The organism is Minwuia sp. (genome assembly GCF_048263705.1).
Lineage (GTDB): Bacteria > Pseudomonadota > Alphaproteobacteria > Minwuiales > Minwuiaceae > Minwuia.
In genome coordinates this window covers 221,686-277,662 of record NZ_JBLXDV010000005.1, presented here as the reverse complement: position 1 = coordinate 277,662, position 55,977 = coordinate 221,686, and the positions used below count along the sequence as shown (strand labels likewise).

General features: G+C 63.6%; 56 protein-coding genes and 1 tRNA gene (2 of these 57 cut by a window edge). 25 read left to right on the top strand and 32 right to left on the bottom strand.

Annotated features, from left to right (window positions below):
• The 4 genes from murA to ACN0X7_RS09910 all read right to left on the bottom strand — a co-directional run.
• Positions 1–606, bottom strand: the start of a protein-coding gene (gene murA / locus ACN0X7_RS09925) for a UDP-N-acetylglucosamine 1-carboxyvinyltransferase (protein WP_417516679.1). 660 nt of this gene lie to the left of the window's left edge; 606 of the gene's 1,266 nt are visible here — the first part of the coding sequence; its start codon is at positions 604–606; its stop codon lies beyond the left edge, outside the window.
• 95 nt (positions 607–701) lie between these two features.
• A complete protein-coding gene (locus ACN0X7_RS09920) occupies positions 702–848 on the bottom strand; it encodes a hypothetical protein (RefSeq protein WP_417516677.1) in 147 nt (48 codons plus the stop codon).
• Positions 849–859: 11 nt separating this feature from the next.
• Positions 860–1,396 (bottom strand): hypothetical protein, encoded by a 537-nt coding sequence (locus ACN0X7_RS09915; RefSeq protein ID WP_417516675.1) that lies wholly within the window; start codon positions 1,394–1,396, stop codon positions 860–862.
• A 5-nt stretch (positions 1,397–1,401) separates the two neighbouring features.
• Positions 1,402–1,641 (bottom strand): CDGSH iron-sulfur domain-containing protein, encoded by a 240-nt coding sequence (locus ACN0X7_RS09910; protein ID WP_417516673.1) that lies wholly within the window; start codon positions 1,639–1,641, stop codon positions 1,402–1,404.
• A 124-nt stretch (positions 1,642–1,765) separates the two neighbouring features.
• Between ACN0X7_RS09910 and ispH the strand changes: the two genes are divergently transcribed.
• From ispH to ACN0X7_RS09880, 6 genes are all read left to right on the top strand, one after another.
• Positions 1,766–2,719 (top strand): 4-hydroxy-3-methylbut-2-enyl diphosphate reductase, encoded by a 954-nt coding sequence (gene ispH, locus ACN0X7_RS09905; RefSeq protein WP_417516671.1) that lies wholly within the window; start codon positions 1,766–1,768, stop codon positions 2,717–2,719.
• Positions 2,720–2,730: 11 nt separating this feature from the next.
• A complete protein-coding gene (locus tag ACN0X7_RS09900; RefSeq protein WP_417516669.1) occupies positions 2,731–3,696 on the top strand; it encodes a homoserine kinase in 966 nt (321 codons plus the stop codon).
• Positions 3,696–4,130 (top strand): ribonuclease HI, encoded by a 435-nt coding sequence (gene rnhA / locus ACN0X7_RS09895; protein ID WP_417516667.1) that lies wholly within the window; start codon positions 3,696–3,698, stop codon positions 4,128–4,130. The genes ACN0X7_RS09900 and rnhA overlap by 1 nt, the downstream gene beginning before the upstream one ends.
• A gap of 92 nt (positions 4,131–4,222) precedes the next feature.
• Positions 4,223–6,952: an ATP-binding protein gene (locus ACN0X7_RS09890; RefSeq protein WP_417516665.1), complete on the top strand. Its 2,730-nt coding sequence runs from the start codon at positions 4,223–4,225 to the stop codon at positions 6,950–6,952.
• Positions 6,953–7,016: 64 nt separating this feature from the next.
• On the top strand, positions 7,017–7,460 hold the full coding sequence (locus tag ACN0X7_RS09885) for a response regulator (protein WP_417516663.1): 444 nt from the start codon (positions 7,017–7,019) through the stop codon (positions 7,458–7,460).
• Between the two features lie 144 nt (positions 7,461–7,604).
• Complete coding sequence (locus tag ACN0X7_RS09880; protein WP_417516661.1) at positions 7,605–8,735, top strand: ATP-binding protein; 1,131 nt, start codon at positions 7,605–7,607, stop codon at positions 8,733–8,735.
• Positions 8,736–8,883: 148 nt separating this feature from the next.
• Here the strand turns inward: ACN0X7_RS09880 and ACN0X7_RS09875 are convergent, their stop codons facing one another.
• Both ACN0X7_RS09875 and ACN0X7_RS09870 read right to left on the bottom strand, forming a co-directional pair.
• Positions 8,884–9,369, bottom strand: a complete 486-nt coding sequence (locus tag ACN0X7_RS09875; protein ID WP_417516659.1) for a peroxiredoxin — start codon at positions 9,367–9,369, stop codon at positions 8,884–8,886.
• Positions 9,370–9,473: 104 nt separating this feature from the next.
• Complete coding sequence (locus ACN0X7_RS09870) at positions 9,474–10,295, bottom strand: protein-disulfide reductase DsbD domain-containing protein (protein ID WP_417516657.1); 822 nt, start codon at positions 10,293–10,295, stop codon at positions 9,474–9,476.
• 42 nt (positions 10,296–10,337) lie between these two features.
• On the opposite strand from ACN0X7_RS09870, the gene ACN0X7_RS09865 reads away from it, so the two are divergent.
• From ACN0X7_RS09865 to ACN0X7_RS09830, 8 genes are all read left to right on the top strand, one after another.
• Positions 10,338–11,000, top strand: a complete 663-nt coding sequence (locus tag ACN0X7_RS09865; protein ID WP_417516655.1) for a YqgE/AlgH family protein — start codon at positions 10,338–10,340, stop codon at positions 10,998–11,000.
• 35 nt (positions 11,001–11,035) lie between these two features.
• Positions 11,036–12,208, top strand: coding sequence for an epoxide hydrolase family protein (locus tag ACN0X7_RS09860; protein WP_417516653.1), 1,173 nt, complete (start codon positions 11,036–11,038; stop codon positions 12,206–12,208).
• The gene (locus ACN0X7_RS09855; RefSeq protein WP_417516651.1) at positions 12,205–12,672 is read left to right on the top strand and encodes a MaoC family dehydratase; all 468 of its coding nucleotides are present in this window, start codon (positions 12,205–12,207) and stop codon (positions 12,670–12,672) included. Before ACN0X7_RS09860 ends, ACN0X7_RS09855 begins: the two co-directional genes overlap by 4 nt.
• Positions 12,669–13,802, top strand: a complete 1,134-nt coding sequence (locus ACN0X7_RS09850; protein WP_417516649.1) for an aminotransferase class V-fold PLP-dependent enzyme — start codon at positions 12,669–12,671, stop codon at positions 13,800–13,802. The genes ACN0X7_RS09855 and ACN0X7_RS09850 overlap by 4 nt, the downstream gene beginning before the upstream one ends.
• 13 nt (positions 13,803–13,815) lie before the next feature.
• A complete protein-coding gene (locus ACN0X7_RS09845; RefSeq protein ID WP_417516648.1) occupies positions 13,816–14,802 on the top strand; it encodes an aldo/keto reductase in 987 nt (328 codons plus the stop codon).
• 89 nt (positions 14,803–14,891) lie between these two features.
• Positions 14,892–15,167: a type II toxin-antitoxin system ParD family antitoxin gene (locus tag ACN0X7_RS09840; protein WP_417516646.1), complete on the top strand. Its 276-nt coding sequence runs from the start codon at positions 14,892–14,894 to the stop codon at positions 15,165–15,167.
• Positions 15,164–15,451, top strand: coding sequence for a type II toxin-antitoxin system RelE/ParE family toxin (locus ACN0X7_RS09835; protein ID WP_417516644.1), 288 nt, complete (start codon positions 15,164–15,166; stop codon positions 15,449–15,451). Before ACN0X7_RS09840 ends, ACN0X7_RS09835 begins: the two co-directional genes overlap by 4 nt.
• Before the next feature lie 9 nt (positions 15,452–15,460).
• Positions 15,461–17,833 carry a transketolase gene (locus tag ACN0X7_RS09830; protein ID WP_417516642.1) on the top strand — a complete coding sequence of 791 codons (2,373 nt, stop codon included), beginning with the start codon at positions 15,461–15,463 and terminating at the stop codon, positions 17,831–17,833.
• A 152-nt stretch (positions 17,834–17,985) separates the two neighbouring features.
• On the opposite strand, the gene ACN0X7_RS09825 is transcribed toward ACN0X7_RS09830, so the two are convergent.
• From ACN0X7_RS09825 to ACN0X7_RS09795, 7 genes are all read right to left on the bottom strand, one after another.
• The gene (locus ACN0X7_RS09825; protein ID WP_417516640.1) at positions 17,986–18,927 is read right to left on the bottom strand and encodes an aminotransferase class IV; all 942 of its coding nucleotides are present in this window, start codon (positions 18,925–18,927) and stop codon (positions 17,986–17,988) included.
• Positions 18,928–18,939: 12 nt separating this feature from the next.
• Positions 18,940–20,025 carry an SDR family oxidoreductase gene (locus tag ACN0X7_RS09820; RefSeq protein WP_417516638.1) on the bottom strand — a complete coding sequence of 362 codons (1,086 nt, stop codon included), beginning with the start codon at positions 20,023–20,025 and terminating at the stop codon, positions 18,940–18,942.
• 3 nt (positions 20,026–20,028) lie between these two features.
• The gene (locus ACN0X7_RS09815) at positions 20,029–20,823 is read right to left on the bottom strand and encodes a citryl-CoA lyase (RefSeq protein WP_417516636.1); all 795 of its coding nucleotides are present in this window, start codon (positions 20,821–20,823) and stop codon (positions 20,029–20,031) included.
• A gap of 13 nt (positions 20,824–20,836) precedes the next feature.
• A complete protein-coding gene (locus tag ACN0X7_RS09810) occupies positions 20,837–21,616 on the bottom strand; it encodes a coniferyl-alcohol dehydrogenase (RefSeq protein WP_417516634.1) in 780 nt (259 codons plus the stop codon).
• A 52-nt stretch (positions 21,617–21,668) separates the two neighbouring features.
• Positions 21,669–22,244, bottom strand: a complete 576-nt coding sequence (locus tag ACN0X7_RS09805) for a class D sortase (RefSeq protein WP_417516632.1) — start codon at positions 22,242–22,244, stop codon at positions 21,669–21,671.
• The gene (locus tag ACN0X7_RS09800) at positions 22,241–24,451 is read right to left on the bottom strand and encodes a marine proteobacterial sortase target protein (RefSeq protein ID WP_417516630.1); all 2,211 of its coding nucleotides are present in this window, start codon (positions 24,449–24,451) and stop codon (positions 22,241–22,243) included. The genes ACN0X7_RS09805 and ACN0X7_RS09800 overlap by 4 nt, the downstream gene beginning before the upstream one ends.
• A gap of 89 nt (positions 24,452–24,540) precedes the next feature.
• Positions 24,541–25,704 (bottom strand): 2OG-Fe(II) oxygenase, encoded by a 1,164-nt coding sequence (locus tag ACN0X7_RS09795; protein ID WP_417516628.1) that lies wholly within the window; start codon positions 25,702–25,704, stop codon positions 24,541–24,543.
• Positions 25,705–25,913: 209 nt separating this feature from the next.
• Here ACN0X7_RS09795 and ACN0X7_RS09790 point away from each other — a divergent pair, with 209 nt between their 5' ends.
• The gene (locus ACN0X7_RS09790; RefSeq protein ID WP_417516626.1) at positions 25,914–26,564 is read left to right on the top strand and encodes a 2-hydroxychromene-2-carboxylate isomerase; all 651 of its coding nucleotides are present in this window, start codon (positions 25,914–25,916) and stop codon (positions 26,562–26,564) included.
• A 60-nt stretch (positions 26,565–26,624) separates the two neighbouring features.
• On the opposite strand, the gene ACN0X7_RS09785 is transcribed toward ACN0X7_RS09790, so the two are convergent.
• Together ACN0X7_RS09785 and rpmE are read right to left on the bottom strand one after the other, a co-directional pair.
• Positions 26,625–27,089, bottom strand: a complete 465-nt coding sequence (locus ACN0X7_RS09785; protein WP_417516624.1) for an Hsp20 family protein — start codon at positions 27,087–27,089, stop codon at positions 26,625–26,627.
• Between the two features lie 269 nt (positions 27,090–27,358).
• Complete coding sequence (gene rpmE / locus ACN0X7_RS09780) at positions 27,359–27,577, bottom strand: 50S ribosomal protein L31 (RefSeq protein WP_417516622.1); 219 nt, start codon at positions 27,575–27,577, stop codon at positions 27,359–27,361.
• A gap of 198 nt (positions 27,578–27,775) precedes the next feature.
• Here rpmE and ACN0X7_RS09775 point away from each other — a divergent pair.
• The 6 genes from ACN0X7_RS09775 to ACN0X7_RS09750 all read left to right on the top strand — a co-directional run bounded on the left by ACN0X7_RS09775 (position 27,776) and on the right by ACN0X7_RS09750 (position 33,802).
• Positions 27,776–27,862 (top strand) — tRNA-Leu (locus ACN0X7_RS09775).
• 142 nt (positions 27,863–28,004) lie between these two features.
• Positions 28,005–29,396: an aspartate aminotransferase family protein gene (locus tag ACN0X7_RS09770; protein ID WP_417516620.1), complete on the top strand. Its 1,392-nt coding sequence runs from the start codon at positions 28,005–28,007 to the stop codon at positions 29,394–29,396.
• A gap of 13 nt (positions 29,397–29,409) precedes the next feature.
• Entirely contained in the window at positions 29,410–30,558 is a 1,149-nt protein-coding gene (locus ACN0X7_RS09765; RefSeq protein ID WP_417516618.1) for a M20/M25/M40 family metallo-hydrolase, read from the top strand.
• A 111-nt stretch (positions 30,559–30,669) separates the two neighbouring features.
• A complete protein-coding gene (gene ald / locus ACN0X7_RS09760) occupies positions 30,670–31,782 on the top strand; it encodes an alanine dehydrogenase (RefSeq protein ID WP_417516616.1) in 1,113 nt (370 codons plus the stop codon).
• A gap of 14 nt (positions 31,783–31,796) precedes the next feature.
• The gene (locus tag ACN0X7_RS09755; protein ID WP_417516614.1) at positions 31,797–33,410 is read left to right on the top strand and encodes a GMC family oxidoreductase; all 1,614 of its coding nucleotides are present in this window, start codon (positions 31,797–31,799) and stop codon (positions 33,408–33,410) included.
• Complete coding sequence (locus ACN0X7_RS09750; RefSeq protein WP_417516612.1) at positions 33,410–33,802, top strand: hypothetical protein; 393 nt, start codon at positions 33,410–33,412, stop codon at positions 33,800–33,802. The genes ACN0X7_RS09755 and ACN0X7_RS09750 overlap by 1 nt, the downstream gene beginning before the upstream one ends.
• 6 nt (positions 33,803–33,808) lie before the next feature.
• Here the strand turns inward: ACN0X7_RS09750 and ACN0X7_RS09745 are convergent, their stop codons facing one another.
• The 10 genes from ACN0X7_RS09745 to ACN0X7_RS09700 all read right to left on the bottom strand — a co-directional run bounded on the left by ACN0X7_RS09745 (position 33,809) and on the right by ACN0X7_RS09700 (position 44,990).
• Positions 33,809–34,879, bottom strand: a complete 1,071-nt coding sequence (locus ACN0X7_RS09745; protein ID WP_417516610.1) for a zinc-binding metallopeptidase family protein — start codon at positions 34,877–34,879, stop codon at positions 33,809–33,811.
• A gap of 168 nt (positions 34,880–35,047) precedes the next feature.
• Positions 35,048–36,013, bottom strand: coding sequence for a biotin-dependent carboxyltransferase family protein (locus tag ACN0X7_RS09740; protein WP_417516608.1), 966 nt, complete (start codon positions 36,011–36,013; stop codon positions 35,048–35,050).
• Entirely contained in the window at positions 36,006–36,878 is an 873-nt protein-coding gene (locus ACN0X7_RS09735; RefSeq protein WP_417516606.1) for a 5-oxoprolinase subunit B family protein, read from the bottom strand. Before ACN0X7_RS09735 ends, ACN0X7_RS09740 begins: the two co-directional genes overlap by 8 nt.
• Before the next feature lie 22 nt (positions 36,879–36,900).
• Positions 36,901–38,265 carry an acetyl-CoA carboxylase biotin carboxylase subunit gene (locus ACN0X7_RS09730; protein WP_417516605.1) on the bottom strand — a complete coding sequence of 455 codons (1,365 nt, stop codon included), beginning with the start codon at positions 38,263–38,265 and terminating at the stop codon, positions 36,901–36,903.
• A 9-nt stretch (positions 38,266–38,274) separates the two neighbouring features.
• Positions 38,275–38,511 carry an acetyl-CoA carboxylase gene (locus ACN0X7_RS09725; RefSeq protein ID WP_417516603.1) on the bottom strand — a complete coding sequence of 79 codons (237 nt, stop codon included), beginning with the start codon at positions 38,509–38,511 and terminating at the stop codon, positions 38,275–38,277.
• A 229-nt stretch (positions 38,512–38,740) separates the two neighbouring features.
• A complete protein-coding gene (gene pxpA, locus ACN0X7_RS09720; RefSeq protein ID WP_417516601.1) occupies positions 38,741–39,478 on the bottom strand; it encodes a 5-oxoprolinase subunit PxpA in 738 nt (245 codons plus the stop codon).
• Positions 39,479–39,506: 28 nt separating this feature from the next.
• Positions 39,507–41,585, bottom strand: coding sequence for a hydantoinase/oxoprolinase family protein (locus ACN0X7_RS09715; protein ID WP_417516599.1), 2,079 nt, complete (start codon positions 41,583–41,585; stop codon positions 39,507–39,509).
• Positions 41,586–41,641: 56 nt separating this feature from the next.
• Complete coding sequence (locus ACN0X7_RS09710; protein WP_417516597.1) at positions 41,642–43,399, bottom strand: hydantoinase B/oxoprolinase family protein; 1,758 nt, start codon at positions 43,397–43,399, stop codon at positions 41,642–41,644.
• Between the two features lie 104 nt (positions 43,400–43,503).
• The gene (locus ACN0X7_RS09705; RefSeq protein WP_417516595.1) at positions 43,504–44,151 is read right to left on the bottom strand and encodes an isochorismatase family cysteine hydrolase; all 648 of its coding nucleotides are present in this window, start codon (positions 44,149–44,151) and stop codon (positions 43,504–43,506) included.
• A gap of 89 nt (positions 44,152–44,240) precedes the next feature.
• Positions 44,241–44,990: an N-formylglutamate amidohydrolase gene (locus tag ACN0X7_RS09700; protein WP_417516593.1), complete on the bottom strand. Its 750-nt coding sequence runs from the start codon at positions 44,988–44,990 to the stop codon at positions 44,241–44,243.
• 95 nt (positions 44,991–45,085) lie between these two features.
• Between ACN0X7_RS09700 and ACN0X7_RS09695 the strand changes: the two genes are divergently transcribed.
• The 4 genes from ACN0X7_RS09695 to ACN0X7_RS09680 all read left to right on the top strand — a co-directional run bounded on the left by ACN0X7_RS09695 (position 45,086) and on the right by ACN0X7_RS09680 (position 50,636).
• Positions 45,086–46,399 carry a glutamine synthetase gene (locus ACN0X7_RS09695; RefSeq protein WP_417516591.1) on the top strand — a complete coding sequence of 438 codons (1,314 nt, stop codon included), beginning with the start codon at positions 45,086–45,088 and terminating at the stop codon, positions 46,397–46,399.
• Positions 46,400–46,482: 83 nt separating this feature from the next.
• Entirely contained in the window at positions 46,483–48,507 is a 2,025-nt protein-coding gene (locus tag ACN0X7_RS09690; RefSeq protein WP_417516589.1) for a hydantoinase/oxoprolinase family protein, read from the top strand.
• A gap of 210 nt (positions 48,508–48,717) precedes the next feature.
• Entirely contained in the window at positions 48,718–50,439 is a 1,722-nt protein-coding gene (locus ACN0X7_RS09685; protein ID WP_417516587.1) for a hydantoinase B/oxoprolinase family protein, read from the top strand.
• Entirely contained in the window at positions 50,439–50,636 is a 198-nt protein-coding gene (locus ACN0X7_RS09680; protein ID WP_417516585.1) for a hypothetical protein, read from the top strand. Before ACN0X7_RS09685 ends, ACN0X7_RS09680 begins: the two co-directional genes overlap by 1 nt.
• A gap of 21 nt (positions 50,637–50,657) precedes the next feature.
• Here the strand turns inward: ACN0X7_RS09680 and ACN0X7_RS09675 are convergent, their stop codons facing one another.
• From ACN0X7_RS09675 to ACN0X7_RS09645, 7 genes are all read right to left on the bottom strand, one after another.
• Entirely contained in the window at positions 50,658–50,942 is a 285-nt protein-coding gene (locus ACN0X7_RS09675) for a GNAT family N-acetyltransferase (RefSeq protein WP_417516583.1), read from the bottom strand.
• Between the two features lie 23 nt (positions 50,943–50,965).
• Complete coding sequence (locus ACN0X7_RS09670; RefSeq protein ID WP_417516581.1) at positions 50,966–51,901, bottom strand: DUF5996 family protein; 936 nt, start codon at positions 51,899–51,901, stop codon at positions 50,966–50,968.
• Between the two features lie 109 nt (positions 51,902–52,010).
• The gene (locus ACN0X7_RS09665; RefSeq protein ID WP_417516579.1) at positions 52,011–53,414 is read right to left on the bottom strand and encodes an amidase; all 1,404 of its coding nucleotides are present in this window, start codon (positions 53,412–53,414) and stop codon (positions 52,011–52,013) included.
• Positions 53,407–53,616 (bottom strand): hypothetical protein, encoded by a 210-nt coding sequence (locus tag ACN0X7_RS09660; protein WP_417516577.1) that lies wholly within the window; start codon positions 53,614–53,616, stop codon positions 53,407–53,409. The genes ACN0X7_RS09665 and ACN0X7_RS09660 overlap by 8 nt, the downstream gene beginning before the upstream one ends.
• A 20-nt stretch (positions 53,617–53,636) precedes the next feature.
• Positions 53,637–54,806, bottom strand: coding sequence for an NADH:flavin oxidoreductase/NADH oxidase (locus tag ACN0X7_RS09655; RefSeq protein WP_417516575.1), 1,170 nt, complete (start codon positions 54,804–54,806; stop codon positions 53,637–53,639).
• Between the two features lie 3 nt (positions 54,807–54,809).
• On the bottom strand, positions 54,810–55,286 hold the full coding sequence (locus ACN0X7_RS09650; protein ID WP_417516573.1) for a nuclear transport factor 2 family protein: 477 nt from the start codon (positions 55,284–55,286) through the stop codon (positions 54,810–54,812).
• Positions 55,287–55,310: 24 nt separating this feature from the next.
• Positions 55,311–55,977, bottom strand: partial view of a hydantoinase/oxoprolinase family protein gene (locus tag ACN0X7_RS09645; RefSeq protein ID WP_417516571.1) — the 3' portion only. It continues 1,406 nt past the right edge of the window; 667 of the gene's 2,073 nt are visible here — the last part of the coding sequence; its start codon lies beyond the right edge, outside the window; it ends in the stop codon at positions 55,311–55,313.

Sequence of the window (55,977 nt, the reverse complement as noted above, 5' to 3'; positions counted from 1 at the left end):
GGCAACCAGCAGGTCGATCAGGTCGCCGATCTCGGGCTCGCGCGCGGCGTTTTCGAGGACGGTGGTGCCCTCTGCCAGCGCCGCTGCCATCAGCAGGTTCTCGGTCGCGCCGACGGACACCACCGGCATTGTGACCGTCGTGCCGGTCAGGCCCCGGGGGGCGGTTGCGTGAATGTAGCCGCCTTCGATCTCGATCTCCGCCCCCAGTGCTTCCAGCCCCTGGATGTGGATGTTGACCGGCCGCGTGCCGATCGCACAGCCACCGGGCAAGGACACCTTGGCCTCGCCGGTGCGCGCCAGCAGGGGGCCCAGCACCAGAACGCTCGCCCGCATCTTTCGCACGATATCGTATGGCGCGACGGTCCCGGTGATCTCGGGTGTATTGAACTGCCAGCTGTTGTTGCCCTGATCCTCGGCCTTGCAGCCGAACTCTGCGAGCAGTTCCGCCATGGTCCGGATGTCGGCCAGGGCCGGCACGTTCGTCAGCGTGACGGGCTCGTCTGTCAGCAGCGTCGCCGTCATCAACGGCAATGCCGCGTTCTTCGCGCCACTGATCTGAATTGTGCCGCGCAGCGGGTTTCCGCCGCGAATCAGAATGCTGTCCATTCGAACCCTCTATTCCCGATCAAAACGCAATTCCGGCAAAAAGGCCTGACGAATGAGGCGTTGGAATGGCGGGAAAGCCGGCAACGCATCCGGTGTCAATGTTGTTCCCTGTTCTTGATCGCCTTCGGCTTCCGGGTCGTCTGCACGGCTTTCCTGCGGCGCAGATTCTCTTTCAGCTGCTCGGCAAGCCGGGCTTCCTTCTCGGCCGCCTTGCTGCCTTTCCGTTCATTTCCGCCGGTCATCGGCTGCGATCCTAGCGCCCCAGGCGGCTTCGGTTCAGCGCCACGGTCTCGCGGTCGATCAGGAATGCCGCGACGACCCGGTGCTGACTGGCCTCACCGTTCCCCTGATAGGGGATCTCGATGAGTATCTTCTCGTCCTCGAAGTTGGTTGCGCTGCTCAGGCCGATGGTCGTGCTGTAGGTCTGACGTCCCGTGATCACCCCGTCAGGCGCCACGGTGGCCACCACGTATTCCACGTCGATATCCTGGACCCGCGCACCCTGGAAGCGTGCTGCGGACACCCGGACGGTCATCGGAAACCTGACCTTGCTGTAGCCGGTCCGCGAGGCGTTGCTCTTGTCGTAGATGCAGGTGCCGTGCTGGACGCTGAGACGCGCCAGGGCCACGACCTCGCCATCGGGGCCTGTCACGGGGTTGTCGGCGGCATCAGGCAGCACACCGATCTTCGGACAGGTCCCGGCGGCGGCGGCACCGCCCCCGCAGGCATGCAGAACGGCGGCGATCGCGATCATGGACCCCGCAACGAGGCCGGCTTTGAGAAACTTCATTGAACTCAGATCTTGTTGTGGGAGCCGTCGCACATCGGCGATTTACGTGTGTGCTTGCAACCGCAGAAAAAGGCCTTGCCGGTTTTTTCGGCGGTGTATTTCTGCGGCGCGAAGTCGGATCCCTTGTGGGAGCCGTCGCAGAAGGGCTGTTTGCCGCTCTGGCCGCAGGTGCACCAGAAATACGACTTGCCTTCCTCGACATCGGTTGCGTACGGCGCTTTCTGGGCGATGACAGGTTCCGTCATGTTTGCGATCTTCCAGCCTTGATTGATTGTGTTCCGACCCAAACTTGTGGTTGGGACGGGCGCAATGTAGATGAGGAAGCGTCGCGCCTCAAGCGGTGCTGACGGCTTCCCTTGGAGTGTTGATGTGACGGTACACGAACAACCCCGGCTGAACGTTCTTCTGGCCAATCCGCGCGGGTTCTGCGCAGGCGTGGAACGCGCGATCCAGATCGTTGACAGGGCGCTCGACAAGTACGGCGCGCCGGTCTACGTCCGCCACGAGATCGTGCACAACCGGTTCGTGGTCGAGGGGCTGGAGAAGCGCGGCGCGATCTTCGTCGAGGAACTGGACGAGGTGCCGGCGGACGCCGTGGTCGTCTTTTCCGCGCACGGCGTGCCGAAATGGGTGCCGCAGGATGCCGAGCGTCGCAAGCAGTTCTATCTGGATGCCACCTGTCCGCTGGTTTCAAAGGTTCACGTCGAGGCCGAGAGGCATCATCGGGACGGCTTGCACATCATCATGATCGGGCATGAGGGCCATCCCGAGGTCATCGGCACCATGGGTCAGCTGCCCGAGGGGGCCATCACCCTGATCGAAACTGCCGATCAGGCGGCGACGGTTGACATCCCCGATCCCGAGCGTCTTGCCTTCATCACGCAGACGACCCTCTCGGTGGATGACACGGCCGAGATCGTCGACACGCTCAGGAAGCGGTTCCCGCGGATCAGCGTGCCGCGCAAGGAAGACATCTGCTACGCCACCACCAACCGGCAGGCGGCCGTCAAGGATATCGCAAGCCGGTGCGACCTGTTGCTGGTGGTCGGTGCGCACAATTCCTCCAACTCCAAGCGTCTTGTCGAAGTGGCGGAGAGGGCTGGATGCTCTCGTTCCCTGCTGGTGCAGCGCGCCGCCGACATCGACTGGGAGAAGATCGGACAACCGGGCACGCTGGGCGTGACGGCGGGGGCCTCGGCACCCGAGGTGCTGGTGCAGGAGGTGCTGGATGCCTTCCAGCAGAGGTTCGACGTTCAGGTTACCGAAGTCGATGGCGTTTCGGAGGATGTGATTTTCAAGATTCCGCGCGTCCTCCGGGACTGACGGGCCGGATCTTGGCGGTCTATACCGATATTGACGATGACGAGCTGGACGGCCTGCTGCTGGCGTATGACATCGGTCGCGCGGTGGCATGCAAGGGCATTGCCGAAGGGGTGGAGAATTCCAACTTCCTGCTGCAGACCGATCAGGGCCCCTTCATCCTGACGATCTACGAGAAGCGCGTGAACAGCGATGATCTGCCCTGGTTCCTGGGTCTGATGGCACATCTGAACGCCAACGGTCTGCCCTGTCCGCAGCCGATCGTGCGCCGGGACGGCGGTCTTTTGAGCCGGGCGTCGGGCAAGCCGGCGGCGATCGTCAGCTTTCTGAACGGGCGATGGCCGAAAAAGCCGAAGCCGGTCCATACGCAGAAGGTGGGTGACGCGCTGGCGCGCCTGCATCTTGCCGGTGCGGACCTGGCGGCTGAACGGGCGAACGGCCTTTCGGTCTCGGCCTGGCGAGATCTGCTGTCGCAGTGCGGCGAAAGATCGGATGAGGTCCATGACGGGCTGTATGACGCGCTGACGACGGAGGTCGGCTTTCTGGAAGCGCACTGGCCGGACGCCCTGCCGCGCGGTGTGATTCACGCCGACATGTTTCCCGACAATGTGTTCTTCATCGACGAAGAGCTCAGCGGTGTCATCGACTTCTACTTCGCCTGCACCGACGTGCTGGTCTACGATCTCGCGATCTGTCTGAACGCCTGGTGTTTCGAGCCCGACGGGGCCTTCAACATCACGAAGGCACGGCAGATGCTGGGCGCGTATCGGGAGCGGCGCGCGCTGACACGGGATGAGTTCGACGCGCTTCCCGTACTGGCGCGGGGCGCTGCCATGCGGTTTCTCCTGACCCGGCTGTACGACTGGCTCAACCACCCGGAAGGGGCGCTGGTCACGCCGAAGGATCCGATGGAATACTGGCACAAGCTCGCCTTCCATCAGAAGGTCGCCAGCGCCACCGCCTACGGCCTCGATTTCTGATGGCGACGGTCGAGATATGGACCGACGGGGCGTGCTCGGGCAATCCGGGCCCTGGCGGTTGGGGAGCGTTGCTGAAATACGGCGACCGGGAACGGGAACTCAGCGGCGGTGCCGCCGATACGACCAACAATCGCATGGAACTGACGGCCGCGATCGAGGCGCTTTCGGCGCTGAAGCGGCCCTGCGAGGTCATCGTGCATACCGACAGCCGCTACGTCATGGACGGTATCACCAGTTGGCTGCCCGGATGGAAGAAGCGCGGCTGGAAGACGGCCGCCAAGAAGCCCGTGCTCAACGTCGACCTCTGGCAGATGCTTGACGAGTTGAACGCCCGGCACACGGTCGAGTGGCGCTGGGTGAAGGGGCACGCGGGAGATCCGGGGAACGAACGTGCCGACGAACTCGCGCGCACCGCGATCGAGGCGTTCCGCTGACCGCGGCCCTGCCAGGGTTAACGGCTTTTCAACATCCGGCCTGTACTGGCTGATACAGGGGCATTCCTGTAACAGGCAAACGCGTTGTATCCATGTCGGAAATGATACGTGAAGATGCGTCCGTCCGGACCGACGGGCTTGTAACGGTCGCGCTGGGTGCCGTCGCCGTCCTGCTGCTGGCGACGCTGGGCGTCGAGATGACGCGCGCCGCGGGCAATGTGGCGAGCATCTGGCTGGCCAATGCGCTGGCCCTTGGCATTATCCTGCGCGTTGGCGGCGCGCTGCGATACGCAGCCTTTGCGCTGTCCGGCACAGCGATATTCCTCGCCAATCTGGCCTATGGGGACACCGTGACGGTGTCGCTCGGCCTGACCATCGCCAATCTGCTGGAGATCGCCTGCTCCGCCCTGATCCTGAATTACATGCGCTTCCGCCGTCGCGATATCCTGACACCGGAAGGCTTCTTCCGGTTCCTGCTCGTCGCGGGACTGGCCGGGCCGATCGTCGGGGCCGTGGCGGGCGCGCTGGCATTGAACCACTTCTACGGTGCGCCGTTCCTGGCTGTTTTCCAGACCTGGGTGGCGTCCGGGATCGTCGGTGCCGTGATCATCGGGCCGGCAGTCATCGCGCCGGTTCAGGACACCCTGAAGAAGAGGCGGTGGTTCCTTCTCACCGAAGCCGCGCTTTGGATCGCGACGATCTTCGCGCTTGTCTGGGTCGTGCACCGGTCCTCGTTCGATCTGCTGATCTATGCGATGCCGGCCCTGATCGTCTTTGCCGGTATCCGGTTGGGTATGCCGATGTCCGGCCTCGTCGGCAGCTGCCTGGCGATCTCGCTCATCTGGAGTGAAATTGGCTCGGCAGATCCGGCTTCCCGCGTGTTCGGCGGCAACATTCTGGAGATTCAGGTGTTTCTGCTCGCCCAGATCGCACTCGCGCATGTCGTGGCGCTGCTGTGGCATCAGCGCGGGCAGGTGGAACGCCGGATGCAGGACTACGTGCGCGCGGTGGAAGGATCGCAGGACGGGATCCTGTTCGTCGATCCCGATGACCGGTTCACCGCCTGGAATCGCGCCATGGCGCAGTTCTTTCCCGACATCACCCAGGTTCCGGCAGGCGGACGGCAGGCCTTTCATGCGCAGAATTCCGAACTGCTGCGCCGCCTGCGCGAAGGAGAGGTGATTTCGGACCTGCGACTCACCCGGCCCGACGGCAAGGGGGAAAGCAGGGAAATACTGCTCAACGCGGCACCTGTCTTCCGGAAGGACGTCTATGAGGGGGCCACGGTGACCGTCCGTGACGTCACCCGTGAGGAGCGTCTGAATCGGGTTGCGCAGGAACGCGCCGCGGAGCTTGAGGCATTTGTCGATGCAACATCGGATGCGGTGGTCGGTACCGATGCGGACGGCATCATCAACGTATGGAACAGATCTGCGGCGGTTTTCTACGATCTTCCGGCGGAGAAAGCGCTCGGCAGCAGCATTCTCGACGTCAAGCGCGGTTCCGATCGTGAAACCAGGGCGGCAAACATGGCGCGGCTGGCGCGCGGCGAGGAGATCCGCAACTCACTGGTGATCCGGGGGGAAGACGATTCGGTGGAACGTCAGGTGGAACTGGCGATCAATCCGATCTTCGATGCGGAACGGAATTTCACGGGCACGGCGACCGTGATGCGGGATGTCACCGATCTGCTGCAGACCGCATCACAGCGGGATGAAGCCGAAAAGCTGCTGGCGGTGGCCCTGTCTTCGATCACGGATGCCATCGCGATCTATGATGCCGATGAGAAGCTGGTGGTCTGCAACACGGCCTATGCCGAGATGATCGGACTGGAAGATCCGGCAGCCTGCGAGGGCCAGGCCTGGGAATGGCTGTTGCGGAACAACCTGGCCGCTGGCGACATCGCCCTCGCACCCGAAGCGTGGGACAGCTGGATCGAGGACCGGCGAAACCGACGTCGTGAGGGCGGCAGGCCCTTCGTCATGAATGTTCGGGGCGACACGTGGCTGCTGGGCAATGACTATCCGATTGCGGGTGGCGGATTCATCACCGTGCGTCAGGATATCTCCGACCTGAAACGCGTCGAGAAGCAGCTGGAGCGCTCCAACGCCGAACTTGAACAGTTCGCCTTCGTCGCCAGCCACGACATGCAGGAACCCCTGCGCAAGATCATGGCGTTTTCCGGCATCCTTGATGAGGAATTCGCTGACGTCCTGCCCGAAAAGGGGCGGAAGTACCTCGGCTTCGTGACGTCGGCGTCGCAGCGCATGCAGACGCTGATCCAGGACCTGCTGGCCTACTCCCGTCTGGACAGCGGCCATGGGAAAAAGGAAACGACCGATCTCGGCGATCTGGCGCGGCAGGCGCTGCAGAACCTGTCGGAAGCCGCGCGCGAAGCCGGTGGCGAGATCGAGATCCAGGACCTCGGGATGGCCGAAACCAGTCCTGCCGAGATGACGCGGGTGTTCCAGAACCTGATCGGGAATGCGATCAAGTACCGCAAGCCCGACACACCGCTGAAAGTTGTCGTGACGCGGGATTGGGGGATTCAGGATCAGGTCGTCATCCGGGTGGCGGACAATGGTATCGGGTTCGACATGAAGCACGCCCGGCAGATACTGGAGCCCTTCAAACGCCTGCACGCGCACAGCAGCATACCGGGAACCGGGATGGGGCTGTCGATCGTGGCCAAGATCGTCCGGAACATGGGCGGAGACGTCGTCGTGGAAACCGCCACGCCCGACGGGGCCACGTTCCGGTTGTCATGGCCGGTGCACGCGCCCGGTGAGTCCGGCCTTCCAACAGCACGGGGCGGGCGCTAGTATTCTTGATCAGGCAAGGGTCGGACACCGTGCGCCGGCGATGTTTTGACAGGGTTCCATTCCAATGACGTCATTGAACAGAAACGTGGTCTGGGCTGAGGACGATCTGGCAGACCGCGTGCTTTTCCAGCGCGCCATTTCGAAGGCCGGACTGCAGATGGAACCGTATTTCGTCGGCGACGGCGTGGAACTGATCCAGTATCTGAAGAATGAAGGATCCTACACGGATCGTACGACCGCACCGCGTCCGGACCTGATCCTGCTGGATCTCAACATGCCGCGGATCGACGGGCGCGAGGTGCTGGCCTTCCTGAAGGCGGACCACGATCTCCGACGCATTCCGGTGGTAATTTTCTCGACCACGAACGCGCCCAGTGAGGTCGTGACCTCCTATGACCTCGGCGTGAATTCCTTCATCACCAAACCCGGCTCGTTCGAGAAGCTCGTGAAGACGATGAAGCTGATCGAGGGCTACTGGGCGTGCGCGTGCGAAGTGCCCGCCGTCTGACCGGAAATTAGCATTCCGTTAACCGGTTTTCGCTGTTATCGATCCGACATTTATCAGGGATGCCGATTTTTGAGCAGCAGAGAGACATCAGGATCAGCGCAGATTTACCGCTTCGCGCCAGCCAGGACGGAAGAGCCGTCGGTCATGCGCGTCGTGATGGTCGATGACGATTACGAGGATTTCGTGCTCGTCAAGCGGCTGCTGAAATCAGTGGGTGCCTACAGCCTGTTTCACGTTGATAACGTCGAAGATGCTCTCAGGATGCTCCGGTCCGATGATTTCGATATTGCGCTCATCGATGGCAGTATCTCGGGCAAGTCGGGCATCGATCTGATATCCGAGCTTTCGATTCCGTCGCCCGTCATGCCGATGATCCTGCTCACGGGCCAGGGTGACGATGTCGTCGACGAGGCCGCGCTGCGCGCGGGGGCCTATGACTTCATCGACAAGAAGGATCTTTCGGCCCGGTTGCTCGCCAGATCGTTGCGCTACGCCCACGCGCAGTTCGAGTCCGAGACACGCCTGCGCCTGAGTGAACAGGCCATGCGCCTCGCGAAGGAGGAGGCGGAACTGGCGAGCGCCGCGAAGAGCCAGTTCCTCGCGCACATGAGCCATGAGCTCAGGACGCCGCTCAACGCCATCATCGGGTTTTCCGAACTGATGCTGCACGGGATTATGGGGCCGATCGAGAACCCCCGCTATCGCGAATATATCTCCGACATCGGCAACAGCGGCCAGCATCTGCTCACGCTGATCAACGACGTCCTCGATCTGTCCAAGATCGAGGCCGGCAGAATGTCCTTTCACATCGAAAGGGTTCGGGTGAGCGAACTGGTCGAAGATGTGGTTCGTCTGATGCGCCAGAAGGCTGTCGACGGCGACGTCACGATCGATATCGATCTTTTCTCCGATGTCGAACTGATGATCGACCGGCGGGCGGGCAAGCAGATGCTGCTCAACCTGCTTTCCAATGCGATCAAGTTCACCCGGCCGGGCGGGCGGGTGACCATCAGTTTCTCACCCAACGGCGCTCGGGTGACCCTGAGTGTCATCGATACGGGCATCGGCATCCCGCCCGAGAAACTGTCTTCCATTCTCGAACCCTTCGCGCAGGTCGAGCAGGAGCTCTATCTGACCGAAGAAGGAACGGGTCTCGGTCTGCCGATCGTGAAGGCCCTGATCGAAGCCCACGACGGGCATCTGGATATATCCAGTGCCGTCGGGCGCGGCACGCGGGTCAGCCTCTGCTTTCCCGAGAGCAGGATTGCGGAATAAAGCATTCCTGGCGTTCTTCTCGCCGCCCGGACATGAAAAAGGGGCCGCGACGACCCCTTTTCCCGTTCAAAACCGGTCTTCGAAAGGAAGACCGTTATCGGACTGAAACGCCCCCGGATGTTTCCATCAGGCGCGTTTCATCGCGGTATCAGAGCTTTTCCAGAATCGCGTCGGCACCCGAGACGGTGAGCTCGCCGGGATTGCTTTCGACCGCCAGGTGCTCGACCTTGCCGTCGTTCACGATCATGGCGAACCGGGTGGCGCGCTTGCCCATGCCGCGCGGGGTCAGGTCCAGTTCCAGGCCCAGCCGTGAAACATAGTCGCCCGAGCCGTCGGCCAGCATCATCACCTTGTCGCCGGCCGCCTGATCCTTGCCCCAGGCATCCATGACGAACACATCGTTCACGGACAGGCATGCGATCGTGTCGACACCTTTCGACTTGAACTGGTCCGCCTTCGATACGAAGCCGGGCACGTGCTTGGCCGAGCAGGTCGGCGTGAAAGCGCCGGGAACGGCAAACAGGACCACCTTCTTGCCGCTGAACAGTTCGTCGGTCGTGATCGGAGCGGGGCCTTCGCCGGTCATCTGCATCAGACCGCCTTCCGGCATTTTATCGCCTTCCTGAATCGTCATGGGTCGCATCCCCTTAATCTTGTTTGATTGGAACCGGACGTTCGGTCCGGCAGTGTTCATGCACTTAGTATCTCATCCCTCAAGTGTCCAGTTGCGGTGCCGATCTAGGGCCGAGCCACGCTCGCGGGCATCTCGGCGGCAAAACCCTCGCCGGAGAGCGTCAGAACCAGATCCTTTCCGGCCAGGGACCCGCCGCCGCGGTTCTCGGCAACAGCGATCGCGCAGGATGTCGTGGTGCCCGCGGTCGTGCAGGCGGGGCGTTCGAAAAGAAGGTCTTTCGGACCCTCGACGATCAGATCGGGCCGGACGACAGGACGGTCGGTCTGAATGCGTATCTCGACCACGGCACGGCCCGCGTTCAGGGTTTCCCGCACGCTTTCGATGCTGGCGATATCCTTGTCCTGTACCGGCACCTTCGACAGCGCCGTTCCGATGGACCGCGCATGGCGGTTCTCCGGCCAGCCGCCGGCGGGCAGATCGAGTGCAAGGCTGGTCGTCACGGGCACGCAGATGTCGGCGCAGGCGGCATAGAACAGCTCCAGCTTCACGGATGCGGCGCCGCCTTCGCGCTGGAAGGTGATGGGCAGGATGGCCTCATCTTCGTAGCCGTAGGTCTCCAGGCCGTAGAAGACGAAGCGCAGGGGCAGGGGCCACCTGATCTCCATGTCGGTCGCGCCGCTCGTGCCTTCCCATTCGGGCACGGGCGGGAAACCCGCATCGCCCGGACTGCGCCAGTACACCTTCCAACCGGGAGACATGACGAACTGCAGGCCCAGCATGTCGCCGTGACCGGGCACATGGCCGGCCACCAGCCTGACTTCCGCTTCCTGGATGCCGCCCCAGGGAGAGGCGAAGTCGGTCGCCTGCGCGGCCGATGAGGCCGCGAGAACGCCGCACAGGGCTGCCAGTAGGAATCTGATCTTCATGGTTCTGGTATATTGGCACGACCGGCCTGTTGCCAATGATGGATGGCTCACGATGGTGTGTCGCGGCGTGTCCGATGGTCTGTGCTTGAAAGCGGCGGCGTGGCGTACCATCCTGCCGGTATGGATGATGATCGGGAAACAAGCACGGCGGACACTCTGGAAGGCCAGATACTGATCGCCATGCCCGCGATGGCCGATCCGCGTTTCGAGCGGTCGGTCATCTACATGTGCGCGCACTCGGAAGCGGGCGGTGCCATGGGCCTGATCGTCAACAAGACGCTGGACAACCTCAGCTTCGCGGATCTGGCCGGGCAGCTTGATCTCGGGCGGCCTGACGAGATGCCCGACATCCCGCTGCACTACGGAGGACCTGTCGAGACTGGCAGGGGGTTCGTTCTGCATTCGCCCGATTACGGGCGCGACGCGACCATTCCCATCGGCGAGGGCGTGGCGCTGACGGCGACCGTCGATATTCTGAGGGCCATGGCGGAACAGCGCGGCCCGATGAGCGCGCTGCTGGCGCTGGGATACGCCGGCTGGTCTCCGGGGCAGCTTGAGGGCGAGATCCAGCGCAACGACTGGCTGCACTGCGAGGGGAGTCCGGAATTGCTGTTTGCGACGTCAGCCGAAGCCAAATGGGACGCGGCCATGGCGCGGCTGGGGATCGATCCGGCCCTGCTTTCGTCGGAGGCGGGCCGCGCCTGAAAGGACGACGGGGTTCAACGAGGGGGAGAGTGGCCGTGCAGATCGATGCCGAGCCTTTCAAGATCAGTGTCAGCGATGCGGTTCTCGACGATCTCAAGGATCGCCTGGCGCGCACGCGGTTTCCCAACGAGGTCGAGGGTGGTGGCTGGTTCTACGGGGCCGACCTGACCTACATGAAGAAGTTCGTGGAGTACTGGCGCGACGCCTATGACTGGCGAAAGTGGGAAGCGGAACTGAACCGCTGGCCCGGCTATATGGCCAGGGTCGACGGGTTCGACATTCATCTGTGGTGCGAACCGGGGTCGGGCAGCAACCCGGAACCCCTGCTGATCACCCACGGCTGGCCCGGTTCGATCTTCGAATTCCACGAGATCATCGAGCCGCTTGCCCATCCGGAACGGTTCGGTGGCGATGCCGAGGACGGCTTCACCGTGATCTGCCCCTCGCTGCCGGGCTATGGCTGGTCCAGTGCGCCGGCGAAACCGATGCACCCGAAGGAAATTGCCGATCTCTGGGCTAAGATGATGCGGGAGACGTTCGGCATCGAGCAGTTCTACGCGCAGGGCGGCGACTGGGGATCGATCATCACATCATGGCTGGCGCACCGGCACCCCGATCGGGTGAAGGCCGTTCATCTGAATATGGTGCCGTTGAGGCCCTACTTGGGCGAGGGCGCGCCGCCACTGTCCGATGACGAGAAGAAATGGATCGCAGCCTTCAAGAAGCGCACCGCCCGGGGCATGGGCTATTTCCAGATCCAGGGCACCAAACCGCAGAGTCTGAACTATGGCCTGTCGGACAGTCCGGCTGGCCTGGCGGCGTGGATTGTCGAGAAATTCCAGTACCGCCACAAGGAAGGTCCGGGCGTTCTGACGTTGCATTCGATGGACCAGTTGATCACCAACCTGATGTTCTACTGGGTCAACAATGCGCACAATTCGGCAAGCTGGATCTATACCGCCGTGACGGAGCAGGGCGGCATGGAACTCGGCAGGAGGGACGACGGGACGCCGGACCGGGTCGAGGTGCCGACCGGCTTCTGCCTTTTCCCCTACGATCTGGGGCTGATCCCGCCGGACAGCTGGTTGAACCGGAGCTATAACGTCGTTCACTATACGAAACAGGAAGATGGCGGGCATTTCGCGGCGATGGAGAAACCCGTCGAACTGACGGCCGATATCTTCACATTCTTCAAGGGCCTGAAATGACGGACCATCGCGACCCGGCGCGCCACTACGAAAGCTATCGGATTGGCGAGATCATCAGGGGGCCGGGCATCACGCTGACCGAAAGCGAGATCATCGAATTCGCCTTCAGATATGATCCCCAACCCCACCATCTGGACAAGGTCGCGGCGGAAAAGTCGATCTACGGCGGCATGATCGCGAGTGGCTGGCAGGTGGCGGCGACCGGCTTTCGTATGCTGGTCCAGGCCGGTTTCATCGGGTCGGCCTCCATGGGCTCGAACGGGATGAGCAATCTGACGTTCCACATGCCCGTGCGCCCCGGCGACACGATCTCCGGCGAGGTCGAGATCACTGAGAAGCGCGAGAGCAAATCGCGTCCCGAACTGGGTCTCGTCACCATGCTGGTGCGCATATTCAACCAGAACGGCGAGAAGGTCTGTTCGTGGGATGCGGTGCAGTTCGTCCTGAAGCGGCCGGCCGCATGATTGCCTGTCAGCGTCACCTGTTCGACATGCCCGATGACCGGGCCTATCTGAACTGCGCCTACATGGGGCCGCTCAGTCGTCGCGTCGTCGAAGCCGTGCGCCGGGGTGCGGCGCGCAAGGCGCAGCCATGGACGGTCGTGCCGGATGACTTCTTTACCGAGACCGACAAGGCCCGAGGCCTGTTCGCGGAGCTGATCGGCGCGACATCCGATGACGTCGCCGTCGTGCCAGCCGCGAGCTATGGCATCGCCACCGCCGCGCGGAACCTGCCGCTTGCGAAGGGGCAGCGCATTCTGGTGCTGAAGGACCAGTTCCCGTCGAACGTCTACGGCTGGCGGGAGATGGCGAAGGCCAACGGTGCCGAAGTGGTCACGCTGGGGAAGGCGCAGGACGATGACTGGACACGGGTCATTCTCGACGCCATCGACGACCGGACGGCGATTGCCGCGCTCGCCAACAATCACTGGACCGACGGCAGCCTGATCGACCTCGTTGCGGTCGGTGCGCGTTTGCGCGAGGTGGACGCGGCACTGGTCCTTGACCTCACGCAGTCTCTCGGCGCGCTGCCGTTTTCGGTGAAGGATGTGCGTCCCGACTTCATGGTCTGCGCCGCCTACAAGTGGATGTTGGGGCCGTATTCCATCGGGTTCATGTATGTCGATCCGAACTGGCAGGATGGCGAACCGCTGGAACAGAGCTGGATGACCCGCTCCAATGCGCGGGATTTCGCCAATCTGCTGAACTATGTGGACGATATGCAGCCCGGTGCGCGGCGCTACGACATGGGCGAGTTCTCGAATTTCGCCCTGATGCCGGGAGCGATTGCCGCGATGGAACAGCTGCATGAATGGACGCCGAAGGCTATCGCCGAGACGCTGGGCGCGAAGACGCGGGATATCGCCGCGCAGGCAGCCATGCTCGGTCTGACGTCGCCGCCGGACAGTTCGCGTGCGCCGCATTTTCTGGGACTTTCGTTTCCGGACAAGCCACCAGCGAACCTTGTCGCGGACATGGCGGCGCAACAGGTTCATATCAGTGTGCGCGGCACCTCGATGCGGGTGACGCCGCATCTGTACAACAATGACGATGACGTCGCGCGCCTGATGGATGCGTTGCGCGCCATTCTCTAAGGGGGAGAACGTGATGGAATATGTGCGATTGGGCCAGACGGGCCTGCGTGTCAGCAAGCTTTGTCTGGGCTGCATGACCTATGGCGACCCGGATAAGGGCCACCATTCATGGGTGCTGCGCGAGGAGGAATCGAAGCCCTTCTTCCGGGAGGCCTGGGAGGCCGGGATCAACTTCTTCGATACGGCGGACATGTATTCCATCGGCGCGTCGGAGGAGGTTACAGGCCGTGCGCTGAAGGAACTGGCGCCGCGCGATCAGACCGTCATCGCGACCAAGGTCTACAATCCGATGTCCAAGGCACCGAACGACCGCGGCCTGTCGCGCAAGCATATCATGGCCAGCATCGACGACAGTCTGCGTCGGCTGGACACCGACTATGTCGACCTCTACCAGATCCACCGCTTCGACTATCACACGCCCATCGAGGAAACGATGGAAGCCCTGCATGACTGCGTGAAGGCAGGCAAGGTCCGCTATATCGGTGCCTCGTCCATGTGGGCGCGCCAGTTCATGGAAATGCAGCATGTCGCGGACATGAACGGCTGGACGCGCTTTGTCTCGATGCAGAATTTCTACAACGCGGCCTATCGTGAGGAAGAACGTGAGGTGCTGCCCTATTGCGCCGACAACGGCATCGGCGTGATCCCGTGGAGCCCGATGGCACGCGGGTTCCTGACCCGTCGCCCGGAAGGCGAATCCCTTGGCGATACGGACCGCGCGAAGACCGACCCCGTGGCACAGCGCGTCTTCGGCCGCCCGGAAGACTTCGACGTGGCCAACGCCGTCTGCGATGTGGCCGAGGCGAAGGGCCTGCCGCCCGCACAGATCGCGCTGGCCTGGGTGCTGAAGAACGACACGATCACCGCGCCGATCATCGGGGCATCGAAGCCTGGCCACATCTCCGATGCCATCGCCGCGCTGGAGGTCGAACTCTCCGAGGACGAATGCAAGCAGATCGAAGCACCGTACCGTCCGCAATGGCCGAAAGGGCACCAGTAAGCCACGCGGACGCCAGCCGCCCTCCCTGCTGACATTCTGCACGATTTATGGCATAGCTTGCCAAAATTCGTGTGCAATGGAGATAAGCTATGGCAACCATGAATGTCTCTCTACCGGACGAAATGCGTGAATGGGTCGAGCAGCAGGCGAAGAGCGGTCGCTACAGCAATGCCAGCGACTATGTCCGCGACCTGATCCGCCACGATCAGGACGCTCATGGCGCAGGCGGCTGGACCGAGGAAGAGATCTGGGCTGAACTCGAGCCTGCATTCGAAGACTTTGAGGCCGGCCGCTCGAAACCTGCGGAGGAAGTATTTGAGCGCCTCATCAACAAATATTCCGCCATGGCGCGCGAACGCGCATGATCGTTCGCCTGTCCCGCCGGGCTGAGCGCGATCTGGAAGAAATCACCGCTTACATTGCGGAGGATAATCCGGAACGGGCGGAATCGTTCGCGAGGGAATTGTATGGCCGTTGCCTGGCGCTGTCGGAATTTCCGGAGGCGTCGGCGGTCTGGAAGCGGTCACCCCAGCGGATCGTTCGGCGCGTTGTTCACGGCAACTACCTGATCTTCTATTCAGTGGAGAAGCGAACCGTCAGGATACAGCGTATCCTCCACGGTGCCCGCAACATCCGCCGCCTGCTTTGAGGTTTTGACATGACGACAGCCCACCTCAAGACCATCGAACAGCGGCTGCTCTGGCTGTCGCACTGGATGATCCACAATGCCAATCACCTGCGGTCGAAGGACGACGGACTGAAGGTGGGGGGGCATCAGGCCTCGTCGGCGTCGATGGTGTCGATGATGACCGCGTTGTATTTCTCGGCACTGCGCCCCGAGGACCGGGTGGCGGTGAAGCCGCACGCCTCACCGATCTTCCATGCGATGCAATATCTGATGGGCAACCAGACGCGCGAGAAGATGGAGAACTTCCGCGGCTTCGGCGGTGTGCAGTCCTATCCGTCGCGGACCAAGGACATCGACGATGTGGATTTCTCCACCGGCTCGGTCGGGCTGGGTGTCGCGATCACGGCCTTTGCTTCCATCATTCAGGATTACATTGCCGCCAAGACCTTTGCACCGGACAGGCCGATGGGCCGCATGGTGGCGCTGGTCGGCGACGCCGAGATGGACGAGGGCAACGTCTACGAATGCCTGCAGGAGGGCTGGAAGCACGGCCTGCGCAACTGCTGGTGGATCATCGACTACAACCGCCAGAGCCTCGACGGTGTCATCCGCGAGGGCCTGTGGGAGCGGATCGAGAAGATCTTCGATGCGTTCGGCTGGCGGGTCGTCCGCCTGCGCCACGGCGTCATCCAGGCAGCCGCTTTTGCCGAACCGGGCGGGGAACGCCTGAGGGACTGGATCGAGGACTGCCCGAACCAGCTCTATTCCGCGCTGACCTTTCAGGGCGGCAAGGCATGGCGCAAGCGGCTGATGGATGAGATCGGCGATCAGGGCGAGGTGACGGCCCTGCTGGACCGGCGGTCCGACGACGAACTGGCCGAGCTGATGGAGAACCTGGGCGGGCAGTGCGTCGAGACGCTGGCCGAAGCCTTCGCGGAAGCGGCGGACGACGACCGCCCAACCTGCTTTCTGGCCTACACCATCAAGGGCTGGGGCACGCCGCTGGCCGGCCACAAGGACAACCATGCTGGCCTGATGAACCCGACCCAGATGGCCGAGTTCCAGAAGAAGATGGGCGTGGCCCAAGGCGACGAATGGGAACCTTTTGCCACAGTCGAGGACCAAGGCGCGCTGAAGGCCTTTCTGGATGACGTCCCCTTCTTCTCGAAAGGCACACGCCGGTACACCGACCATGCCATCGATGTGCCGCGGCTCGATGCGCCGGGCGACAAGGCCGTCTCCACTCAGGCCGCCTTTGGCAAGATCATGGACGCCATCGCCAAATCGGACAGCGAGATGGCGTCGCGTGTCGTCACCACCGCGCCGGATGTGACCGTCTCGACCAACCTCGGTCCCTGGGTGAACCGCCGTCATCTGTTCGCGCGCGACAAGCTGGACGACACGTTCCAGGCGGAGCGGGTGCCTTCGGCGCAGAAATGGCGCTTCCGCCCGGACGGCCAGCACATCGAACTGGGTATTGCCGAGATGAACCTGTTCCTGCTGCTGGGCGCGGCGGGGCTGTCACACAGCCTGTTCGGGACGCGCCTGCTGCCGGTGGGCACGGTCTACGATCCGTTTGTGGCACGCGGGCTCGATGCGCTGAACTATGCCTGTTATCAGGATGCCCGCTTCATGATCGTCGGCACGCCGTCGGGCGTGTCTCTGGCGCCCGAGGGCGGGGCGCACCAGTCCATCGGTTCCCCGCTGATCGGCATGAGCCAGGATGGCGTGGCCGCCTTCGAACCCGCCTATGCCGACGAGCTGGCCGCCATCATGGAATGGTCCTTCGCCTACATGCAGCGTGACGGAGAGGGCGATCCGGACGAGCGCACCTGGCTGCGCGACGAGACCGGCGGTTCGGTCTATCTGCGCCTCTCGACGCGGACGCTGGAACAGCCCGCCGCCCGCTCGGACGAGGCCTTCCGGCAAGGCGTGATCGACGGGGCCTACTGGTGGCGTGAACCGGGCCCGAACTGCGAGGTCGTCATCGCCTATCAGGGCTGTGTCGCCCCGGAAGCCATTGAGGCCGCCGGCCGCATCGGCGGAAGCCGTCGCGACATCGGCGTCATGGCGATAACGTCCGCGGATCGCCTCATCGCTGGCTGGACCGCCGCCCAGCGCGCCCGCAAGCGGGGCGACCACAGCGCCGCCAGCCATATCGAACGGATGCTGCGCCCGCTGCCGCGCCACTGCACCATCGTCACCGTGATCGACGGCCACCCGGCCACGCTCGGCTGGCTCGGTTCTGTCGAAGGCCACAAGAGCATTCCCCTCGGCGTCGAGCACTTCGGCCAGACCGGCACCATCGACGATCTCTACAGGCACTTCGGCATCGACGCCGACACAATTGTCGATGCGGTCAGCGGTTTGACCGTGGGTCGGAAAGTGGCGGGGTGGTCGTAGCTCCCGCAGTGAATCCCCGAGGGTCACCCCCGCCTTGTGCGGGGACCGGCTTGTCCTGCGGCTGAGAGATCCCCGATCGGAAATATGGCACTTTCCGCCCCCGCACGGAGACGGGGGTGACAGGCCGTGCGGGTCCCTGATGCGGTACGAACCTACGCGTCCCCGTAATCAATCGGCGTCGTGTCCCAGCCTTCGGTGTGGCGCTGCCAGTAAGTTTCCTTCAGGCGCATCGAGACCGGGCCGGGACGGTCGTTGCCCTTGATGCGGCCGTCGATGCGGGCGCAGGGCATGACGCCGCCGGCGGTGGTGGCGGTGAAGATCTCGTCGGCCTCCAGCATTTCCTCGGGACGGATGGCGCGGATCTCGTTCGGGATGCCGAGCTGGTCGCAGATGTCCAGCACCGAGCGCCGGGTGATGCCTTCCAGCGATCCCCGGTCCGGGCTGACCACCGTGCCGTCGATGACCGCGAAGACGTTGAAGCCCGGCCCCTCGGTCACATAGCCGTCGATATCCAGCAGGATCGCCGTGTCCGCGCCCGCGTCATCGGCTTCGAACTGCGCGCGGATCAGGTCGCCCCAGTGATAGTTCTTGATGGTGGGGTCGACCGAGGCGGCGGGGATGCGCGGCACCTTCGAGATGATCAGGTGCGCCCCGCGTTCCTGCACGTCGGGCTTGATCACGTCGACCCAGGGTATCGCATAGCCGATGAAGCGGTTCTCGATCAGGTGCGGCTTGCGCGGCATGCCAGGGGTCGGGATACCGCGCGTGGTGATCATCGCAACATAGGAATCGCGCAGACCCGCACGCTTCACGCACTCGGTCAGGATTTCCGCCACCTCTTCCTGGCTGTAGGGGATCGACATGCGCAGCCCCTTCATCGAGGCCCAGAAGCGGTCCAGGTGGTGCTGCAGGCGGAAGAAGGCACCGTCCTTCACATGCACCACGTCGTAGGTCACGTCGGACTTGTTGAAGCCCCAGTCCAGCACGTTCACGCCAACCTCGGCGATGGGCTTGTAGATGCCGTCCTGAAAGCCGCAGCCATCGGACATGCTCCGATCGGTGACTTCATCACGGAAGGGTTTGACTTCGTTCATGGCGAACCTCCATTAGCGGGGCAGTATACGCTGTGCCTGCAGATCCTCGAACCATGCGATCATGGCATCCTCGCTGTCGAGACAGCCGGTAAATCCTGCCTGCTGCAGCTTGACGGTCGATAGGACGGTTGCGCTCGGTTTCTTGCCAAATCCCAGCACGAAGTCTGCAAACTGCCAGGATGCCCCGACCATCTCGGCGAGGTTCGAGGGGCGCAGATCGTGTTTCCGCACGATCTGCTGCCAGACCTCTTCCTTCTGCGGCATCGCTTCGGCCAGCGAGAACGGGCGGGGCGGTCCCAGTTCCATGCCGAAATGGTCGGCGATGGCGGGAAACAGGTTCTGCCAGATGACGATGTCGCCATTGGCGATGTTGAAATGCTGGTTCGCCGACGCCGACGGATTGTCCGCGGCCCATGCGAAAGCCTGAGCGATCAGGCGCGAATCCGACATCTGCTGGATGAAGGGCGGCCCGCCGGAAAAGGTCAGGGGCTTGCCTTCCTCGCGGCTGATCGCGGCAAAAGCCCCCATCGCGAACAGCATGTTGATCGGGCTGCCGGGTGAGAACCCGGTCACCAGATGCGGACGCCAGATGCTCCAGGTCCAGCCGTTGCCCGCCTGCTGCCGCTCTTTCAGATAGTCTTCCTGCAGCCAGTAGAAGTTGTCGTGGTCGTCGCGCGGCCAGCGTTCCTTGGCCGGACTGGCCAGAGGGTGGATGTGTACGCCATAGGCCTTGGCCCCCTGCATCAGCGAGACGTGCTTCAGGTCCGGTGCCGCAGGTTCCAGCGCGCCGAACAGGTTGCGCAGCATCTGATCGTTGGTCGCCATCTGCTCCGGATCGCGCCAGCCGCCGATCACGTCGTCCTTCTCGTAGAGCGCGGCGTAGACCAGATGGGTGACCGCGCCGAAGTGCTCCTGCGCCGTCGCCGCGCAGGCGTCCGCGTCCATCAGGTCAAGCGGGATGTGCGCGCCTTCGAAGGCGAAGTCCGGCACGCGCCGCGACAGGGCAACGACCTTCCAGTCCGGCAATGCCGAAAAATGCCGGACGGCGGCACCGCCGACGATGCCGCTCGCGCCTGCGATCAGAACCGTACCGCCCATCGCTCAGAGGTCTTCCGGCGGGTTCGGGCCGTCGTATTTTGTGCCCTGATCGCCGAGATGCGCCAGACGGAAGCCGATGGGGCGCTCCAGTTCCTCGACGCAGTGGCCGATCAGGCCGGCGGTACGGCACAGGATGGAAATGCCTTTCAATGCCGCAGGCGGAAAGTCGAGGTCCAGCAGGATCGCGGGCAGGGGACCGTTCAGGTTCATCACCATGGGGCGGCCATAGATCTCGTCGGCAACATCGGCGCAGGCGCGCAGGAAGGCGACATGCTCGCCCGCCGCGCCCCGCTCATCTGCCAGATCCAGAATACGCACCGCGCGCGGATCGACGGGCTTGTGGATCGGATGGCCGAAGCCGGGCAGGAATTTCCTGCTATCCCGCAGGCTTTGCACCATCTCGCGGGCGACGGCAGCACGGTCCTCGCCGGCCAGCACACGCTTCACACCTTCCGCCTGAAACTGCCCGGCGGTCTCCGCCGAGCCCAGGATGACGGAACCGCAGCCCAGAATGCCTGCCGCAACCGCACCCTGCATGGCGTCGGGACCGGCCTGCAGGGTCATGCGGGCGGCTTGCGCACTTGGCGTCAGGCCGTGCTCGGCCAGCGCCACCAGCAGCGCGTTCAGGAAGAACAACTGGTTCTCGGTCGGCATCTTCCCCGTCAGGTGCATGAAGAAGAAGCTGGAGAAATCCACCTTGCCCATCAGGTCGTCGCACAGATCATAGCCCCGGATGCGGATCGCGGTCCGGCTGGCCTTGGCGATGGCGGTTGCGCCCGCCCCCTTGTCACCCATCATGGTGCGATCCCCCTCAGGATTTCCAGCCGGCGGAAAAGCCCGCCGTCATGCCGCCGTCGACCACCAGATGATGCCCGTTGACCCAGCGCGGCTCGCCGTTGGCCAGCATCACCAGCGCTTCGGCGATGTCGTCGGCTTCCGCCGCGCGGCCTGTCATGCTGATCATGTTCTTCATGTTGTCCTCGCCCGCGAAGTGCGTGAAGTCGGGCAGCAGGGGCGTATCGACCGGGCCGGGACCGACATCGTTCACGCGGATGCCCCGCGTCAGCCCGCGACCCGCCAGCGCCATCGTGTAGACGACCACGGTTTCCTTGGAGAAGGTGTAGGGGTCGGTCCCGACGTCCGCGCCGTTCTTGTCCCACCAGGCAACGCCCTCCTCGAAGCTGCTGGTTGCCAGCAGGTCGCTGATCGCCGCACGGCGTTTCCGCCAGTTGTTGCCGGCGATGGACGACACACTCACTACGGTGCCGCCGTCGGCAATGTCGTCGAACAGCGCTTCCGTCAGCTTGCGCAAGCCGAAGACGTTGATCGCCATGCACTTGGCACCGCCCACCGATTCCGGCACGCCCGCCACATTCAGCAGCGACGAATACGGCCCCTTCAGCTTGCCCAGCAGATCGTCGATCGCCTTCGAATCGCCCAGGTCGCAGGTGTGGTGTTCGTGAACGGACTGTTTCGGTTCCTTGATGTCGACTGAGATGACCTTGTTGCCGGCGTCGAGCAGGCGCTTGGCCGTCGCGTCGCCGATACCGCTCGCCGAGCCGGTCAGCAGAACCGGATATTGCATCGCCATCGTCTTTTCCTCCCCAGGTGCATGACGTCTGCCGCAAGGGTAGGGGATTGGCTCAGCCGGTGGAAGCTTCCGCGTATACCACCAGGCGCATGGGCCCCTGTGCCTGCGCGTCCAGCGGCCAGCAGGTCGTCAGCGCGAGACGCGGCGGTCCGCCAGGATCCAGCGGATAGCGCCATATGCGGCTGTCGACCACTTCCGCGTGGGTGATCCGGTAGCTACGGTCCGGATGGGCGGGACGTTCGACGATCACTTCCGTGCCGGGGCCGAGTTCGCCGAGAAAGGCGAGGTGGGAATCGCGATGTCCGCCAATGGCGCTGAGGCCGGGGTTGCCGGGCAGGGTGCTGCCCGCCACATGGCCCGGCCCCCAGGCCATGGCCTTTCCGGAGGCGCTGTCGAGAACGACCACCGTCCGTTCCAGCGACGGTACCCTGAGACGGGCCACCGGTCTGACATCCGCACCGGGCCACGGTTCGGAAAGGCCGTCCGCGTAGGCCCGGTCCAGCAGAACCTGCCCCAGTTCGGCTTTCGCAACCATGAAGACGCCATCACCTGCGATGATGGCGCCGCCCAGGGCCGCTGCGACGAGAGCGGATCGCAGCGGCCAGCGGCTCCGGTTTCGCCGGGTCATGCGGCGGTCCCGGAACGGTCGGAGGGTACGGAACGGGAGCGCGTGGCAAGCCAGCCGACCAGAGCGCCAAGCATCAGCAGGAAGCCGGCGATCAACTGGCTCATCCAGTTCAATGCCCCCTGCGGCGGTGCGGGCGCGGCCTCGGCGGCGGGCGCACTTGTCTTCAGCGCGGCCGCCACATCGGCCGACAATGCCGCACGCTTCATCATCGGTGCGGGCGCGGGTGCGACCGGATCCATGAACACGTCCGGGTTCCAGCCCTTCGGCAGGTTCAGGGCGACGTCGGTCGATACCGTGTCCGCGCCGACGGGACGGCTGGGCTCTGCCTCGACCGCCACCAGCGAGGTGAGACGGCTGACCAGTTCATGCGTCAGCGCCAGTTCCAGGATCTGGGCATCCAGCTTGTCCTGCCCCATCTCCCAGCCGATCTGGCTGTTGTGCAGACCTTCCAGACTGCGGATGCGCTTGCGCGCCCAGAGCTTTGCCACACCGTCGCGCCCGGCGGCCTTCGCCAGATCCATGCGCCAGCTGTAGGCCCCGCCCTGACGGTTCGCGGACAGTTCGATCTCGCCCGTGGTGCCCGCCGGTGCATGGAAGGCGAAGATCACGGGGTCGCCTGCATAAAGGTCCGGCAGGGGATCGGGGGAGACGTCGGCGGATCCGCCCGGCAGACCGGCGGTCACATCCGTCAGCACCGGATTTTCGAGCTTCTGGAACAGACCGTCCATCTGCACGGCCACCCTGGCCAGATCGTCGATATAGACCGTGCTGCCACGCCCCAGTTCCGCTGCGCGCGTCATGAAATAGCTGTTGGGCGCGGAGCCGATCCCGACCGTGAAGAGCCGCGAACGCCCAAGCGACTGACCGATCTCCGTCAGCATCTGGGCCTCGTTGCCGACGGCACCGTCGGTCAGGAACACGATCTGGCGCAACTGACCGTCCTGGTTCCATGTGTCGATCAGTGCCGCCTTCAGCGCGGGCAGCATCTCCGTGCCGCCATCGGCTTCCAGGCCCTCGATCCGGGACAGGGCGCGCCGGATGTTGGCTGCGCTCGCCGGGATGGGCCGGTCCGCGAACGTCCAGTACTGATCGTTGAAAAGAATGATGTTGAAGCTGTCGGCAGGCGTCAGCCGGTTCAGGGCGAGCGCCAGGCCTTCGCGGGCCTGGCGGATGGATTCGCCGCTCATGGACCCGGAAACATCCTGCACGAAGATCACCTGCCGGGGGCCGGTGGACTGGACATTCTCGGGCTCCGGCGGCGTCAGCATCGCCAGATAATAGTCACGGTCACCGACGGTCTGCCGGAACAGGGCAGCATGCGGCATGGCACCGATGGCCGATGTCCAGCGCAGCACGAAGTCGCGATCCGCAGGCGCAGGGCCGCTCAGGCTGATTGCAGCCGAGGTGTCGTCCGGCCGGGTGACCGTGACATCGTGATGGCGGCTGTCGACCAGATCCAGCGGGAAGCCTGCCGCAAGATCGATATTGATGGCGACGGGATTGTGGATTTCTCCCGGTGCCTGCGTGCGCGGATCGACCAGCGGCGACTCGATGTCTTCGCGATCGGGTACCGGATCGTTCACCGCCCAGCCGTTCGGCCCGAAATCGACGGTCTGGACGACGGGACGCGGGTTGTAGCGCGGGGCCACGACCAGCGGCAGGCGCATCTCGTAAGCCCCGTCCTGCGGCTGCAGGGTCTGCAGCCAGGTGATCTGGACGACGATGACTTCTCCGGGACCGATGTTGGCGACGTCATTGGTGAACAGGTTCGGGCGGTGCTGTTCGATCAGCGCCGCCTTCTTGCCGTCGTTCTTCGCCTGCTCGTAAATTTCGCGCGCTTTCTGCCGCTCCTTGATCAGACCTTCGATGAACCGGTCGCCGATGCGCATCTTCAGGCCATCCACGGCGGCCTCGTCGGGCAGGGGAAAGGCGTAGCGGCCCTCGACCCACTGATCCGACGGGTTCAGGAAACGCTGGCTCAGGGTGGCCCGTGCGATCGGTCCCGAAATGTCGATGTCGAACGTGCTGCTGACAAGCGGCGCTTGAACGTACTTGCCCGGCTTGTCGGTCTTCAGCAGCAGGTTGCCCGTGCCCACGTCATCCAGTGTGACCAGCCTGCCGTTGCTGCCTGAGTTGGCGAATGCCGCCGGAGCGATGGTCATCACCACCAGCACCTGCATTGCGATCCTGAAAATCTGCCGTCTCATCTGCCCGCCTCCTTCTCTTGGGTGATGGCGGTATCAGAGCGGGGCAATGAGGCGTCAGCTTGCCGAAATGTGGCAGCCCGGCGGTGTTGTCAGGGCACGGGTGCCACATTGGGGCGGCCCGGCTGCGCGGGGTCCACGACCGTCGCGCGATACGCTGATTTCGGATCGGCCAGGAACCGATTGTTCTGTTCTCTCAACTGCGCGGCGGCGTCGTCATACAGGAATGGCAGGAAGGCGAAGCGCTGGCCTCGCGTGACCGGAGACACCCTGTGCAGCAGCGAGCACGAGAATATCAGCGCACCGCCCGGCGGCGGCTTGAAACCGCGGGGTCCATATTCGGGAAAGCCGACCTCGCCGCCGTCGAAATCGGCATTCAGGTTGATCGAGACGGCGAACCGGCGATGCGCGGTGCCGCTTGTGGTGTTGTCGCGATGCGCGCGGAAGTGACCGCCGTCCTCGCCGGAATAGCAGGCGACGATGTAGCGTTCCATCCGGGTCACGTTGAACTGATGGATCTTGCGGATCTCGGGCACGATGCGCCGGCTGACGCGTGCCTGTGCCATGCGGATGACGGTGTCATCCTTTATCACGTGATCGCGCCGGCGCTTGTGGCTGTTGTCATAGACGGGGACCGTCTTGCCATCCTTCTCGCGCATGAAGCCCGATTCCTCGCCGCCGTCGGTTTCATAGAGATCGATCAGCCGCTGGCAGAAAGCCGGTTCGAATACATTCGGCAGGATCAGGATCGGGGCCTGCAGTTCAAAACCGGCAAACCGGTCGGCAGGTGGCAGGGCGTCGAGACAGGCCGTCACCTCTTCGATGTCGGACCGGTCCGGCCGGAACGGAATGACGTGCGTGACCCGCAACGTTGGATCCAGCACGACCCACATGCGGCGCATGACGGTGGTTGCCGCATGGTCCCGGGGGACCGCTCCGTAGGCCCTGGCGATCGTGCCGTCGAAATCCCAGAAATAGCGGTATCCGGGATAGCTGTCGGCGACGCGTTTCTGCGTCTCATCGGAGGGGTCGTTGCTCACGCCGAAGAACGATCCCCGGACATCGTCGAAGAATTCCTTCCGGGCACGGACGGCGGCAATGGCGGCGGCACTGTGGGGATCGGACGCCGATCCGAAGAAGCACAGAACGATGTAGCGGCCCGCCGCCGTATCGAAGGCATAGCGCGCGTTGGCATACGACCGCTGATGAAACCACGGCGCCGGATCGCCGGGCATGAGCGTGACCTGATTCGTCATATGCGGAAGCTCGGCACGGTTCGGATTGCTCTCAAGATAAAGACCTGTCTGTGCAGGCGATCTGAGGTCCGGAGAAGCGAAATTGCAAGAGCATTGTCGGTGCCCGACACCTGCATGTCCGGCAGGGCGGGACACCGGCACGCCTGGGCGGGTTGCAGGGGGTCGGGACGGCATCTACGGTGCGGCCTGCATCGAGAGGGGGATGAGACATGAAACAGGCGGCTTTCTGGTATTACGACGTCGTATCGCCCTACGCCTATCTGCAGCTGAAGCGTTTCAGCGAACTGGAGGACCGGCTGGAAGTCACGCCGGTACCGGTGCTGTTCGCAGGCCTGCTGGGTGCTTGGGGTCAGCTCGGACCCGCCGAAATTCCCGCCAAGCGCGTACAGACCTACCGCTATGCGCACTGGCTTGCGACGCGGCGCGGACTGCCGTTTCGTGCGCCGCCGCGCCACCCCTTCAACCCGCTGGCGATACTGCGCATGGCCATTGCGGCAGGCAGCACCGTGGCAGTCACGCATGCGGTCTTCGACCATGTGTGGGGCAGGGGCGAGGACGGAGAGGATCCGAAGGGCCTCGAACGGCTGGCGGTCCTGCTGGGCATCGGGGATGTCGCGGAAACCGTCAACGATCCGGCGATCAAGGACCGGTTGCGCGGGAATACCGATGATGCAGTCGCGGCAGGTGTCTATGGGGTGCCGACGTTCCGTATCGGCGAGAGCCTGTTCTGGGGCGATGACCTGACGGACATGATGATCGACTGGCTTGACGATCCGGACATGCTCGACGCCGGAGAATACCGGCGGCTTGGTGCGCTGCCGACGGCTTCCGTCAGGCAGCAGAGCCGCCTCGTGAAATGAGAAACCCCGCCGGACGGATCCGGCGGGGCCTCGTTGTTGCGTCGAACCTGCGACAGGCTGTTATGCAGCTTTCGGCAGGCTCTTCTGGTTGCCGTTGATCGCGATCTGCCGCGGCTTCTCGGCCTCGGGGATCTCATTGACCAGATCGACGTTCAGCAGCCCGTTCACCAGTTCCGCGCCCGTGACCTTGACCGTATCGGCCAGATGGAAGCGGCGGGTGAAGGCGCGACGCGCGATACCGCGATGCAGGACGGCAGGCTGTTCGTCCTCGGACGACGCCTCTTCGACCGTGGCCTTGCCCGAGATGGTCAGGGTGCGGCCTTCCTGCGTGATGTCGATATCGCCTTCGTCGTAACCGGCGACCGCCAGGGTGATGCGGTAGTTGTCTTCACCGAACCTGACGATGTCATAGGCCGGAAAGGCCGGCCCGTCGTTGGCGTTGTTGAACGCGCCATCGAACAGGCGGTCGAAGCGGTCGAAGCCGACGGAGTTGCGGAAGAGGGGGGAAAGATCAAAAGTGCGCATGTCACATCCTCCTTGGAAGCAATGCTTATGTTGCCGATCCCGGGACCTTTGGGTCCGCGAAATCTTCTTCGCTGATCCGCTCGCCCGGAAGGCCGGCGCAAGCGGGGTTGAACAGCGACGCCCAGATGGGCCGCCGCTGAGCAATAATTTGGGAATTGCCAGAAACGGTTCAAGAGGCTGATCGAGCGGAAACTTGCACAAAAAAACCCGCCGATGCTGCCACCGGCGGGTTTTCCTGATTGATCCGATACGGGCCGGAAAGCAGCGTGCTAGATGCCCAGGTTGGCGTAGCGCTGCTTGAACTTGGCGACCTGGCCTTTTTCCATGATGCGCTGCGTGCCGCCGGTCCAGGCACCGTGGCTGGACGGATCGATATCCAGAACCATCGTGTCGCCTTCCTTGCCCCAGGTCGAACGGGTCTGGTAGGTCTCGCCGTTGGTCAGCTGTACCGTGATTTCGTGATAGTCGGGATGGATATCGGGCTTCATGGCATCGTCCGCTTTTCGTCTGCTGTGGGCTGCGCGCGGATTCGTGGATCGCCGCAGCACTGTTGTCCGGAAGCCGGGCTTATACATAAGCGGGGGGCAAGGGGCAAGCGCAGCGTTTCATGCCTGCGGGCTTTTGCTTGAACCCCCGGTTTGCGTCGCTATGATCCGCCCGCGCCGAGGTGATTTCGATCCCTCTGTGCCCCGGTGGCGAAATTGGTAGACGCGACAGACTCAAAATCTGTTTCTGGCAACAGAGTGCCCGTTCGAGTCGGGCCCGGGGCACCAGAACGCCTGCAGCTGCGGTTGACGCCGGACGGCATTGGACAGGGGCGCACCATTCGCCTGTCTATTATGAACAACGTCCCCCTCACATTTCCGCGCCAATAGTCTATCATGGCGCGAATTTCCTGATCCATGGGGCAGAGTCATGAACGACATCGGCAATTCACCGTCCGCACGCGACATCGAGAATGTCATCCATTCCTACACCAACCTGGACATGCACAAGTCCAAGGGCCCCATGATCATCGAAAAGGGCAAGGGCGTTCACGTCTTTGATGACGAGGGCAAGGAATATATCGAGGGCATGGCCGGCCTCTGGTGTGCCTCGTTCGGGTTCGGTGAGGAAGAACTGATCGACGCTGCCGTCGAGCAGATGCGCAAGCTGCCCTTCTATCATCAGTTCGGTCACAAGAGCTCGATGCCCCAGATCGACCTGGCCGAGAAACTGGTCGAGATGGCCCCGAACGGTCTGTCCAAGGTGTTCTTCGCCAACTCCGGTTCGGAAGCCAACGACAGCCAGTTGAAGCTGCAGTGGTACGTGAACAATGCGCTGGGTCGTCCGAAGAAGAAGAAGGTGCTGGCGCGGATCAAGGGCTATCACGGCGTCACCATCGCCGCGGCATCGCTGACCGGCCTGCCCGCCAACCATGCCGAATTCGACCTGCCCATCGCCAATGTCGGCCACGTGGACATGGCCTATCCCTATCGCGGGATGGAGACCGGGGAGACCGAAGAGGAATATGCGTCGCGTCTGGCCTTCCAGCTTGAAGAACGCATTCTTGCCGAGGGGCCTGACACCATCGCGGCATTCATCGCCGAGCCGGTCTGCGGAGCGGGCGGCGTGCTGGTGCCGCCGGCGGGATATTTCCCCAAGATGCAGGCGGTGCTGAAGAAGTACGACATCATGATGATCGCCGACGAGGTGATCTGCGGCTTCGGGCGGACAGGCAACATGTGGGGCTGCGAGACCTTCGATATCCAGCCGGATTCGCTGACCTGCGCCAAGCAGCTCTCCAGCGCCTACATGCCGATCTCCGCCGTCATCGTGAACGACACGATCCATGATGCGATGGTCGAGCAGTCCAAGAAGGTCGGCACCTTCGCGCACGGCTTCACCTATTCGGCGCATCCGGTCTGCGCGGCGGTCGCGCTGAAGACCATGCAGTTGATGGAAGAGCGCAAGATCCTGGAACATGTCCGCGAGATTTCGCCGGTCATGCAGGCCCGTCTCCAGAAACTGGCCGATCACCCGCTGGTCGGCAATGTCCGCGGTGTCGGTCTGGTCGGTGCTGTCGAACTGGTTGCCGAGAAATCCTCGAAGAAAGCCTTCAATCCCAAGCAGATGGTCGGTGCGCACTGCGCCGAATTCGCGCTGGATCACGGCCTGATCACGCGCGCCATGGGCGACAGCCTGGGCTTCTGCCCGCCGCTGATCATCACCGAGGAAGAGATCCACGTGATGTTCGACCGCTTCGAGAAGGCGCTGGACAACACCGAGCACTGGGTCGCCAAGGAAAACCATCGCGAGAACGCCTGATCGGACTGCCTGAATGACCACCGGCCTGTCGTTCGATGCCGAGGCGATCGCGGACGGTATCGCGCGATGGGCGGCGGTCGAAAGCCCCAGCTTCGACCCCGCCGGCGTGAACCGGATGATGGACCTGGCCGAGGCTGAAATGCGCGCGCTGGGTGCCAACGTCGAGCGCGTCCCCGGCACCGAAGGATATGGCGACGCGGTGCGGGCGCGGCTGGATTTCGGACATGCCGATGACCGGCCGGGCATTCTGGTGCTCGGGCATCTGGATACGGTGCATCTGGTGGGCACGCTGGATGACACGCTGCCCATCCGCCGCGACGGCGACCGGCTTTTCGGCCCCGGTGTGCTGGACATGAAGGGCGGGATGTATCTTGCCTGTCACGCGGTCCGGAAGCTTCTCGAATACCGTGAGCGTCTGAACCTGCCGCTGACCTTCCTGTTCATTCCCGACGAGGAAATCGGCAGCCCCTCCACGCGGGCGCTGATCGAGGAAACCGCGCGCGCCAACCGCTACGTGCTGGTGCCCGAACCCGGCAAGCCCGCGCACTTCGTCAGCGGCCGCCATGCCTTTCTGCGTTACAAGCTTCACTGTTACGGGCAGCCCGCGCACGCCGGCGTTGCCGTGGGGGTGGGCCGCAGCTCGATCAGCGTCATGGCACGCCTGATCGCCCAGGTGGAATCCTGGTCCGATGTCGACCGTGAGATGACCTTTCGTGTCGGCACGATCACGGGCGGGACGTTCGTCAATGTGATCCCGACCGAATGTCATGCCGAGGTGCTGTGCGTGGCGCCCGACATGGATGCTTTTGCCGAGGTTCAGCAACGCATGTCATCGATTGTCAGCCCGGACCCGGATGTGCGCGTCGAGGTCGAGGCCGGACCCGTGCGGCCCCTGTTCCAGCCGCAGCAGGCGACCCTCGAACTGCTGGAGGTCGCGCAGCGGATTGCCCGCGATGTCGGTCTTGAACTGGGGCATGCCCAGTTCGGCGGCGGCAGCGACGGCAATTTCACCGGGGCGCTGGGCATTCCGACACTGGACGGGCTGGGCGTCGAGGGTACGGGCGTTCATACCAAGCAGGAGCATCTGCTCGTTTCCTCGCTTGTGCCGCGCGCCCGGCTGTTTTCGGGGCTCGTTGCCGCACTGTCGGATCGCAACGCCTGACCGGCCGGTCACGGCGTCAACAGATCGTGCGCCTTTCGACAAGCCGTTGGACGGACACGGACGAGGGCGCGCGCTATCGTTTCACCGCACCTTGGCAGTCAGGAGATACAGATGATCGTCGGCACTCCGAAGGAGATCAAGAACCATGAGTATCGCGTCGGTCTGACACCCGAAAGCGCTGCGGAACTGGATCGGCATGGCCACGCGGTTCTGATCGAGACCGGTGCCGGTGATGGCATTGATGCCAGCGATGACGATTATCGTGCCGCAGGTGCTGAAATCGTGGCTACCGCCGCCGAAATCTTCGAACGCGCCGAGATGGTGGTGAAGGTCAAGGAGCCCCAGTCCGGCGAACGCGCAATGCTGCGCGACGGGCAGATCCTGTTCACCTACCTGCATCTGGCCCCGGACCCCGAACAGACCGCCGATCTGGTGAAATCCGGGGCGGTCTGCATTGCCTATGAAACGGTCACGGGCCGGGACGGGGGCTTGCCGCTGCTGAAGCCGATGAGCCAGGTCGCTGGGCGCATGTCCATTCAGGCCGGCGCGACGGCATTGGAAAAATCCCATGGGGGACGCGGCGTCCTGCTGGGTGGCGTCCCCGGCGTCATGCCGGGCAAGGTCGCGGTGATCGGCGGCGGTGTCGTCGGTTTCAACGCGGCGCAGATGGCCGTGGGGCTGGGCGCGGACGTCACCATTCTGGACCGCAGTCCTGAGGTTCTGGAGAAGTTGGGCGTCTACTTCGAATCCCGTGCCAAGACGCGCTTTTCCAACCATGCCAACCTGGCTGCCAGCGTCGCGGAAGCCGATCTGGTCATCGGCGCGGTGCTGATCCCCGGCGCGGCCGCGCCGAAACTGGTCGACCGCGCGATGCTGAAAAGCATGAAGCGGGGCTCGGTGCTGGTGGATGTGGCGATCGATCAGGGCGGCTGTTTTGAAACGTCGAAGGCGACGACGCATGCCGAGCCGACCTATGTGGTCGATGAGGTCGTCCATTACTGCGTCGCCAACATGCCCGGCGGCGTGGCGCGGACATCGACCTATGCCCTGAACAATGTGACCCTGCCCCATGCGCTCAGGATCGCGGATCATGGCTGGAAGGGCGCGCTGGCGGCGGATCCGCACCTGATGGAGGGGCTGAACGTCTGCGCCGGGAAGGTCACCTGCGCACCCGTCGCGCGCGATCTGGGCTACGACTATGTGCCCGCAGCCAGCATGCTCTGAGGGAGGTTCGAGCCATGACCGAGGATACTGCCGAAGTCCTGATCATAGGCGCGGGCGCATCAGGCGCCGTCGCCGCCAAGCACCTGGCCGAGGCCGGTGTAAAGGTCGTCTGCCTGGAACAGGGGCGCAAGGTCGAAACCGACGAGTTCTACGGCGACAAGCCGGAATGGGAACTGATGACCCAGCGGCGCTGGCATCCGAACCCGAACATTCGCGCCATTGAGAGCGACTATCCTATCAACACCGACGAGTCGGACGTCAATCCGCTGATGTACAACGCGGTCGGCGGATCGACGATCCTGTATTCGGCGCACTGGCAGCGCTTCATGCCGTCGGACTTCCGGGTCCGCTCTCTGGACGGCGTGGCCGAGGACTGGCCCTTCACCTACGAGGACCTGGAACCGTTCTACGATCTGATGGACGTGGAGATGGGCGTTTCCGGGCTGGCGGGCGATCCGGCATACCCTGAGATGACGCCGCCGCCCTTGCCGCCGATGCCCATCGGCAAGATCGGGCGCAAGGCGGCGCAGGGGATGAACAAGCTGGGGTGGCACTGGTGGCCCGCGCCGCAGTCCGTGCCTTCGCGCGCCTATCGCGGGCGCAGTCAGTGCGTGCGCCGCGGTACCTGCAGTCAGGGTTGTCCGGAACAGGCGAAGGCCTCGACCGACCTGACCCACTGGCCGGACGCGCTGGCGCACGGCGCGAAGCTGATCACCGGCGCGCGTGTCAGCCGGATCACGACAAACGCCAGGGGCCTGGCGGACGGCGCGATCTGGACGGACAGGGACGGCGTCGAGCACCACCAGAAGGCCGGAATGGTGCTGGTCTGCGCCAACGGCATCGGCACGCCGCGGCTGCTGCTCAATTCCGCCACGAAAGATCATCCCGACGGGCTCGGCAATTCTTCCGGTCTGGTCGGGCGCAATCTGATGATCCATCCCTACGCGGCGACCACCGGCTATTTCGATGACGATCTGGAAAGCTGGATGGGTCCGGCGGGGCAGGCGATCCAGTCCATGCAGTTCTATGAGACCGACGACTCCCGGGGCTTCGTGCGCGGCGCCAAATGGCAGGTCATGCCGACCGGTGGACCGCTGGGGTTCCGCTCGATCCATGAAGGCGGCCCGCTGGAGGAGGCATGGGGCGAGGCGTTCCACGCAAAGACAGCCCGCACGCTGGGACGGTCGTTCGAATGGGGCATCATCGTCGATGACCTGCCGGAAGAATCGAACCGGGTCGTGCTGGACGCCGATCTCACCGATGCGGATGGTATTCCGGCCCCGAAGATCCTCTACAAGAGCTCCGAGAACACGGCCCGGCTGATCGACTTCCACCTGGCCCGCCAGCAGGAGGCCATGGAAGCCTCCGGCGCGATCAGCACCACGCAGACGCGACTGATGCGTGACAGCGGCTGGCACATCATGGGTACGGCCCGCATGGGCAACGATCCGAAACGATCGGTACTGGACCAGTGGTGCCGCAGTCATGACGTGCCGAACCTCTACGTTCTGGACGGCAGCACCTTCGTCACCTCGTCGGGCGTCAATCCGACGGGCACGATCTGCGCGATCGCGCTCAGGGCGGTGAGCAACATGCTGGAGAACCGCGGCGCGATGGAGGTGGCCTGATGCTGACGGATGCCGAACGTAAAACCTTCAACCGCATCGCCGATGAGCTGATCCCGGCCCATCAACCCATGCCGGCCTTCAGCCGGTCGGGTGCAGACCCGGTCCACGTCGACAGGGTTCTGACGCTGCGACCCGAAGTGCTGACCGATCTGCGGCACGCCCTGAAGTTGGCCGAGAATTCAGACGCCGAGGCGCTGAACCGGGACCACCCGATGGCGATCGGTGCCATCGGCCTGGTTGCCTCGTCGGCCTACTATCTGGTGCCGGAAATCCGCGATCTGCTGGGTTATCCCGGCCAGATCCAGCGCCCGGCCGAGGACCACGAGGAACACGACTATGCCGACCTGATCCAGCCGGTCGTGGACCGGGGGCCGATCTATCGCCGGCCCTGATGTGAATCAGGCCGCAGCGGCGTCCTTTGCGGGACTGGAGCCGGTCGCCGTCCGGATGACCTGATGCACCAGGCGCAGCTTTTCCTCGACGGGCGGGGTGATCACGCCGGGGACGAGATCCAGCAGGCCCATGGTGCGGTTGAGTTCGTTCAGGACCAGTCCGAGACTGCTGAAACGGTCCAGCATCGACTTGAAGTCGTCCCGGTCGACAGGTGCGATCAGACCGACATTCGCGGCCGTAGTCAGCACGCTGATCATGTCCAGATAGAAGGCGAAACTCTCGGCCCAGTCTTCCCAGGGGTGCATGGTCGCGTAGCTGCTGATGTAGCTCTGCTGCCACCCGTCCGGCGGCCCTTCTTCGTAGTGGCGCTTCAGGGCGTCCTGATAGGTCGGGTTCTCATGATCGCCGAACAGGGTCTTGAAGGTCTCAAGGTGCTGTTCCGGGACCAACAGGTCCCAGTAATAATGCCCGATCTCGTGACGGAAGTGGCCGATCAGCGTGCGTTGCGCCTCGCCCAGATCGACGCGCAGCTTTTCGCGCTCCACATCGTCGGCTTCCTGGATGTTGATGGTGATCTTGCCGTAATCATGCCCGGTGAAGACGCGCTCTTCCTCGCCCATCGTCCGGTAAACGATGTCATCGGGCAGCACATCGGCCTTGAAATCGAACGACAGCGGGGGATCGAGGCCATCTTCCTTGGTGCCATAGGGCAGGCCCAGATCATCAAGAATATAGATCAGGCGGCGTTTCGCGGCCTCCAGCCGCGCCCACTTCTCCCGATTGCCCTCCACCGACAGGTCCGGCACGGTATCGTTCAATCGGCAGCAATCGCAGAATTCCGCTTCCCCGGGCGCATCCAGAAACCGGTTGCAGACGTTCTCGTTCAGGTAGTTCGAGCACTTGATCAACTGGACGCCGCATTCGGTGTTGGTGCAGCGATAGGTGCCGTCACCACCGGGCTCGACGGCCCGGATGGCATTGCAATAGGGACACCAGCCGACCTCGCGCCCGCAACTGGTGCAGTTCGTATTCTCGAAGAACAGTCGCGCCTCGCAGGCACATCTGTAGAATTTCATCACCGTCTCCCGGAACGCTAACGTGCAGGCGCGTGCTGTTAACGCGCTACGCCCATATGGCGGTGCGTGTGTGCAACAGCAAGCCGATTGACACGCGCACCTGACCTGCCGGAACAGACGCGCCCGTTGCAGCCTTCGCCCGGCTTTCCGATCAGGTGACGATATCGATCAGGCGAGCGCGGTCCGGATCCTGTCCATCAGCGCGGCCCGGTCGGCGCGTGCCTGCAGGGCCTGATCCATGGTCACCTTCACGAAGCGGGTCGGCGTATGGGGCTGCATCTGTCCGATCAGATCGAAGTCCGCAGAAATCACCGCACCGAGCATGAAATAGCCGCCGCCTGAAACCGCGTCGCGATGCAGGCAGATCGGTTCCGTGCCGCCGGGGACCTGGATCGACCCATAGGGGTAACAGCCGTCCACGATGTTCGATGGATCGGAGCCCGCGCCGAAGGGACGTTCGCGCTCGTTGAACCTGATGGGTTCGCCACCGCGGAACCGATAACCGATGCGGTCGGCCTCGGGGGCGACTTTCCAGGTGTCGGCGAAGAACTGCGCGCCGGAAGATTCCTCGACCCAGTGCCAGTAGATGCCGGGCAGGACGCGCAGTTCGGCCGGATTGCCGGGTGCCCGTCGCAGGCTCTTGTCCAGGCTCCTGCCGGCCTTGCCGGATCCTTCTCCGATCGGCAGTTCGTCACCTTCGGCTATAGCGCGGCCCTTGAAGCCGCCCAGTGCGCCCAGCGCGTAGGTCGAGCGGCTGCCGAGCACAACGGGCACGTCGATGCCGCCGGAGACGGCGATGTAGGATCGGGCACCCGCTTTCAGGAACTCGAACGACAGGGTTTCGCCCGCGCGTATGTCGAAGGACACCCAGGTTTCCTGAGGCTCGCCATCGATCATGGGCGTCAGTTCACCGCCGGTCACCGCGACGGTCGCGTCTTCGGTGAATTCCAGCTCCGGCCCCATGAAGGTGGCTTCCAGAACGGCTGCGCCCGCCGGATTGCCGACCATCAGGTTGGCGGCTTCCAGGGCAAGCAGGTCCATCCCGCCCGAAATCGGGATGCCGAGATGATAGTATCCGGGACGGCCGAGATCCTGAACGGTTGTCGCGAGACCGGGTTTGATGACCTTAATCATTGAGCGCACCCTCCAGCTTCGCGTTGTAGGCGTCCGCGCCCTTGTTGAATTCATCGAGCGAGAACTCGACGGAGCGGATCTTCGGTGTGTAGGTGTTCCTGTCGACCTCCTCGACCGCTGCGTCATAGGCGTCGCGATCGACCGGCTTGAACTTAACCAGATCGCCCGGCTTGAAGAAGATCATGAAGTCTTTCAGATAGTTGATCTCCTGCTGCGGATCGTAGATCGGCATGGGGGTCACGCCGAACATCTGATAGCCGCCTGCGCCGCGCACGGAATAGATGCAACTGAAGCAACCGCCGTACCCGACCGTCAGCTTCGGCGTGTCGGTGCGGGGGCGGAGATACTTCGGCACCTCGATCTGCCGTGCGCGCTCGACCGTCTGATACAGGAACGGCAGGCCGGCCACGAACCCGACCATGGAAACGAACCAGGGCGAGCCGGAGTGGGCGGCAATGAACTCGTCCACCGAACCGAAGCCGTTGATCCGCGCCGAATAGTCCAGATCGGTGCCGCTCGGATCCTGATGGCGCTCCCGGAACCGCATCAGCGTCTCATGCGTCCACGGATCGTTGTACAGCACCGGAATCTCGACGATGCGCGTGTCCAGTTTGGACTCGGCGGCATCGGCCTGACTCTCCAGCTTCTTGATCTCGGCCATCATGTCATCGGGCTTGATGACGTCCGGGTCGAACTTGACCTGAAAGGACGCGTTGGCCGCACAGACCTCGCTCACGCCCCGGATCTGGCTCTCGCGCACGGCGTTGGTCATGGACAGGCTCTTGAAGAATGCCTCCAGCGACATCTCCTCGCCGATCTGGCAGAAGACGTGTTCGTCGCCGCCGAATGTATATCTGGATTCCATCGGTATGGGGTCTCCTCGCGGGTTACTCGGACGGGATGGGGTTGGCCTCGAGCCATGGCTCAAGGAACTGGGTGTGTATGTCGTTCGACCGGATGGGTGCGGCCTTCGCCAGTTCCCTGTGCAGCGGAATGGTGGTCTTCAGGCCGTCGATGGTCAGACCTTCCAGCGCTTCCGCCATCCGGTCAATCGCGGTCTGCCGGTCTGGTCCGTGCACGATCAGCTTGCCCAGCAGGGAATCGTAGAACGGCGGAACCTGATAGCCCTCGTACAGCATGGTATCGAAGCGGACATGATCGGCTGCGGGGACGGACAGCCTGTCGATCACGCCGGGTCCGGGCATGAAGTTGTTCGACGGGTCCTCGGCATTGATGCGGCACTCGATGGCGTGCCCGTTCAGTGTGACGTCCGACTGCTGAAAGCGGAGCGGTTCGCCGCCGGCAATGCGGATCATCTCGGCCACCAGATCGATACCGGTGATCATCTCCGTGACCGGATGCTCGACCTGGATACGGGTGTTCATCTCGATGAAATAATGCTCGCCGCTGGCGTCATCGAACAGGAATTCCAGCGTCCCCGCGCCGCGATAGCCGACCGAGCGGGCGAGGGCGACGGCACTTTCGCAGATGGCTTTGCGCTGGCTGTCGTTCAGGGCCGCCGACGGGGCTTCTTCCCAGACCTTCTGGCGGCGACGCTGCAATGAGCATTCGCGTTCGAAGCAGTGCACGGCGTTCACACCGTCACCCAGCACCTGCACCTCGATATGGCGCGCATTGCGGATGACCTTTTCCATGTAGAGCGCGCCGTTGCCGAAAGCGGCCTGCGCCTCGTTGCGGGCTTCGGACACCAGCTTTTCAAGCTGGCTCTCGTTCTCGGCGATCTTGATGCCGCGCCCGCCGCCACCGGCAGACGCCTTGATCATCACCGGGTATCCGATCCGGCTTGCCGCATCCTTGGCGGCTTCGGTGCTTTCGATCAGCCCGTCGCTGCCCGGTACGGTTGGCACCTTGGCGGTCTCAGCGGCCTCGCGCGCCGCCGCCTTGTCGCCCAGGCGCGAGATCGTCTCGGGGCGCGGGCCGACAAAGATCAGCCCCGCATCCTCGACCGCCTGTGCAAAGGCGGCATTCTCCGACAGGAAGCCATAGCCGGGATGAATGGCGTCAGCATTGGTATCCCGCGCGGCCTTCAGTATCGCATCGATATTCAGGTAAGACTTCGCGGCGTGGGGCGGGCCGATATCGACCGCCTCATCCGCCATTTTCACGGCAAGCGAGTCGGCGTCGGCCATGCTGTGCGCCTGCACGGTCGGGATTCCCAGGCCCTGCGCGGCACGGACGACACGGACGGCGATCTCGCCGCGGTTCGCGATCAGAAGCTTCTTTATCGCCATTGTGCCGGATCAGCCGAGGTCGACCAGGGGCTGGCCGGCCATCACCGCTTCCTCATTGTCGGCGAGGAACGCCGAGATGGTGCCTGCCTTGTCGGCTTTCACCTCGTTGAAGGTCTTCATCACCTCCACCAGGCCGATCACGTCGCCTTCGGCCACGCTGTCGCCGACTTCCTTGAAGGCGGGCTCGTCGGGCGAGGGCTTGCGGTAAAAAGTGCCCGGAAGGGGGCAGAGAATCTGTTCAGCCAATGTATGCGCTCCTTGTTGTGTTCTTCTGTAAGGGGGGACAGAAACGGCTATTCCTTGCGCGGTCCTGAACCCCCTCCCCCTTGAGGGGGGAGGGTCGGGGAGGGGGTGAATTCGGCGAAGCCGAAACCGGGTCGAAGTGTGCGTACGAGCCTCCGGTTTCACCCCCATCGACCGCCTTCGGCGGCCACTTCCCCCCTCAAGGGGGAAGACAAGACTCCTGCGTTTATCGTTACTCCGCAGCCTGCGCCATGTAGGGCTGGGCGGCCTCGTGAACGGCTTTGGCGAGCGCCACCGCGCCCGGCGTGTCCGAATGGACGCAGACGCTGTCGGCGCGGATTTCGACATCATTTCCGTTGACCGACTTCGTCTTGCCTTCCTCAATCGCGCGGATCAGGCGTTCGACGGCGTCCTTCTCGTCGATGGCGTCATGCTTGCGCGTTGCGATCAGTTCGCCCTTATCGCCATAGAACAGGTCGGCGTAATATTCGGAGACGAATTCATGGCCACGGGCCTGATAGATCTCCTCATGCAGGCAGTTTATCTGGCCATAAAGCGGTACCTTGAAGACATCGGCACAGTCGGCGATGGCGTGGGCAATGTGTTCCTGGTTCGCTGCCATCTCGAACAGCGCACCATGCGGCTTGATGTGGCTGAGCGGCATGTCCTGGGCGTCGAGAAAACCCTTCAGCGCGCCGACCTGATAGATCAGGCAGTTGGCCAGTTCCTCGCGCTCCATCTGCATGGGACGGCGCCCGAAGCCCTGCAGATCGGGCAGGGACGGATGCGCCCCGGCGCGCACGCCGTATTTCTTGGCCAGCTTCACCGTGTCATGCATGTGGTTGAAGTCGGATGCGTGGAACCCGCAGGCGATGTTGGCGACGGTGATCAGCGGCATCAGCGCCTCATCGTCGGCCATTTTCCAGAGCCCGAAGCTCTCGCCCATGTCGCAGTTGATTTCGACAGCCATTTTGCTCTCCCTCGTCCTGCCTAAGGTTTCAGTTGTTGCGTTTCAGAATATAGCTTCCGCTCTTGTGCAGCGAGGCATGCCAGCCCGGTTCGATCACGATGGTGGTCGTGATCTCCTCGATCACCGCAGGCCCGGCCAATTCTGCACCGGCACCCAGCTTTTCGCCATCATAGACCGGCGCGCTGACGCTGGAACCGTCCGGACTGAAGATCATGTCGCGGTGGGTGCGGATCGCCTTCGATGCGTCATCGCCGGCGTCCAGATCGGGCAGCACGGGCCGGTCGACGCGACCGTACAGTGTACTTTCCAGGTTCACGACCTCGATCGGCGTGTTCTTTTCCGAATAGGTGTAGAGCTGCTCGTGCTTGGCGTGGAAGCCGTCCTTCAGCTTCGAGACCGTGTCGGCATTGATCTCGAACGTGTCGATCTCGACCGTGCATTCGTGGATCTGGCCGACATAGCGCATGTCGATGGAGCGTTTGACATCGATGCGGTCCCGCTCGAAGCCGTCATCTTCCAGATGTTCGATGCCCTCGGCCTCGATCTGCGCGTAGGTGTCGTTGATGTGCTTGTAGGCTTCGTCGCCCTCCAGCCGCAGCGGGCAGGTGGCCATGTAGTTGTACTTCACGTCGGAAATGATCTGTCCGAAAGCGCACAGGCCGGAGGCCAGCTTCGGCACCAGCACGGTGTTGATGCCCATTTCCTTGGCCAGTGCCGTGATGTGGGCAGAACCCGCACCGCCGGCGGCGACCAGCACGAAATCGCGCGGGTCGTAGCCGCGCTCGACCGAGACGCGGCGGATGCCGTTCACCATGTTGTTGTTGACGATGGTGAACATGCCATAGGCCGCCCGCTCGACCGAGATGTTCAGCGGATCGGCGATCTTTTCCTTCACGGCGGCAAAGGCCTTGTCCCGATCCAGCGCCATGCGTCCGCCCAGGATGGCCTCCGGGTTCAGATAGCCCAGCACAAGGTTGGCGTCGGTCGTTGTCGGTTCCGTCCCGCCATGGCCGTAACAGGCCGGACCGGGGTTGGCACCGGCCGACTGCGGGCCAACCTGCAGCAGGCCCAGATCGTCGATCCAGCCGATGGAACCGCCGCCCGCGCCCAGGGTCTCCACCTGGATCATCGGTACGCCGATGCGATAGCGCAGGAAGTCGATGTCCTTGTTGATGTTGGTGCTGCCGCCGCTGGTCAGCGTGATGTCGAACGACGTCCCGCCCATGTCGACCGAGATGACATTGTCGTAGCCGAAGGGGGCGGACACGAAGAGTCCGGCCTGCGGGGCCGAAGCCGGGCCCGAGTTGATCGCGTAGACCGAGCGGTCGGTCATCGCCTGACCGATGGCGAGCCCGCCGTTCGACTGGAAGTAGCGCACCGGATATTCGGCACCCAGATCGCGGAAATACTGGTCGATGCCGTCGACATAGTGCTTCAGGATCGGTCCCAGATAGGCGTTCGCGATCGATGTCGACGTGCGCGTGTATTCGCGGATCTGCGGATAGAGTTCGGAGCCCACGGTCAGAAACGCCTTCGGCATCATCTCGCGCACGATCTCGGCGGCGCGGCGCTCGTGATCCTGGTGCAGCACGGACCAGACGAAGGAAATCGCGACGGCCTCGACGCCTTCCTGGATGAAGTATTCGCAGGCCGCGCGGACCTCGTCCTCGTTCAGCGGTGTCATCACGCTGCCGTTCGAGACCACACGTTCGGACACGCCGAAGCGCAGGTGGCGGGGCACCAGCATCTGCGCGGGCGGATAATCGGCATCATAGCGATAGCCGTCTTCCTTGTGGCCCAGCCGGATCTCGATCGAATCCTCGTGGCCCTTCGTACAGATCAGCCCCGTCTTCGCGCCCTTGTGCTGGATCAGCGCGTTCAGGCCGACCGTCGTGCCGTTGATGCACAGGTCGCACTGGGACACGATGTCCTTCGGGCTCAGACCCGTATCTTCCTCGATCAGGGCCAGGCCCTTGGAGATGGCTTCGGTGGGGTCGTGCGGGGTGGAAGGTGATTTGTAAAGGCGGACACCGCCTTCCGCGTCAGCCAGAACGAAATCCGTGAACGTGCCGCCGGCATCGACGCCGAGCCTGTATCGTGTGCGCATAATTCCTCCCTAAGGGCCGCGCGGAAACGTGAGGTGAAGGTTGCAGTCGACCGGAATTACTCGGCGGCTACATTGTGACCGCGCAGCGCGGCGGTCCCCTCCATATCGACGATCAGCTTTGCGGCGTCCGAGAACACCACGCCATAGTCCACGCGGGCGCCTTCGATCGACACCAGGCGGTTCTTCACGTCCCAGACCACCGCGTCGACATCGCGCTCGAACGGATCGCCGTAGCCGCCGCCGCCCGGATTCATGTTCGCCGCCCGCTCGCCGGGGTTGATCGTCTCGATGACGTTTTCCTTGATCAGATCGACCTTGCCGCCGCGGGTGATCTCGATGCGGCCGACCTTGGGTTCGATCATCTTCGATTCGGCACCGGCGGCACCCGTCGCCGGGTACTTGCGGCCTTCGCCGAAGGTGATGAAGTCCATCGGCTTGTCCAGGGGCTCGACCTCCCAGCGCGTGCCGGAGCCGCCCCGGTATTTGCCCGCGCCGCCGGAATCGACCATCAGGCCGTATTCGTGGATCACGATGGGATAGGAATATTCCAGCAGCTCGATATCGCCGGAGGTCAGCGCACCGAAGCAGCATTCGGGCCCGCAGGCGTGCCAGCCGTCCTGCGACGGGGTGGCGCCAGCGCCGGAGATCAGCGAGGCCAGCACCATGGTCACATATTCCTCGTCATGGCGGGTGTCCCAGCCGGCGATGTTGCAGCCGTTGGCATGCCCCCAGCCCGCCGATACCTTGTCGGGCGCGGCCTGTTCGAAGGCCAGGCGCACGGCATCGGTCAGCGTTTCCATCGGTGTGGTCGTGGAGTTCATGTGCGGCGCGGGTTCGGCGGCATTACAGATCGTGCCCTTCGGCCCCATGTCGACCTCGAAACAGCGGTAGAGCCCTTCGTTGTAGGGCGGTGGCAACTGCGCGAACATCATCACGCCCAGATAGACGCCCGAGTAGGAATTGCCCTCGTAGGAATTGATGAAATAGGGGATCTGCGGCGGGCTATCGATCTTGATCTTGCAGCCCTCGTCATGAACCGTGACCGTTGCCGTGATGTCCAGATCGCCAAAGCCGTGGCCAGCGTCCTCGATCGTGGAGGTGCCGGTGTAGGTGCCGTTCGGAACCGTCCTGATGAGGGCGCGCATCTGGCGGTCGGCCATGTTCATCAGTTCGTCGATGCAGGCCTGCACTTCTTCCAGGCCATATTTGTCCAGCATGGCCAGCAGGTTGCGCTCGCCGACCTGGACCGCACCGAGCTGGGCGTTGAAGTCGCCTTCCTGGTCGCGCCGTGCGCGCATGTTGGTCAGCAGAAGGTTGATGACGTCATAGCGGCGGACGCCCTTGTCATAGATCTTCACCGGCGGGATGCGCAGGCCTTCGCCGTAGATCTCTGTCGCGTCGGGGTTGTAGCCCGCGGGTACCGGGCCGCCGATGTCGGTCAGGTGACCCTTGCAGACCGTCCAGAACACGAGTTCGCCCTTGTAGAACACCGGCTTGTACATGCAGGTGTCGATCATGTGGCTGCCCATGTAGGCCGGGTCATTGTGCATGATCACGTCGCCCGGATGGATGTCGTCGCCGAAGTAGGCCGCCACGCATTTCATCGCCGGGATCAGGCTGCCGAGGTGGATCGGAATGTCCTGCCCCTGCATGATCATTTCCGGCACGCCGTTGAACAGGGCGTTGGAGTAATCGTGCGCCAGATTGAACACGCTGGATCGTGCGGTCTTCTCCAGCGCGAGTGTCATCTCGCGCTGGGTCGTTTCGAGAACGCCGCGGACAACGGAGAGGGTAATCGGATCGACACCGGACATGTATTTCTCCCAGATCGCATCAGGATGAATTCAACTGATCGTAACGATAGCAGTGTGATCCGCCCCCGCAACGGCCATTCGGGCAGCGGCGAAGCGGTGTCAGGTCAAAGGGCGGTCTCGTCCAATTCGCTCAAAAGTTGATCGGTCGTGACCTGTCGGCAGTAGCCCCGGTTCAGCCGCAGCGAGGCCGCGTGGCGTTCCGCCGAGTGGGTGGCGCAGGCGTCGGTCACGACGGTGACCAGATACCCCATGTCACAGGCGTCGCGTACCGCGGAATCCACACACTGGTCGGTCAGCAGCCCGCTGATGACAAGTTGCCGGACGCCCAGGTTGCGCAGCACGTAATCGATGTTCGTGGAGATGAAGACGCTGGACGACGTCTTGGGGATGACGATTTCATCGTCAGTGGGGGCGAGGGCGTCGATGACCTTCGCGTCCCACGATCCTTTCGGCACATTGAAGCCGGTGATCTTGTAGTCCAGGCTGCGGTCGCGTCCGTCCCGCGTCAGGCTTTCGATCGTGGTGTACATGACCTCGATGCCGGCGCGGCGGCAGGCGCCCCGGAGGCGCTGCATGTTCGGCAGGACGTGGCCTTCGAAGTGGCTGAAGAACCAGCCGTATTTCGCGTCGAAATGGGCCGGATCGGCGTCGGCATATTCGCCGCCTTTCCGCTCTGCGCCGAAGTTCTGGACATCGATGAACAGCAGGGCCGACTGATCAGGCACCAGCGGTATGTCTCGTGAAAGGGTCATGATCGGTCGCCTGTTCGAAAGGGTTCGCAAGACCGCGATTCTTGCGCCATCCCGGATGCCGGGACAAGCCCGGCGTGACGGGCTGCGCGTCAGGTATCGCGGCTCCTGAGCCATTCGGTTAACACGCCCGCCAGGTGATCGGCCCAGAACTCGATACCGGCGTCGGAGGCCAACTGGTCGTTCCGTATCTCGACCAGGGCGTGCGGAATGCCGTTCTGTTCGCCATGCACGGGCAAGGTGTAATCGGAGACGTCGTCGACGGTGTAGGGTTCGTTCAGGGCAAACCGGAAATAGGGCGCGCGGCCTGCCGATATCCGGACCATGGCCTCGGCGGCTTCCGGCATCCGGTTGGCCAGGAAGCCGGCGTGCCAGGGCCGATCCGCGCCATTCATATGCGGTGTGAAGCTGTGCACCGCGAAGATCAGCGCAGGCCGCTGGCGCTCGATCTCCGCCGCAATGCGGTCGTGGAAGGGAGTGTGGATCGCCGCGATGCGGGCGGTCCGGTCCGCGTCGGAAAGGTCGGCGTTGGCGGGAATGGCCGTGCCATCGCTCGCCGTCGGCACCAGTTCGGGCGAAATGTGGGCGCGGTTGCAGTCGATGACCAGCCGGCTGTAACGCTGTGCGATCAGGCGCGCGTCCAGCCGGTCCGAGACCGCCCTGGCGAGATCCAGCGCACCGATGTCCCAGGCGATGTGCCGTCCCCAGTCCGTGGCCGGGACGCCCATGTCGCCCAGCGCCGATGGGGTTTCGCGACCGGCGTGCTCGCAGGTGATCAGGACCGGACCATCGCCGCCTGCGTTGTATGCGATGACGGGATGCGGATCGTCGGATGAAAGCACTGTTCCGGGGTTCCTGCGGCAGTTGGTTTGACTTCACATCGTATGGCCTGAAAGATCGCAGGCAAGAGGTTCGGCAATTTCGAGGCACAAGAGCGATGGCAGACGACACTTCGATCATCATGGCGTGCTGTTCCGACATCGCCGGTCAGGTCCGGGGCAAGGGGTTTCCGGCCAGCGACCTGCCGAACCGGCTGAAACGCGGCATCGGCTGGACGCCGACGAACGTTCAGATCACCTGCTTTGACGTCATCGCCGAAAGCCCCTTCGGCGCGCTGGGCGACCTGCTGCTGATTCCGGACGAAACCACGCGGTTCCGGGCGATATCCGACGCAGGGCGGCAGCTTGAAGACACGATGCTGGGCGATATTGTCGATCTGGAGGGGCAGCCGTGGGCGTGCTGTACGCGATCGATCCTGAAAGCAGCGCTGGGTCGCCTGAAGCAGGTATCGGGGGCGTCCCTGACGGTTGCCTTCGAACATGAATTCCAGCTGGAACCGCGGCCCGGCGGCGGCTCGTCCTATTCGCTGGAAGGGGCACGGACCCAACTGCAACTGGGCCAGCGGATTTTCGACCTGATGGCCGCGAACGGTCTGAAGCCGGACACCTTCATGAAGGAATACGGCCCGGACCAGTACGAGGTCACGATGAAGCCTTCGGATGCGCTGCGGGCGGCGGACAATGCGGTCATCCTGCGGGAACTGATCCGTATCGCGGCGGGCGAACAGCAGCAGCGGGCCACGTTCACGCCGATCCGCGACCCGGCCGGTGTGGGCAACGGCGTGCATGTCCATCTCAGCCTGAACGACGCGGACGACCAGCCGATCACCTACGATCCAGCCAGCGAGACCGGGCTGTCGCAACTGGCCGGCCATTTCGTTGCCGGCATCACGCGCTACCTGCCGTCGATCATCGCCTTGCTGGCGCCGTCGGCGATTTCATGCCTCAGGCTGACGCCCCACCGCTGGAGCGCCGCCTGGAACAATCTGGGCCTGATGGACCGCGAGGCGTCGGTACGCATCTGTCCGACGACCGCACTGGATCCGGAAGGCATCGCGCGCCAGTTCAATGTGGAAGTCCGTGCCGCCGATGCGGCTGCGAGCCCGTACCTGCAACTTGCCGCCATCGTTCATGCCGGGGCTGAGGGGATTGCGCAGGCCATGCCGCCGCCGCAGCTGACGCAGACCGATCTCAGCGATCATACCGAGACCCAGCTGGCCGATCTGGGACTGCAGCGGCTGCCGATGTCGCTGGAAGAAGCGCTGCGCGGCTTCGAGTCCGATCAGACGGCCAGGGGCTGGTTCGAGGACCCGTTCGCCGATGTCTATCTGGCGCACAAGCGCGGCGAACTGAATGTCGTGCGCGATCTTTCAGCAGCAGATATGTGCGCGCGGTATCTGAACGTTTATTGAGTGCCATTGGTGCGGTCCCGTCCAAGCGGTGTTGACGCAGCGTGCGCTATCCTTCGCGTCATGTTCGATTTCGGGAGGTGAGAATGGCGGGAAGAACGGTTGGCGTCGATGTCGGAGGGACGTTCACGGATTTCGTGGCCTACGATCCGGACAAGCATGAAGTCTCGGTGTGGAAGAACCTCTCCACGCCCTCCAATCCGACCGACGGCGTGCTGACCGGTCTTTCGAGCCTGAATGAGGGGATCGGCAAGCTGCGGCTCGGCACGACGGTGGCCACCAACGCCATTCTGGAGCGCAAGGGCGCGCGCGTCGGCTATGTCACGACGCGGGGGTTCCGCGACGTACCGTTCATCCAGCGCGGCAATCGCAAGCATCACTACGATTCGCTCTGGAAGAAATCGAAGCCGCTGATGAAGCGTCGCGACTGTTTCGAGGTGGATGAGCGGATCATGGCCGACGGCTCGGTACTCACCCCTCTGGACGAGGCGCAGGTCCGCGAAATGGCCGCGGGTATCCGCGAGAAGGGCGAGATCGAGGCGCTGGCCGTCAATCTGCTGTTCTCCTACGTCAATCCGGAGCACGAGTTGCGCCTGAAGGAAATCCTGACCGAGGAACTGCCGGATGTACCCGTCTCGCTGTCCTACGAAGTGCTGCCGAAGTGGAAGGAATACGAGCGGGCCTCGACGACCATCGCGGATTCCTTCGTGCGTCCGCTGGTTGCCAACTATCTGCGGGACCTTGAAAAGCAGCTGGGCGAGCGCGGCGGTATCGACAGCCTGTCCATCATCAAGTCCAACGGCGGGGAGATGACCGCCGGCGCGGCAGCGGATGCGCCGATCCACATGACCGTGTCCGGCCCCACAGGCGGTGTCGTTGCGGCCAAGCATATCGCCGGTCAACTCGGGATGGACCATCTCGTGACCTTCGACATGGGGGGCACGTCCACGGATTGCTCGACGGTGGTCGGGGGACGTGAGAGCTTCACCACCAGTTTCGAGATTGAATTCGGCGTCCCAATTCAGGTGCCGATGATCGACATCCGGACCATCGGCGCAGGCGGCGGGTCCATCGCCTGGATCGACAAGGGCGGGATGCTGCGCGTCGGGCCGGAAAGCGCCGGGGCCAATCCGGGGCCGGCCTGCTACGGCCAGGGCGGCACGCGACCGACGGTGACTGATGCGAATGTCATCCTGGGCCGGATCAGCCCGGAAAACTTCCTCGGCGGCACCATGAAGCTGGATACCGATGGCGCACGGACCGCCATGGCGACCGTCGCCGAGCCGCTGGGCGTGAGCGTCGAGGAGGCGGCGCTGGCGGTACTGAAGATCGTGTCCAACAACATGACCGGCGCGCTGCGGGCGGTGCTGACGGAACGCGGGCTCGACCCGCGCGACTTCGCGCTGCTCGCTTTCGGCGGGGCAGGACCGCTGCACGTCGCCGACCTGATGCGGGAGGCGTCGATCCCGACGGGCGTCGTGCCCAACCATCCGGGACAGTTCTCGGCTTTCGGTTTCATCATGACCGATGCCCGTGTCGATCTGGAGCGGACCGTGCAGATGACCTCGGCCACGTTCGATATGGAACGCGCGAACGAGGTGATGAAACAACTGGTGGACGATTCCCTCGCCAATCTGGCGACGCAGGGGTACCGGGAAGGGCTGTCCGTGTACCGCACCCTGGAACTGCGGTATCTGGGCCAGAACTACGAACTGGAGGTGCCGGTCGGTTTCGAGACCTTCGACGAGGAGACGGCGAAGGAATGCTGGCTGAAGTTCCACGAGATGCACAAGGCGCGGTTCGGCTTCAACATCCCCCGCGAAACCATCGAGGTCATCACCTTCAAATGCACGGCGATCTCGGTCAACGAGACGCCGAAGCTGCCCACACTGGAGGATGCCGGCGAGGCCGCGGAACCGGATGGCAGTCGCGAGGTCATCTACGATGACGGACCGGCACAGGCGGCCGTCTACCAGCGGGTGAACCTGCGTGCCGGTCACGAGGTTTCAGGACCGGCCCTGATCGAGGAACCTGCGTCGGTGACCGTTCTGCTCGCGGGACAGGCCCTGACCGTCGACCGCCACGGCAACATGAGCATCCGCGACACCTGAACGATGAAGTCGCGTTTCTCGCATTTGGACGGAGATATTTTTCTTCCCCCCTTGAGGGGGAAGTGGCCGCGAAGCGGTCGTTGGGGGGGATGGCCGGAGGCCAGTTGGGCTTCGCCGATTTACCCCCCTCTCTGGCCCTCTCCCCACAAGGGGGAGGGAATCAGCACGTGACTACGGATAAGTTGAACAGGCGAAGATAAGGACAGAAACATGGCAAAAGCAGCAGGCACCGACTTCGTCAGCATGAACATCGTGGAGAACACGATGATCTCGATCTGTCGCGAGATGGGCATCACCCTGATGAAAACCTCCTATTCGACCATCTTCAACGAGGCGCTGGACTTCACCTGTGCCATCGCCAGCCCGACGGGCGAGATGTGGGCCGTGGCCGAATTCTGCCCGGCGCAGATCGGCGGCATGCCGCTGATCATCCGCTCCAGCCTGGAGGAAATCCCGCTCGATACGATCCACCCCGGTGACGTCATCGTCCACAACGATCCGTATCGCGGCGGGCTGCATACACCGGAGCATACGCTGTTCTGTCCGGTGTTCGTCGATGACAGGCTGGTCGCCTTCACCGTTGCCATCGGTCATGTGGCCGAAGTCGGCGGTATGGTGCCGGGCGGGTTCCCCTCCGAAGCGACAGAGATCTTCCATGAAGGCATCCGTGTGCCGCCGGTGAAGATCAAAAAGCGCGGCGAGGATGTGGACGAGGTCTGGAAGCTGTGGCTCGCGAACGTGCGGACGCCCCGATACAACTACGGTGACATGCGCGCCATGATCTCCGGCGTGGAACTCGGCTCGGAGCAACTGGCGAAAACGGTGCAGAAGTATGGCATCGACAGCTTCAACGACATCTGCGCCGACCTGATGGATTATTCCGAAGCCCGCATGCGCGCTGAACTGAGCGAGATCCCGGACGGTCACTACGTCTTCGAAGACTATATGGATAATGACGGTGTCACCGAGGAAGAGATCAAGATTCACGTCGAATGCTACAAGCAGGGCGACGAGATCGTGGTCGATTTCGACGGATCCTCGCCGCAGGTCGGCGGACCGATCAATGCCACGCTGGGCGTCACCTGGTCGGCGACCTACAACGCCATCCTGCATCTGACCGACCCGTCGATCCCGAAGAACTCGGGCTGCTTCCGTCCAATCCGCGTGCTGGCACCGGAGGGTACGGTGGTGAACGTCAACTTCCCCGCACCCGAGGTCGGCGGCAATACCGAAACCCATCCGCGCATCGCGGGCACGGTGATCGGTGCCCTGGCACCGGTGAAGCCGGAACGCGCGATGGCGGCAGAGGGTGGCACACACCTGAACTTCGTCTTCGGGGGCGAGGACAAGAAGAACGGCGAGTATTTCGCCTGCTACGACATCGAGGTCGTGGGCTGGGGCGCGACGCAGGGCGGCGACGGCAACGATGCGACCGACTCCATCAACGGCAACTGCCGTGTGATGCCGGTCGAGGTGTTCGAGACGCGCTATCCGTGGCTGACGGAGGACTTCAGCCTGGTCCCGGACTCGGGCGGTGCCGGCAAGACCCGTGGCGGGCTGGGGACGCAGAAGCGGTTCCGCTGCCTGGATGCCGAGATCACCTGCAGCCAGCTGACCGACCGCCACGTCAACAGCGCCTGGGGCCTGAACGGCGGCGGAAACGGCACGACCGGCATGACCCTGTTCAAGGCCGCCGGGTCGGACAAGTGGCAGTCCATGGCGGAAGCCTTCAACAAGCCGTCCACCAGCAAATGGTCGAACGTGAAGATCAGACCGGGCGATACGGTCCACATCATCACGCCGGGCGGGGGCGGCATGGGCAATGCGTCCGAGCGCGACCCCGACATGGTCGAGGAAGATGTTCTGGAAGGTTACGTGACGCCCGAGCGTGCGGCGTCCGATTACGGCCATGCCGCCGGAGGAGATGACTGATGCGTTTTTCCGACACGGGCTATTACATCGAAGCCTACATCAAATGCGGCAACTGCGGCGTGCTGGTCTATGACGACGGAGTCAAATCCGATCGCGCGGATCTGAAGGGGGTGACCTTCTGCTCTGACTGGTGCGTGGACTGGAAGGCCCAGAAGCTGGACGGTGTGAGCGAACCGAAGATCAAGCGGGCGATGTGACGCCTGGCCTGACGCCAGGCTCTAGAGAACGTCCTGCCATTCGGGGTGACGGTCGATCTGGGCCTTTGCAAAGGGGCATAGCGGCAGAACCTTCTTGCCAGCCGATCGGGCATCCGCGACCCCGCGCTGAACGAGAGCTTCTCCGACGTGACGACCGCGGAGCGCATCCGGCACGCTGGTATGATCGATAATGATCATGGTCTCGCCAGCCTTCGAGTAGGTCATTTCGGCTTCATGCCCGTCGACTTCGACGCTGTAACGGCCTTTCGATCCGCCTTCCTCATGAACGATGTGCAATCTGGACATGTCGGTTGCCACTTCCCTGGGGGTCATGTCCGTGCCCGGCGCGGCCGGCGCGGACGTTGTATGCCGCAATCCAGAGCCTCGTCCCAGTCAGCCGCCCTCGCGGCGGCGTCATATGTGGTCTGGAGGAAATCGAGCAGCGTCTCTTCCGGATTTCGAGCCTTGCGAACCTCGTCATAGGGCAGCAGGAATTCGCCCAGATCGCTGTCCCATCGCGCGCCATCCGGACAAACGCTTGCGTTCCTGAAACCATCGGGGTCGGGATAGGCGTAGGAATAGAACATGGGCTGCCCGGCACCATTGCCCGGCCAGAATCCGGCGGACGATACCTCGTGACTGTAGGCTTCGCGGGTCACGATGTCGGGCAGGTTTGGAATGCCGCCCGGGTGCTCCGGTGCATCGCGGCCCGAGAAGCGCGTGACTGCGAGATCGAACGCGCCCCAGAAAAGGTGAACCGGAGACGTCTTCCCGAGAAAGCCGGTTGCGAAGGTGGAGAACACCCGATCAACACGCAGCAGCGCCTGGTGATACCGTGCGATCGCCGACGCGTCGTAGGGGCGCTCGACCGTGTCTTCATGGAACGGGGTCGCGTCAGGGATTTCATTGGGCGCACCGTGGATGTCGAAAGCCGCACCCGCATTCCGGACCAGTTCGCCAGCTTTTTCGGTAAACGCGGCGATCGACATGGGGCCCAGCGCGAAACTCTCGCGGCGGCCATCGGCATTCTCGGCGATGAGACAGTGATCGTGCAGATCGAAGGTCAGGGTCATGCAGCCGCCATCATGATGGATCGGTCCGGTGCTGAGGCCCCGTGGGGTGACATAGAAGGTTGCGTGCCAGGAATGGTTGACCCAGGGTGTGTGTGCCAGACGCACCTTGCCGACAACCTGACTCATCAGGTGAAGCGCCGTGCATGTATTGGCCCATGCATCATAGGGAATATCCGGCCAGTGATCCGACATGGCTGCGCTCCATCCTGTTGCGGCACGACGATAGCAGGAACGCTCCGGCGAAAAAGTCCGGTGTTCCGGATGAAGCTTCCGCCTCGATGCGATGGCTGCGGCCTTCAGGTCACCCCGGGCGCCTGCGGTGCCAGTCGGTCGCCTGCTGATAGGCATGGCCCGCGTTCAGGATGGTGGCCTCGTCGAACGGCCGCGACGCCAGTTGCAGGCTGACCGGCAGACCGTCCTCACCGAAACCGCAGGGGACGACCAGTGCCGGCAGGCCGGTCATGTCGAACGGCTCGGTGTTGCGCAGGATCGCGCCGAAGACCGGTTCGGGCGTGCCGTTGATATCGACATCCAGCTCGCCGATCGGCGTGGCGGTCATGGCGATGCCGGGCGTCGCGATGACATCGACATCCTCCAGCACCGCCGCCATGCTCTGACCGAGCAGGGTGCGGAATCTCTGGGCGTGCAGGTAGTCCTTCGCCAGGATCTGGTCGCCGACTTCCAGATAGGTCCGTACCTGATCGGTGAACAGGTCCGCGTTCCGGTCCAGCGTATCTTCGTGATAGGCGGTCGCCTCCGCCAGGTAGATCGCCAGTGCGGCTGCGGTCGAATGTTCGATATGCGCGATATCGACGTCCACCAGTTTCGCGCCGCGCTTCTCCAGTTCCTTCAAAGCGTCCTCGACCCGGTCGGTGACCTGCGTCTGCGCCTGATCGAAGAAATACCGGCGGGCCACGCCGATCTTCAGGCCCGAGATGTCGCCGGTCATCGCTGACAGGTAGTCCGGGACGGGACGGTCGGGCGCGGCGGCATCCTTGCCGTCCGCGCCAGCCGTGGCCTGCAGGATCAGGGCGGCGTCGATGGCCGTGCGCGACAGCGGTCCGGAATGGTCCATCGACCAGCACAGCGGCAGGATGCCCGAGCGCGGCACCCGTCCGTAGGTCGGCTTCAGTCCGGTCAGGCCGCAACAGGCCGCCGGCATGCGGATCGAACCGCCCGTATCCGAACCGGTTGCGACCGGTGCCAGACCGCCCGCCACGGCGGCTGCCGAGCCGCTGCTCGATCCGCCGGTGATGCGGTCCAGATTCCACGGGTTGCGCGTCGTGCCGAAGGACGAGTTCTCGCCGGTCGGGCCGTAGGCAAACTCATGCGTGTTCAGCTTGCCCAGCGTGACCATGCCCGCATCGTTCAGACGCGCCACGGCGGTCGCATCCTCGACCGGGACATTGTCGGCCAGAACCCGCGATCCGCCTGTGGTGAGCACGCCCGCCGTCGCATAGAGGTCCTTGTGACCGATCGGCAGGCCGTGCAGCGTGCCGCGCCGCTTGCCGCTGCTGATCTGCTGATCGGCCTGTTTCGCGGCAGCGCGTGCGTTGTCGGCGGTCAGGGTCACATAGGCATTGGTCTGCGCGTTCTCGCGCTCGATCCGCGTCAGGAAGGCGTCCGTGATCTCGCCGGCGGACGTCTTGCCCGCGTCGATCAGGTCGGAGAGTTCCACCAGGTCGAGTTCTGTCAGATCAGTCATGGCGCTTGCCCTCGACCGGCTGGAAGACCGTGGCCGGCTCCAGGTTCTTCAGGGGCAGGGCGCGAATGGCCTCCATCCCCTGAAGGATGGGCTCCAGCGCTTCGGCATAGATGGCGGCGCGTGCATCATCCAGCGGATGACCCGCATTCTCGGCGGCGACCGCAGATACGGTCTCTGCCCTGACGGGGCGTCGTTTGCCCATGGCTTGGTTCCTCCAGGCGGTTACGGCTTCTTCAGGTTTTCCGTGTCGGCGTCTCCGGCGCGTTTTCCGAACATGCCCTGCGCGCGCATGCCCAGCCAGTGACCGTACTGGATCGGCCAGTCCGCATAGGCGTCCGGTTCACCCAGTTCCGAGGCGGCATGACGGGGCCAGTAGGGGTTGTTCAGGGCTTCGCGCGCCAGTGCCACAAGATCGGCGGCACCGGCCCGCAGGATGCTTTCGGCCTGGGCGGGCGACGTGATCAGACCAACGGCCTGTGTTGCAATATCCGCCTCGCGCCGGATATCGGCGGCATGCCCGACCTGATAGCCGGGTGTCGGCACCGGCAGGATGTTCTTGCCATAGCCCGCAATACCACCGGAGGAACAGTCGATCACATCGACGCCGAGCGCCTTCGCGCGCCGGGCCAGTTCGATGGAGTCCGCGATCGCCCAGCCGTCCTTCTTGCCGTCGATGCAGGACAGCCGCAGGAACAGCGGCATGCCGTCGGGCATCGCGCCACGCACGGCTTCGACCACTTCCAGCGTGAAACGCATCCGGTTCTCCCGGCTGCCGCCGTAGGCATCGGTGCGCCTGTTGGACATGGGCGAGTAGAAACTGTGGCTGAGGTAGCCATGCGCGCTGTGCACCTCGATCAGGTCATAACCGAGCGCAACCGCCCGACGGGTGGCGCTGGCCCATTCATCCACCAGATCGCCGATTTCGGAGGTCGTCAGTTCGTGGGGCACGATCCAGCCGTCGTCGAAGGGAACGGCGCTCGCGCCCACTGTCTCCCACGGCACCTCGCCCTTGTCGATCTCGCGCTGGGTGAGGGGGCAATCGCCTTCCCACGGGCGGCTGATCGACGCCTTCCGGCCCGCGTGTGCCAACTGGATGCCGACGGCCGAGCCGCGCTTCTTCACCGACTCGATGACCGGCCGCATGGGTTCCATATGCGCGTCGGACCACAGACCGGCATCGCCCCAGGTGATGCGGCCGCGCTTCTCGACTGCCGTGGCCTCGGTGAAGATCAGGCCGAAGCCGCCCATCGCGAACTGGCTCAGGTGGGTGTGATGCCAGTCGTTCATCATCCCGTCGTCGGCGCTGTACTGGCACATGGGCGCGACGACTGCCCGGTTTTTCAGGGTCAGGTCGCGAATCTCGATGGGTGTGAAAAGGCGCGTGCGGGCCATCGGTCAGTCGCCGCGCACGGTTTCGGTACCCGCCCAGCTTTCCAGCGATGGTGTGTTGAAGTTCACCAGAAAGTCGATCTTCCTGAACATCCATTGCCCGTCGACGCGGACGTACTCTTCCTCGTAGTCGCCCAGGATCCAGCGGCTGACCTTCTTTCCGTCCTCCATCATGGTGCAGGGCATCAGGATACGCCATTCGCCGGTGGCCTCGTCACCGTTCACATCGATGACGAAGTTCATCGCCAGATGCGCCGCGAAGACGATCTGCGCCGAGATGCCGCCGAAGAATTCCTCGATGGCCGCCCGCCCGGCATGGTGACCGAACACGGCGCTGGTCCAGACCGCTTCGTCCACGAACAGGGGGCCGAGCTGCGCGGGCGGATAGCCGACGTCACAGTGTTTCATGTAGACGTGTTTGAGCTTCTTGATCGCCTCGATGCTTTCCAGACGATCGATGCGGGTTTCCAGTGACTCGGTCATGGCGTGCTCCTTTTCCGGTGCCTGCTATTCCTTGGCGGGTACGATGGCGAGGCTGCCGGATTTCTCGCGACTGACTTTCGCCCCCGGGCCGACGACGACAGTCGTGAACGAGTTCTCGACGATGGCCGGACCGTCGACCTGCCTGCCGACGTCCAGCGAATCGAAACTGCGGATTGCCGCATCGACCCAGCCCGTGCCCTCGAAATAGGCCTTCCGGCTGCCGGCGTCGCTGGTGCCCTCGGACAGGTCCGACAGGCTGGCCAGCTTGCCGTCGCGCAGGCGGCAGCTCACGCGCGCAGTCCAGCCGATGATCTCGACTTCGGACTCGGGGTCGCTGATGGCGAAGATCTCGTCATGCGTATCGTGGAAATCCGAAACCAGCTTGCGCACATCCGCGTCACCATCGAACCGGTCCGTCCGGAGCGGCACCTCGATCTCCCAGACCTGACTGGGATAGCGGGCCTCTGCGGTAAAGCTGATCGTGGTCTCCAGTGCGCCTTCGCCGGCTGTCCGCGCGAACTCCTCGCAGCGTTTCTTCAGGTCGGCGAGGACGGCGTTCACGCCTTCGATATCGAACCTGTCGGTCGTGGTGTAATGCGTCGCGCGCGCATCCGAGATCAGTTCCGACATCAGCGCGCCACCGGCGCTCAGCGCCGCACCCACATCGGGGATCAGCACCAGCGGGCAGTCC

Excerpts from the sequence above, each read along its gene's own strand:
- ACN0X7_RS09920 (WP_417516677.1), bottom strand. The coding sequence starts at position 848 with ATGACCGGCGGAAATGAACGGAAAGGCAGCAAGGCGGCCGAGAAGGAA.
- ACN0X7_RS09915 (WP_417516675.1), bottom strand. The coding sequence starts at position 1,396 with ATGAAGTTTCTCAAAGCCGGCCTCGTTGCGGGGTCCATGATCGCGATC.
- ACN0X7_RS09910 (WP_417516673.1), bottom strand. The coding sequence starts at position 1,641 with ATGACGGAACCTGTCATCGCCCAGAAAGCGCCGTACGCAACCGATGTC.
- rnhA (WP_417516667.1), top strand. The coding sequence starts at position 3,696 with ATGGCGACGGTCGAGATATGGACCGACGGGGCGTGCTCGGGCAATCCG.
- ACN0X7_RS09890 (WP_417516665.1), top strand. The coding sequence starts at position 4,223 with ATGTCGGAAATGATACGTGAAGATGCGTCCGTCCGGACCGACGGGCTT.
- ACN0X7_RS09885 (WP_417516663.1), top strand. The coding sequence starts at position 7,017 with ATGACGTCATTGAACAGAAACGTGGTCTGGGCTGAGGACGATCTGGCA.
- ACN0X7_RS09880 (WP_417516661.1), top strand. The coding sequence starts at position 7,605 with ATGCGCGTCGTGATGGTCGATGACGATTACGAGGATTTCGTGCTCGTC.
- ACN0X7_RS09875 (WP_417516659.1), bottom strand. The coding sequence starts at position 9,369 with ATGACGATTCAGGAAGGCGATAAAATGCCGGAAGGCGGTCTGATGCAG.
- ACN0X7_RS09870 (WP_417516657.1), bottom strand. The coding sequence starts at position 10,295 with ATGAAGATCAGATTCCTACTGGCAGCCCTGTGCGGCGTTCTCGCGGCC.
- ACN0X7_RS09865 (WP_417516655.1), top strand. The coding sequence starts at position 10,338 with ATGGCTCACGATGGTGTGTCGCGGCGTGTCCGATGGTCTGTGCTTGAA.
- ACN0X7_RS09855 (WP_417516651.1), top strand. The coding sequence starts at position 12,205 with ATGACGGACCATCGCGACCCGGCGCGCCACTACGAAAGCTATCGGATT.
- ACN0X7_RS09850 (WP_417516649.1), top strand. The coding sequence starts at position 12,669 with ATGATTGCCTGTCAGCGTCACCTGTTCGACATGCCCGATGACCGGGCC.
- ACN0X7_RS09845 (WP_417516648.1), top strand. The coding sequence starts at position 13,816 with ATGGAATATGTGCGATTGGGCCAGACGGGCCTGCGTGTCAGCAAGCTT.
- ACN0X7_RS09840 (WP_417516646.1), top strand. The coding sequence starts at position 14,892 with ATGGCAACCATGAATGTCTCTCTACCGGACGAAATGCGTGAATGGGTC.
- ACN0X7_RS09835 (WP_417516644.1), top strand. The coding sequence starts at position 15,164 with ATGATCGTTCGCCTGTCCCGCCGGGCTGAGCGCGATCTGGAAGAAATC.
- ACN0X7_RS09830 (WP_417516642.1), top strand. The coding sequence starts at position 15,461 with ATGACGACAGCCCACCTCAAGACCATCGAACAGCGGCTGCTCTGGCTG.
- ACN0X7_RS09825 (WP_417516640.1), bottom strand. The coding sequence starts at position 18,927 with ATGAACGAAGTCAAACCCTTCCGTGATGAAGTCACCGATCGGAGCATG.
- ACN0X7_RS09820 (WP_417516638.1), bottom strand. The coding sequence starts at position 20,025 with ATGGGCGGTACGGTTCTGATCGCAGGCGCGAGCGGCATCGTCGGCGGT.
- ACN0X7_RS09815 (WP_417516636.1), bottom strand. The coding sequence starts at position 20,823 with ATGATGGGTGACAAGGGGGCGGGCGCAACCGCCATCGCCAAGGCCAGC.
- ACN0X7_RS09810 (WP_417516634.1), bottom strand. The coding sequence starts at position 21,616 with ATGGCGATGCAATATCCGGTTCTGCTGACCGGCTCGGCGAGCGGTATC.
- ACN0X7_RS09805 (WP_417516632.1), bottom strand. The coding sequence starts at position 22,244 with ATGACCCGGCGAAACCGGAGCCGCTGGCCGCTGCGATCCGCTCTCGTC.
- ACN0X7_RS09800 (WP_417516630.1), bottom strand. The coding sequence starts at position 24,451 with ATGAGACGGCAGATTTTCAGGATCGCAATGCAGGTGCTGGTGGTGATG.
- ACN0X7_RS09795 (WP_417516628.1), bottom strand. The coding sequence starts at position 25,704 with ATGACGAATCAGGTCACGCTCATGCCCGGCGATCCGGCGCCGTGGTTT.
- ACN0X7_RS09790 (WP_417516626.1), top strand. The coding sequence starts at position 25,914 with ATGAAACAGGCGGCTTTCTGGTATTACGACGTCGTATCGCCCTACGCC.
- ACN0X7_RS09785 (WP_417516624.1), bottom strand. The coding sequence starts at position 27,089 with ATGCGCACTTTTGATCTTTCCCCCCTCTTCCGCAACTCCGTCGGCTTC.
- rpmE (WP_417516622.1), bottom strand. The coding sequence starts at position 27,577 with ATGAAGCCCGATATCCATCCCGACTATCACGAAATCACGGTACAGCTG.
- ACN0X7_RS09770 (WP_417516620.1), top strand. The coding sequence starts at position 28,005 with ATGAACGACATCGGCAATTCACCGTCCGCACGCGACATCGAGAATGTC.
- ACN0X7_RS09765 (WP_417516618.1), top strand. The coding sequence starts at position 29,410 with ATGACCACCGGCCTGTCGTTCGATGCCGAGGCGATCGCGGACGGTATC.
- ald (WP_417516616.1), top strand. The coding sequence starts at position 30,670 with ATGATCGTCGGCACTCCGAAGGAGATCAAGAACCATGAGTATCGCGTC.
- ACN0X7_RS09755 (WP_417516614.1), top strand. The coding sequence starts at position 31,797 with ATGACCGAGGATACTGCCGAAGTCCTGATCATAGGCGCGGGCGCATCA.
- ACN0X7_RS09750 (WP_417516612.1), top strand. The coding sequence starts at position 33,410 with ATGCTGACGGATGCCGAACGTAAAACCTTCAACCGCATCGCCGATGAG.
- ACN0X7_RS09745 (WP_417516610.1), bottom strand. The coding sequence starts at position 34,879 with ATGAAATTCTACAGATGTGCCTGCGAGGCGCGACTGTTCTTCGAGAAT.
- ACN0X7_RS09740 (WP_417516608.1), bottom strand. The coding sequence starts at position 36,013 with ATGATTAAGGTCATCAAACCCGGTCTCGCGACAACCGTTCAGGATCTC.
- ACN0X7_RS09735 (WP_417516606.1), bottom strand. The coding sequence starts at position 36,878 with ATGGAATCCAGATATACATTCGGCGGCGACGAACACGTCTTCTGCCAG.
- ACN0X7_RS09730 (WP_417516605.1), bottom strand. The coding sequence starts at position 38,265 with ATGGCGATAAAGAAGCTTCTGATCGCGAACCGCGGCGAGATCGCCGTC.
- pxpA (WP_417516601.1), bottom strand. The coding sequence starts at position 39,478 with ATGGCTGTCGAAATCAACTGCGACATGGGCGAGAGCTTCGGGCTCTGG.
- ACN0X7_RS09715 (WP_417516599.1), bottom strand. The coding sequence starts at position 41,585 with ATGCGCACACGATACAGGCTCGGCGTCGATGCCGGCGGCACGTTCACG.
- ACN0X7_RS09710 (WP_417516597.1), bottom strand. The coding sequence starts at position 43,399 with ATGTCCGGTGTCGATCCGATTACCCTCTCCGTTGTCCGCGGCGTTCTC.
- ACN0X7_RS09705 (WP_417516595.1), bottom strand. The coding sequence starts at position 44,151 with ATGACCCTTTCACGAGACATACCGCTGGTGCCTGATCAGTCGGCCCTG.
- ACN0X7_RS09695 (WP_417516591.1), top strand. The coding sequence starts at position 45,086 with ATGGCAGACGACACTTCGATCATCATGGCGTGCTGTTCCGACATCGCC.
- ACN0X7_RS09690 (WP_417516589.1), top strand. The coding sequence starts at position 46,483 with ATGGCGGGAAGAACGGTTGGCGTCGATGTCGGAGGGACGTTCACGGAT.
- ACN0X7_RS09685 (WP_417516587.1), top strand. The coding sequence starts at position 48,718 with ATGGCAAAAGCAGCAGGCACCGACTTCGTCAGCATGAACATCGTGGAG.
- ACN0X7_RS09680 (WP_417516585.1), top strand. The coding sequence starts at position 50,439 with ATGCGTTTTTCCGACACGGGCTATTACATCGAAGCCTACATCAAATGC.
- ACN0X7_RS09675 (WP_417516583.1), bottom strand. The coding sequence starts at position 50,942 with ATGTCCAGATTGCACATCGTTCATGAGGAAGGCGGATCGAAAGGCCGT.
- ACN0X7_RS09670 (WP_417516581.1), bottom strand. The coding sequence starts at position 51,901 with ATGTCGGATCACTGGCCGGATATTCCCTATGATGCATGGGCCAATACA.
- ACN0X7_RS09665 (WP_417516579.1), bottom strand. The coding sequence starts at position 53,414 with ATGACTGATCTGACAGAACTCGACCTGGTGGAACTCTCCGACCTGATC.
- ACN0X7_RS09660 (WP_417516577.1), bottom strand. The coding sequence starts at position 53,616 with ATGGGCAAACGACGCCCCGTCAGGGCAGAGACCGTATCTGCGGTCGCC.
- ACN0X7_RS09655 (WP_417516575.1), bottom strand. The coding sequence starts at position 54,806 with ATGGCCCGCACGCGCCTTTTCACACCCATCGAGATTCGCGACCTGACC.
- ACN0X7_RS09650 (WP_417516573.1), bottom strand. The coding sequence starts at position 55,286 with ATGACCGAGTCACTGGAAACCCGCATCGATCGTCTGGAAAGCATCGAG.